55 protein-coding genes and 1 tRNA gene (1 of these 56 running past the window's edge) are annotated in these 57,344 nt (G+C 64.6%); 35 read left to right on the top strand and 21 right to left on the bottom strand.

The window, feature by feature from the left end; translation table 11 throughout:
* The 6 genes from HV796_RS09935 to HV796_RS09910 form a co-directional block, all read left to right on the top strand.
* A protein-coding gene (locus HV796_RS09935; RefSeq protein ID WP_175226301.1) for an Rne/Rng family ribonuclease crosses the window boundary here: on the top strand, positions 1-2,794 show its 3' portion. It extends 512 nt beyond the left edge of the window; only the last 2,794 of its 3,306 coding nucleotides appear in the window; its start codon lies off the left edge, out of view; its stop codon occupies positions 2,792-2,794.
* Between the two features lie 309 nt (positions 2,795-3,103).
* Positions 3,104-4,210, top strand: coding sequence for a GTP 3',8-cyclase MoaA (gene moaA, locus HV796_RS09930; RefSeq protein ID WP_175226300.1), 1,107 nt, complete (start codon positions 3,104-3,106; stop codon positions 4,208-4,210).
* A gap of 76 nt (positions 4,211-4,286) precedes the next feature.
* The gene (mobA, locus tag HV796_RS09925; protein ID WP_175226299.1) at positions 4,287-4,901 is read left to right on the top strand and encodes a molybdenum cofactor guanylyltransferase MobA; all 615 of its coding nucleotides are present in this window, start codon (positions 4,287-4,289) and stop codon (positions 4,899-4,901) included.
* 87 nt (positions 4,902-4,988) lie between these two features.
* Positions 4,989-6,302 carry a molybdopterin molybdotransferase MoeA gene (moeA, locus tag HV796_RS09920; RefSeq protein ID WP_175226298.1) on the top strand — a complete coding sequence of 438 codons (1,314 nt, stop codon included), beginning with the start codon at positions 4,989-4,991 and terminating at the stop codon, positions 6,300-6,302.
* A gap of 97 nt (positions 6,303-6,399) precedes the next feature.
* A complete protein-coding gene (locus HV796_RS09915; protein ID WP_134193090.1) occupies positions 6,400-6,675 on the top strand; it encodes a hypothetical protein in 276 nt (91 codons plus the stop codon).
* Entirely contained in the window at positions 6,675-7,178 is a 504-nt protein-coding gene (locus HV796_RS09910) for a GNAT family N-acetyltransferase (protein ID WP_175226297.1), read from the top strand. The genes HV796_RS09915 and HV796_RS09910 overlap by 1 nt, the downstream gene beginning before the upstream one ends.
* A 72-nt stretch (positions 7,179-7,250) precedes the next feature.
* Here the strand turns inward: HV796_RS09910 and HV796_RS09905 are convergent, their stop codons facing one another.
* The 5 genes from HV796_RS09905 to pncB all read right to left on the bottom strand — a co-directional run bounded on the left by HV796_RS09905 (position 7,251) and on the right by pncB (position 13,395).
* Positions 7,251-8,732 carry a DNA recombination protein RmuC gene (locus HV796_RS09905; RefSeq protein ID WP_175226296.1) on the bottom strand — a complete coding sequence of 494 codons (1,482 nt, stop codon included), beginning with the start codon at positions 8,730-8,732 and terminating at the stop codon, positions 7,251-7,253.
* The gene (locus HV796_RS09900; RefSeq protein WP_175226295.1) at positions 8,729-9,718 is read right to left on the bottom strand and encodes a 2-hydroxyacid dehydrogenase; all 990 of its coding nucleotides are present in this window, start codon (positions 9,716-9,718) and stop codon (positions 8,729-8,731) included. The genes HV796_RS09905 and HV796_RS09900 overlap by 4 nt, the downstream gene beginning before the upstream one ends.
* Before the next feature lie 68 nt (positions 9,719-9,786).
* Positions 9,787-11,181 (bottom strand): sodium:proton antiporter, encoded by a 1,395-nt coding sequence (locus tag HV796_RS09895; protein WP_377692964.1) that lies wholly within the window; start codon positions 11,179-11,181, stop codon positions 9,787-9,789.
* 148 nt (positions 11,182-11,329) lie between these two features.
* A complete protein-coding gene (locus tag HV796_RS09890) occupies positions 11,330-11,992 on the bottom strand; it encodes a LutC/YkgG family protein (RefSeq protein WP_175226293.1) in 663 nt (220 codons plus the stop codon).
* Between the two features lie 197 nt (positions 11,993-12,189).
* Entirely contained in the window at positions 12,190-13,395 is a 1,206-nt protein-coding gene (gene pncB, locus HV796_RS09885) for a nicotinate phosphoribosyltransferase (RefSeq protein ID WP_175226292.1), read from the bottom strand.
* 328 nt (positions 13,396-13,723) lie between these two features.
* Here pncB and fdxA point away from each other — a divergent pair, with 328 nt between their 5' ends.
* The 7 genes from fdxA (at position 13,724) to HV796_RS09850 (ending at position 18,136) form a co-directional block, all read left to right on the top strand.
* A complete protein-coding gene (fdxA, locus tag HV796_RS09880) occupies positions 13,724-14,047 on the top strand; it encodes a ferredoxin FdxA (RefSeq protein ID WP_134193097.1) in 324 nt (107 codons plus the stop codon).
* A 138-nt stretch (positions 14,048-14,185) separates the two neighbouring features.
* Positions 14,186-14,261 (top strand) — tRNA-Asn (locus HV796_RS09875).
* A gap of 272 nt (positions 14,262-14,533) precedes the next feature.
* Positions 14,534-15,004 (top strand): CreA family protein, encoded by a 471-nt coding sequence (locus HV796_RS09870; RefSeq protein ID WP_175226461.1) that lies wholly within the window; start codon positions 14,534-14,536, stop codon positions 15,002-15,004.
* A 119-nt stretch (positions 15,005-15,123) separates the two neighbouring features.
* Positions 15,124-15,951 carry a helix-turn-helix transcriptional regulator gene (locus HV796_RS09865; RefSeq protein WP_175226291.1) on the top strand — a complete coding sequence of 276 codons (828 nt, stop codon included), beginning with the start codon at positions 15,124-15,126 and terminating at the stop codon, positions 15,949-15,951.
* A 216-nt stretch (positions 15,952-16,167) separates the two neighbouring features.
* Entirely contained in the window at positions 16,168-16,839 is a 672-nt protein-coding gene (locus HV796_RS09860; RefSeq protein ID WP_175226460.1) for an AzlC family ABC transporter permease, read from the top strand.
* The gene (locus tag HV796_RS09855) at positions 16,836-17,159 is read left to right on the top strand and encodes an AzlD domain-containing protein (protein WP_175226290.1); all 324 of its coding nucleotides are present in this window, start codon (positions 16,836-16,838) and stop codon (positions 17,157-17,159) included. The genes HV796_RS09860 and HV796_RS09855 overlap by 4 nt, the downstream gene beginning before the upstream one ends.
* Positions 17,160-17,356: 197 nt before the next feature.
* Positions 17,357-18,136, top strand: a complete 780-nt coding sequence (locus tag HV796_RS09850) for a DUF4088 family protein (RefSeq protein WP_175226289.1) — start codon at positions 17,357-17,359, stop codon at positions 18,134-18,136.
* A gap of 168 nt (positions 18,137-18,304) precedes the next feature.
* Here the strand turns inward: HV796_RS09850 and HV796_RS09845 are convergent, their stop codons facing one another.
* Positions 18,305-20,569 (bottom strand): ATP-dependent helicase, encoded by a 2,265-nt coding sequence (locus tag HV796_RS09845; RefSeq protein ID WP_175226288.1) that lies wholly within the window; start codon positions 20,567-20,569, stop codon positions 18,305-18,307.
* Positions 20,570-20,666: 97 nt separating this feature from the next.
* A complete protein-coding gene (locus tag HV796_RS09840; protein WP_175226287.1) occupies positions 20,667-20,960 on the bottom strand; it encodes a hypothetical protein in 294 nt (97 codons plus the stop codon).
* Between the two features lie 330 nt (positions 20,961-21,290).
* Between HV796_RS09840 and HV796_RS09835 the strand changes: the two genes are divergently transcribed.
* From HV796_RS09835 to fumC, 4 genes are all read left to right on the top strand, one after another.
* Positions 21,291-21,509, top strand: a complete 219-nt coding sequence (locus tag HV796_RS09835; RefSeq protein ID WP_134193103.1) for an RNA-binding S4 domain-containing protein — start codon at positions 21,291-21,293, stop codon at positions 21,507-21,509.
* Between the two features lie 157 nt (positions 21,510-21,666).
* Complete coding sequence (locus HV796_RS09830) at positions 21,667-23,091, top strand: MATE family efflux transporter (protein WP_175226286.1); 1,425 nt, start codon at positions 21,667-21,669, stop codon at positions 23,089-23,091.
* Between the two features lie 398 nt (positions 23,092-23,489).
* Complete coding sequence (locus HV796_RS09825) at positions 23,490-25,079, top strand: phospholipase D family protein (protein WP_377692961.1); 1,590 nt, start codon at positions 23,490-23,492, stop codon at positions 25,077-25,079.
* A gap of 47 nt (positions 25,080-25,126) precedes the next feature.
* Positions 25,127-26,527 (top strand): class II fumarate hydratase, encoded by a 1,401-nt coding sequence (fumC, locus tag HV796_RS09820; protein ID WP_175226285.1) that lies wholly within the window; start codon positions 25,127-25,129, stop codon positions 26,525-26,527.
* 56 nt (positions 26,528-26,583) lie between these two features.
* Here the strand turns inward: fumC and HV796_RS09815 are convergent, their stop codons facing one another.
* Together HV796_RS09815 and HV796_RS09810 are read right to left on the bottom strand one after the other, a co-directional pair.
* Positions 26,584-27,090: an acyl-CoA thioesterase gene (locus tag HV796_RS09815; RefSeq protein WP_175226284.1), complete on the bottom strand. Its 507-nt coding sequence runs from the start codon at positions 27,088-27,090 to the stop codon at positions 26,584-26,586.
* A gap of 83 nt (positions 27,091-27,173) precedes the next feature.
* Entirely contained in the window at positions 27,174-27,329 is a 156-nt protein-coding gene (locus tag HV796_RS09810) for a hypothetical protein (protein ID WP_175226259.1), read from the bottom strand.
* 211 nt (positions 27,330-27,540) lie between these two features.
* Between HV796_RS09810 and HV796_RS09805 the strand changes: the two genes are divergently transcribed.
* Positions 27,541-28,257: an ArsR/SmtB family transcription factor gene (locus tag HV796_RS09805; protein ID WP_175226283.1), complete on the top strand. Its 717-nt coding sequence runs from the start codon at positions 27,541-27,543 to the stop codon at positions 28,255-28,257.
* 363 nt (positions 28,258-28,620) lie between these two features.
* Positions 28,621-31,122 carry a DUF6600 domain-containing protein gene (locus tag HV796_RS09800; protein ID WP_377692959.1) on the top strand — a complete coding sequence of 834 codons (2,502 nt, stop codon included), beginning with the start codon at positions 28,621-28,623 and terminating at the stop codon, positions 31,120-31,122.
* Between the two features lie 196 nt (positions 31,123-31,318).
* Here the strand turns inward: HV796_RS09800 and HV796_RS09795 are convergent, their stop codons facing one another.
* Both HV796_RS09795 and HV796_RS09790 read right to left on the bottom strand, forming a co-directional pair.
* Positions 31,319-32,290, bottom strand: a complete 972-nt coding sequence (locus HV796_RS09795; RefSeq protein WP_175226282.1) for a thymidylate synthase — start codon at positions 32,288-32,290, stop codon at positions 31,319-31,321.
* A gap of 281 nt (positions 32,291-32,571) precedes the next feature.
* A complete protein-coding gene (locus HV796_RS09790; protein ID WP_175226281.1) occupies positions 32,572-33,972 on the bottom strand; it encodes a sigma-54 dependent transcriptional regulator in 1,401 nt (466 codons plus the stop codon).
* Positions 33,973-34,528: 556 nt separating this feature from the next.
* Here HV796_RS09790 and HV796_RS09785 point away from each other — a divergent pair.
* From HV796_RS09785 to HV796_RS09745, 9 genes are all read left to right on the top strand, one after another.
* Entirely contained in the window at positions 34,529-35,041 is a 513-nt protein-coding gene (locus tag HV796_RS09785; RefSeq protein ID WP_246355787.1) for a hypothetical protein, read from the top strand.
* Between the two features lie 115 nt (positions 35,042-35,156).
* The gene (locus HV796_RS09780) at positions 35,157-35,669 is read left to right on the top strand and encodes a hypothetical protein (RefSeq protein ID WP_175226280.1); all 513 of its coding nucleotides are present in this window, start codon (positions 35,157-35,159) and stop codon (positions 35,667-35,669) included.
* Positions 35,670-35,686: 17 nt separating this feature from the next.
* A complete protein-coding gene (locus tag HV796_RS09775) occupies positions 35,687-36,319 on the top strand; it encodes a hypothetical protein (RefSeq protein ID WP_175226456.1) in 633 nt (210 codons plus the stop codon).
* Between the two features lie 26 nt (positions 36,320-36,345).
* A complete protein-coding gene (locus HV796_RS09770) occupies positions 36,346-37,929 on the top strand; it encodes a hypothetical protein (protein ID WP_175226279.1) in 1,584 nt (527 codons plus the stop codon).
* Between the two features lie 200 nt (positions 37,930-38,129).
* Positions 38,130-38,840: a C39 family peptidase gene (locus tag HV796_RS09765; RefSeq protein ID WP_175226278.1), complete on the top strand. Its 711-nt coding sequence runs from the start codon at positions 38,130-38,132 to the stop codon at positions 38,838-38,840.
* Positions 38,841-38,848: 8 nt separating this feature from the next.
* Entirely contained in the window at positions 38,849-39,682 is an 834-nt protein-coding gene (locus tag HV796_RS09760; RefSeq protein WP_175226277.1) for a peptidase C39, read from the top strand.
* Positions 39,683-39,847: 165 nt separating this feature from the next.
* Positions 39,848-41,296, top strand: a complete 1,449-nt coding sequence (locus tag HV796_RS09755; RefSeq protein WP_175226276.1) for a hypothetical protein — start codon at positions 39,848-39,850, stop codon at positions 41,294-41,296.
* A gap of 75 nt (positions 41,297-41,371) precedes the next feature.
* Positions 41,372-42,832, top strand: a complete 1,461-nt coding sequence (locus HV796_RS09750; protein ID WP_175226455.1) for a sigma 54-interacting transcriptional regulator — start codon at positions 41,372-41,374, stop codon at positions 42,830-42,832.
* Positions 42,833-42,919: 87 nt separating this feature from the next.
* On the top strand, positions 42,920-43,417 hold the full coding sequence (locus HV796_RS09745; protein ID WP_175226275.1) for a dihydrofolate reductase: 498 nt from the start codon (positions 42,920-42,922) through the stop codon (positions 43,415-43,417).
* Positions 43,418-43,567: 150 nt separating this feature from the next.
* On the opposite strand, the gene pmbA is transcribed toward HV796_RS09745, so the two are convergent.
* On the bottom strand, positions 43,568-44,944 hold the full coding sequence (gene pmbA / locus HV796_RS09740) for a metalloprotease PmbA (protein WP_175226274.1): 1,377 nt from the start codon (positions 44,942-44,944) through the stop codon (positions 43,568-43,570).
* A gap of 478 nt (positions 44,945-45,422) precedes the next feature.
* On the opposite strand from pmbA, the gene yjgA reads away from it, so the two are divergent.
* On the top strand, positions 45,423-46,043 hold the full coding sequence (yjgA, locus tag HV796_RS09735; RefSeq protein ID WP_281369768.1) for a ribosome biogenesis factor YjgA: 621 nt from the start codon (positions 45,423-45,425) through the stop codon (positions 46,041-46,043).
* A complete protein-coding gene (mog, locus tag HV796_RS09730) occupies positions 46,024-46,656 on the top strand; it encodes a molybdopterin adenylyltransferase (protein WP_175226273.1) in 633 nt (210 codons plus the stop codon). The genes yjgA and mog overlap by 20 nt, the downstream gene beginning before the upstream one ends.
* A gap of 83 nt (positions 46,657-46,739) precedes the next feature.
* Here the strand turns inward: mog and orn are convergent, their stop codons facing one another.
* A complete protein-coding gene (gene orn, locus HV796_RS09725) occupies positions 46,740-47,354 on the bottom strand; it encodes an oligoribonuclease (protein WP_175226272.1) in 615 nt (204 codons plus the stop codon).
* A gap of 103 nt (positions 47,355-47,457) precedes the next feature.
* Between orn and HV796_RS09720 the strand changes: the two genes are divergently transcribed.
* The 3 genes from HV796_RS09720 to HV796_RS09710 are packed head-to-tail and all read left to right on the top strand — an operon-like array spanning position 47,458 to position 50,045.
* Positions 47,458-48,717 carry a M48 family metallopeptidase gene (locus HV796_RS09720; protein WP_175226271.1) on the top strand — a complete coding sequence of 420 codons (1,260 nt, stop codon included), beginning with the start codon at positions 47,458-47,460 and terminating at the stop codon, positions 48,715-48,717.
* Complete coding sequence (gene rsgA, locus HV796_RS09715; protein ID WP_175226270.1) at positions 48,714-49,718, top strand: ribosome small subunit-dependent GTPase A; 1,005 nt, start codon at positions 48,714-48,716, stop codon at positions 49,716-49,718. Before HV796_RS09720 ends, rsgA begins: the two co-directional genes overlap by 4 nt.
* A 6-nt stretch (positions 49,719-49,724) precedes the next feature.
* Entirely contained in the window at positions 49,725-50,045 is a 321-nt protein-coding gene (locus HV796_RS09710) for a putative signal transducing protein (protein WP_175226453.1), read from the top strand.
* A gap of 39 nt (positions 50,046-50,084) precedes the next feature.
* Here HV796_RS09710 and HV796_RS09705 read toward each other — a convergent pair whose 3' ends face one another.
* The 6 genes from HV796_RS09705 to rpsP form a co-directional block, all read right to left on the bottom strand.
* Positions 50,085-51,023 carry a CobD/CbiB family protein gene (locus HV796_RS09705; RefSeq protein WP_175226269.1) on the bottom strand — a complete coding sequence of 313 codons (939 nt, stop codon included), beginning with the start codon at positions 51,021-51,023 and terminating at the stop codon, positions 50,085-50,087.
* Positions 51,024-51,190: 167 nt separating this feature from the next.
* The gene (locus HV796_RS09700; protein ID WP_246355793.1) at positions 51,191-51,877 is read right to left on the bottom strand and encodes a CoA pyrophosphatase; all 687 of its coding nucleotides are present in this window, start codon (positions 51,875-51,877) and stop codon (positions 51,191-51,193) included.
* A 142-nt stretch (positions 51,878-52,019) separates the two neighbouring features.
* Positions 52,020-52,403 (bottom strand): 50S ribosomal protein L19, encoded by a 384-nt coding sequence (gene rplS / locus HV796_RS09695; protein WP_175226267.1) that lies wholly within the window; start codon positions 52,401-52,403, stop codon positions 52,020-52,022.
* Between the two features lie 163 nt (positions 52,404-52,566).
* Complete coding sequence (trmD, locus tag HV796_RS09690) at positions 52,567-53,334, bottom strand: tRNA (guanosine(37)-N1)-methyltransferase TrmD (protein WP_175226266.1); 768 nt, start codon at positions 53,332-53,334, stop codon at positions 52,567-52,569.
* A 24-nt stretch (positions 53,335-53,358) separates the two neighbouring features.
* Positions 53,359-54,057 carry a ribosome maturation factor RimM gene (gene rimM, locus HV796_RS09685; protein WP_175226265.1) on the bottom strand — a complete coding sequence of 233 codons (699 nt, stop codon included), beginning with the start codon at positions 54,055-54,057 and terminating at the stop codon, positions 53,359-53,361.
* Positions 54,058-54,159: 102 nt separating this feature from the next.
* Positions 54,160-54,414, bottom strand: a complete 255-nt coding sequence (gene rpsP, locus HV796_RS09680) for a 30S ribosomal protein S16 (RefSeq protein WP_175226264.1) — start codon at positions 54,412-54,414, stop codon at positions 54,160-54,162.
* 322 nt (positions 54,415-54,736) lie between these two features.
* Here rpsP and HV796_RS09675 point away from each other — a divergent pair, with 322 nt between their 5' ends.
* Positions 54,737-55,201 (top strand): NINE protein, encoded by a 465-nt coding sequence (locus HV796_RS09675; protein ID WP_175226263.1) that lies wholly within the window; start codon positions 54,737-54,739, stop codon positions 55,199-55,201.
* A gap of 72 nt (positions 55,202-55,273) precedes the next feature.
* Here HV796_RS09675 and HV796_RS09670 read toward each other — a convergent pair whose 3' ends face one another.
* Together HV796_RS09670 and HV796_RS09665 are read right to left on the bottom strand one after the other, a co-directional pair.
* Complete coding sequence (locus tag HV796_RS09670) at positions 55,274-56,443, bottom strand: PA0069 family radical SAM protein (RefSeq protein ID WP_175226262.1); 1,170 nt, start codon at positions 56,441-56,443, stop codon at positions 55,274-55,276.
* A gap of 141 nt (positions 56,444-56,584) precedes the next feature.
* Positions 56,585-57,073, bottom strand: coding sequence for an Lrp/AsnC ligand binding domain-containing protein (locus HV796_RS09665; protein ID WP_175226261.1), 489 nt, complete (start codon positions 57,071-57,073; stop codon positions 56,585-56,587).
* A 172-nt stretch (positions 57,074-57,245) separates the two neighbouring features.
* On the opposite strand from HV796_RS09665, the gene HV796_RS09660 reads away from it, so the two are divergent.
* Positions 57,246-57,344, top strand: a 99-nt coding sequence (locus HV796_RS09660) for an FAD-dependent oxidoreductase (protein WP_175226260.1), incomplete at its 3' end; no start/stop codon positions are given.

The raw sequence follows: 57,344 nt of genomic DNA, 5'->3' as shown, positions 1-57,344 counted from the left end.
TATAGGCCGCAGCGCCGAAGAACTGCAGTGGGACCTGAATTACCTGATGCAACTGTGGCGCGCGATCGAGGCGGCGTCGCAAAGCGGCCAGTCCGGCCAGCCGATGCTGATCTATCTCGAATCGAGCCTCGTGATCCGCGCGATTCGCGACTACTTCCAGCCGGACATCGGCGAAATCCTGATCGACACGACCGAAATCCATGACCAGGCGCGCGCCTTCATGGACATCGTGATGCCGGACAACGTCAGCAAGGTGAAGCGTTACCACGACGACGTCCCGCTCTTCTCGCGCTTCCAGATCGAGCATCAGATCGAAACCGCGTACTCGCGCACAGTGCCGTTGCCGTCGGGCGGCGCGATCGTGATCGACCACACCGAGGCGCTCGTTGCGATCGACGTGAACTCGGCGCGCGCCACGAAGGGCGCCGACATCGAAGAAACCGCGGCGCGCACGAACCTCGAAGCCGCCGACGAAGTCGCGCGCCAGCTGCGTCTGCGCGACCTGGGCGGCCTGATCGTGATCGATTTCATCGACATGGAGTCGGCGAAAAGCCAGCGCGAGGTCGAGCAGCGGCTGAAGGATGCGCTCAAGCACGACCGCGCGCGCGTGCAGATGGGCAAAATCTCGCGCTTCGGCCTGATGGAGCTGTCGCGCCAGCGGCTGCGCCCGGCGCTGTCCGAAGGCAGCCACGTCACCTGCCCGCGCTGTAACGGCACGGGCCACATCCGCGATACCGAATCGTCCGCGCTGCAAGTGCTGCGGATCATTCAGGAAGAAGCGATGAAGGAAAACACCGCGGCGATCCATTGCCAGGTGCCGGTCGAGGTCACCGCCTTCCTGCTCAACGAAAAGCGCTCGGAAATCAACAAGATCGAGTCGCGCTTCAAGGTCAACGTCGTGCTGGTGCCGAACAAGCACCTCGATACGCCGCACTACAAGCTCGAGCGTCTGCGTCACGACGATGCGCGGCTCGACGACCCGCGCGCATCGTGGAAGATGGCCGAGGAAGCGGCTCGCGAGCTGGAGTCCGAAACCGGCTACAGCAAGCGCGTCGAAGAAGTGAAGCCGAAGCAGGAAGCCGCGGTGAAGGGCATCACGCCGGAAAAACCGGCGCCGAGCGCACCGGTGCGTCCGGCAGCCACGCCGGCGCCGCTCCCCGTAACGCCCGCTGCGGGCGGATTTATCGGCTGGCTGAAGGGTCTGTTCGGCATGCAGCCGGCCGCTCCCGCGCCGGCGTCCGTGCCGGCTGAAAAGGCCACACGCCCGGCCCGCGAGCGCGCGGAACGCGGTGAACGTGGCGAACGCAACGGCGAGCGCGGCAACGAACGCAATCGCAACCGCCGCGGCGGTGCGGCGCGCGACACGGTCACGCGCGGCGAGAGCGCGGCAGCCGGCGGTCGTCCGGGGCAGCAGCCACGGCGCGATGAACGCGATGCGCGCGACACCCGCGAAACGCGCGGCGGCCGCGAGGGCCGGGATACCCGCGAAGGGCGTGAACCGCGCGAGAACCGCGATCGGGACACCCGCGAAGGTCGCGACAACCGCGCTGAGCGCGCAGAACGTGGTCAGGACCGCGCGGCAGAGCGCGTCGACAGCGCGGAGGCCGGTGCACGCGGCGAGCGTCAGGAGCGCCGCGAACGCCCCGATCGCGTCGAACGCGGCGAGCGCCGCCGTCCGCAGCAGGAGAGCGCTGATGCGCTGAATCAGGCTGACGCGCAGGCAGCGGACGTCGCCGCCCAGGCGCAAGCGAGCCTGACGGGCGGCGCCGCGCCGGTCGAGCAGGAAGCGGCACGTGACGGCGAGGAACGTCGTCGCCGCCGCCGCGGCCGCCGTGGTGGCCGCCGTGAGCGCGAAGAAGAAGGCGTGAACGTCAACACGGCAGCGGACATGGCCGAAGCGGAAGGCAATGGCGCAAGCGTGAGCGCCGAAGCGCCGGTGCGCGCGCCGGAGCATACCGGCCGTCACGAACCGCAGCAGCCCGTGGAAGCGCCGGTAGACGTGGTCGTGGCGGCAGTCGCGACCCAATCGCACGTCGTCACCGAGTTGCACGCAGCGACGGAAACGCCGGCTCTCGCCGCCGAAAAGGCCGCGATGGTCGAGCACGTGATCCCGGTCGCGCAAGCCCAGGCAACCGGCGATGCAGCAACTGCGCAAACGCAGCCGCAGTCGCCGGCTGCGCAGGCACCCACCGTGTCGACGCCTCCGGTCGCGGAAACCCATGCTGCTGCAGCGGACGAATCCGGTACGCCGACGGCGGCTACACCGCAGACGACGGGATCATCCGCGGTTCAGGCCGCGCTCGAACCGTCGAGCGTGACCGCACAGTCCGACTCGCAGCCCGCTGCGGCAGCACCGGCCCCGTTCGAACCGGTCGCCGAGCCCCAGCCTGCGACATCGGCTGCCGAGCCGGCGCCGCAAACGGAAGCACCGCGCGCGGAAGCCTTCGAAGCCGCGCAACCGGCAAAAACCGCCGAGCCGGCGCCCTACACCGTTGCCGCGGCCGAGGCTGTCACTGCCCCGGCCGAGACTCCGGTCCCGGTTGCCGAGCCGCAAGCATCGCGCGCAAACGGCACGCACCTTGCCGCCACGCGGCTGTCACCGGAAGACCTGCAGCCGATGCTCGAAAGCGCCGGCCTTGTCTGGGTCAACACGGATGCCGACAAGCTGCGCGCCGCGCAGGAGGCCGCCGCGAGCGTTGTCCCGCCGGGACGCGTGCCGCGCGAGCGCAAGCCGCTGCCGCCGGTCGACCCGACGCCGATGCAGCAGGTCGAAACGGTGAAATCACCGCAATAAAGCAGGGAGGCGGCCCGGCAGAAACTTGCCGGGCCGTGTGCAAACCGACAGGATCGGGCAACGCTGGACACCGCGAGCTTGCGGCGTCGGCGCTGCGGCGAGCCCGGCAGCCCACCATCCGGTCGGAATTACGCCACGGTAACGCTACCGTCACGCCACCCTCGCTCCACCAGCGGCCAGTCGACGCCGAGCCGCAAGCAGAGCCCGCCCCCACAATGGCGGGCTTTCTCACCATTGGCAGGCATTACCCGAATCGAGCGGAAACGGGCGTTCCGCTAGAATGGAGCACTGCATCTCGATAAACGAACCATGTCCCGACGCATCATTCCTTTGACCGACGTCAGCGCGGTGCCGGTCATTTCCGGACCTGCGCAAGCGCCACGCGGCGAGTTGCGCGACACATTGTCGCGACCGTTGCGTGATCTGCGCGTTTCGGTCACGGATCGCTGCAATTTCCGCTGTATCTATTGCATGCCGCGTTCGGTGTTCGACAAGGATTACCCGTTCCTGCCGCACAGCGCGCTGCTGACCTTCGAGGAAATCGCACGCGTCGCGCGGCTTTTCGTCGCACAGGGCGTCGAGAAGATCCGCCTAACCGGCGGCGAACCGCTGCTGCGCAAAAACATCGAGTTCCTGGTCGAGCGTCTGGCGAGCCTGACGACACCGGCCGGCCGCCCGCTTGACCTGACCCTGACGACCAACGGCTCACTGCTCGCACGCAAGGCGCGCAGCCTGAAGGATGCGGGCTTGAAGCGCGTCACAGTCAGCCTCGACGCGCTCGACGACACGTTGTTTCGCACGATGAACGACGCGGACTTCGCGGTCGACGATGTGCTCACCGGCATCGACATCGCGCAGTCGATCGGCCTTGCGCCGGTGAAGATCAATATGGTCGTCAAGCGCGGCACGAACGACCGCGAGATCCTGCCGATGGCGCGCCACTTCAAAGGCAGTGGCTCGGTGCTGCGCTTTATCGAATATATGGACGTCGGCACGTCGAACGGGTGGAACATGACTGAAGTGCTGCCGTCCGCGGAAGTCGTCGCGCGCATCGGTGCGCACTTCCCGCTGACCCCGCTCGAACCGCACAGCGCGGCCGAAACCGCGCAGCGCTGGGGTTACGCGGACGGCAGCGGCGAGATCGGCGTGATCTCGAGCGTCACGCGTGCGTTTTGCGGCACCTGTACGCGCGCGCGGCTATCGACTGAAGGCAAGGTGTATTTGTGCCTGTTCGCGTCGAACGGTCACGACCTGCGCACGCTGTTACGCAACGGCTCGAGCGACGACGAGATTGCCACCGCGATCGCGCATATCTGGGAAGCGCGTGCGGACCGCTATTCGCAACTGCGCGACAGCGCCCAGGCCCGCGCTGAAACGGCGGAACGGCGCGTCGAAATGTCGTACATCGGCGGCTAGCGGCAAAGGCCGGTTCGCGCACTCGCGTCGACGTCGCACCACACGTCCTCTTACCTTCCAGGCTCGCACTCGCCCTATGCCGATCCCCATTGACCAGATCACCGGCCTGCTGCTCGCGGGCGGCCGCGGCATGCGCATGGGCGGCGTCGACAAAGGGCTGCAGATGCTGCGCGGCGAGCCGCTCGCACTGCATGTGCTGAAGCGCCTCGCGTCGCAAACCGGGCCGCTGCTGATCAGCGCGAACCGCAATCCCGAACGCTACGCGTCGCTCGGCGCGCCGTTCGGCGCCACCGTGATCGCCGATACGTTGCCGGACTTTCCGGGTCCGCTCGCGGGCATGTTAACGGGCCTGCGCGCCGCGCACACCGGCTTTATGCTTGGCGCACCGTGCGACACGCCGGCACTGCCTGCCGACCTCGCCGCGCGCCTCGCCGACGCGCTCGACGCAGCCGGCGCCGATATCGCGACGGTCGCAACCGTGAATGCGCAGCACGAGGTGTCGATTCACCCGGTCTTCGCGCTGCTGCGCACGTCGCTTGCCGACGACCTCGCTGCCTTTCTGCATGCGGGCGAGCGCAAGGTCCGCGCGTGGTACGCGCGCCACAAGACCGTCGAAGTCACTTTTGCCGATGAACGCGCGTTCTACAATGTCAATTCCTTGCAAGAACTGGCCGACCTCGAACGAAACTGAGGGCAGCGGGCTCCCGCTTCCGGCTGTCTTTGCCGTATTCGCCCGGCGACCGCCGAACCGCTATCCGGTCGCGACGTCTCCCCATTCATGACCACGTCCAACGAACTTTCACGCTGCGTAGCGCAGTTCGACCCTCAAGCTTTGCCGGTTTCGGCCGCCCAGGCCATCGTGCGCCAGTGGGCGACGCCGATCGCGGCTGCCGAGCGCGTGTCGCTGTCGGACGCGCTCGATCGCGTGCTGGCCGAAGACATCGTGTCGCCGATCGACGTGCCGGCCCACGACAACTCGGCGATGGACGGTTATGCATTCAACGGCGCCGCGCTCGCCGACGCGGCGGCAGCGGCCGATGGATCGGTCACGCTCGCGGTGGCCGGCAAGGCGCTCGCCGGCCATCCGTTCACGGGCGACATCACCCCTACGCAATGCGTGCGCGTGATGACCGGTGCGCTGATGCCCGCCAGCTGCGACACGGTGGTGCCGCAGGAACAGGTGGAAGCCGCCGAAGACGGTCAGTCGATCCGCTTTGCCGCGACCACGCTGCGCGGCGGCGCGAACCGGCGCCGTGCCGGCGAAGACCTCGCACGCGGCGCGCCAGCGCTGCGCGCGGGACGCATCGTGCGGGCATCGGACCTCGGCCTGCTCGCGTCGCTCGGTATCGGCGACGTCGCGGTGCGCCGCCGCTTGCGCGTTGCGTTCTTTTCGACGGGCGACGAGTTGCGCTCGATCGGTCAGTCGCTCGATCCGGGCTGCGTCTACGACAGCAACCGCTACACGCTGCTGGCGATGCTGCGCCGTCTGAACTTCGATGCAATCGATCTCGGCGTCGTGCGCGACGAACCGGCGGCGCTCGAGAAGGCACTGCTCACCGCGGCCGCGAGCGCCGACGTGATCCTGACGTCGGGCGGCGTATCGGTCGGCGAAGCGGACCTGACCCAACACCTGTCGCGCGCGCTCGGCGACGTCGCCTTCTGGAGTCTCGCGATGCGCCCCGGCCGGCCGATGGCGTTCGGCCGCGTATGGTCGGGCGGGCGCGCCGGCGTGGGCGACCCGGCGCTGTTCTTCGGCTTGCCGGGCAACCCGGTCGCGGTGATGGTGACGTTCTATCAGATCGTGCGCGACGCATTGCTGATCATGGCCGGCGCCACCTTGCAGCCGCCACCGGTGCTGCACGCAACGTCGGCGACATCGGTCCGCAAGCGTCCTGGCCGCACCGAGTTTCAGCGCGGCACCGCGCGCCGCGCCGCCGATGGCCGCTGGCAGGTTACGCCGACAGGCTCGCAGGGCTCAGGCGTGCTCAGCTCGATGAGCGAAGCGAATTGCTTTATCGTGCTCGCACATGACCAGGCCGACGTCGACGCGGGCGATATTGTCGACATCATGCTGTTTGACGGTTTAATTTGACACGCGCGCATTCGCGTCACGATTCGGCGGAAAATACCGCGCGCAAAAACAAGGCTTACTAACATTGCTCACTACGCGACTCACGGGTACGACCTCAATGAAAAAACAGATCTCGTTCATCGCACCGGGACAAACCGCCAAAGCGCTGATCCTCGTGTACCTGACGTTCAGCGTGCCGATCGTGCTGCTCGGTGTGCTGGTCGCCTTTTTCCGCTATGGCTCGGTCGAGTTCAGCACCGTGTTCAGCGCGCTGCTGCTCAACGCGATTCTCGGCTTCGTCCTGCTGTGGATCGCCTGTCACGCGTACAACTGGGTCGCATCGCGCTTCGGCGGCATTGAAATCCAGCTGAGCGACGTGCCGGAGGAAGCCTGATGGCGTCGGCGATCCGTGCGGCGACGCCGGCAGACGTCGGCGCGATGCTCGCGCTGATGCGCGAGCTGGCCGAATACGAAAAGCTCACGCATCTGTTCATCGCAACTGAAGCGGGCGTGCACGACGCGCTGTTCGGCGCTCATCCGTCGGCGGAGGCGCTCGTCGCCGAAAGCGAAGGCCGCCTCGTCGGCTACGCACTCTTCTTCCACAATTACTCGACGTTCCTCGGCCGCCGCGGGCTTTATCTGGAAGACCTGTATGTGCAGCCGTCGCAACGCGGCAACGGGCTCGGCTCGGCGATGCTGCGGCAGCTCGCGGCGCTTGCGGTGGAACGGCAGTGCGGGCGCTTCGAATGGTCGGTGCTCGACTGGAATCAGACGGCCATCGACTTCTACGAAAAAATGGGTGCGAGCGTGCTGCCTGACTGGCGCATCGTGCGGATCACCGACGACGCGCTCGAGCGGCTTGCAACGGGTGGCCGCAGCGACGCGCAATCCCAATAGACGCCGCGGGAGTCAATGACGGTTTGTCGTTGCGGTCGCGCGCACGCATTGCGCAGTGCGCTCAGGGTGCAGTCAGGGTTCATCCGCATCCGACCCGGACAATGCATCGCCGAGCAGTTCGCGCGCTTCTTCTCCAGGCAACGCTTCGACGTCGCGCAGCTTGCGGTTCATTGCGCGTGTGCGCACTTCCGCCTTTTCTATCGAGCGCGTGACCGTTTCGAGTTGCGCCTTGGTCTTTGCAAGCACATCGCCGAACTGACCGAACTCGGTCTTCACCGCGCCGAGCACCTGCCATACCTCGCTTGAACGCTGCTCGATCGCGAGCGTCCGGAAACCCATCTGCAGGCTGTTCAGCAACGCGGTCAACGTCGTCGGACCGGCGATCGTCACCCGGTAGTCGCGCTGCAGCAGGTCGGTCAGGCCCGGCCGCCGTAACACCTCCGCGTAGAGCCCTTCGGTCGGCAGAAACAGCAACGCGAAGTCAGTCGTGTGCGGTGGCGCAATGTACTTCTCGGCGATCGTGCGCGCCTCGCCGCGAATGCGGGCTTCGAGCGCGCGCGACGCCTCTTCGACCGCCACCGGGTCCGCACGCTCCTGCGCTTCAATGAGCCGTTCGTAATCTTCGCGCGGGAATTTCGCATCGATCGGCAGCCACACCGGCTCCGCCGCGCCTTGCGCAGACGACTTGCCGGGCAGCCGGATCGCGAACTCGACGCGCTCCGCGCTCTTCGGTTTCGTCGCGACGTTCTTCGCGTACTGGTCGGCGGTCAACATCTGCTCGAGCAACGCTTCGAGCTGTACTTCGCCCCACGTGCCGCGCGTTTTCACGTTAGTCAGCACCTTCTTCAGGTCGCCGACGCCGGCCGCGAGCGTCTGCATTTCGCCCAGGCCGCGATGCACCTGCTCCAGGCGCTCGGACACGAGCTTGAACGATTCGCCGAGGCGCTGCTCGAGCGTCGCATGCAGCTTTTCGTCGACGGTACGGCGCATCTCGTCGAGCTTGGTCGCATTGTTCGCTTCGATGTCCTTCAGACGCTGCTCGACCGTCGCACGCACCTCCGCGAAGCGGCGATCATTCGCTTCAGTCATTTGCGCAAACCGCTGCATCAGCGAGTCGCCAAAATCCTTCAACGTTTTGCCCTGCTCGTCGCGTGCCTGCTGCGCCTGCGATTGCAGGCTGTGACGCACCGCATCGAGTTGCTGCGCATTGCTTTCGGTGAGCTTCACGAGCTGCTGCGCAAAGCCGTCGATCTTGCCGCTTTGCACGCTTGTCATGCTCGTGAACTGGGCGGCGAGGGTTTGCTGGAACTGCGAGAAACCGCCCGAGAGCTCGGTGCGCGAGACCCGCGCCGTTTCGGTGATGTCATTGCGCAGTTCGCGCTCGAGCCGCTCGAACTCGCGCGTCTGCGCAGCGGCGCTCGACGCGATGCGACCGCCCAGTTCGTCGAAACGTTCGCCGTCGCGTCCTCGAGCGCCGCCGCGCGTCAACACGATGAGCGCGATCACGAGCGCCACCGCGAGTACGACGTCCGCCGCGAGCAGTGCGGCGATCATGAACGCGCCTTCCCGATCACATCAGGATTGATCGGATTGGGTGGACGCCCTGCACGCGGCCCCTCGCCGAGCCCGGCGATCAGGTTGTCCGCGGCGAGATTGGCCATCGCGCGGCGCGTTGTCTCGGTCGCACTGGCGATATGCGGCGTCAGCACGACGTTCGGCACCGTCAGCAGCGCTGGATTCACGCTCGGCTCGCCTTCGAACACATCGAGGCCCGCTGCCGCGATGCGCTTGTCGCGCAACGCAACGGCTAATGCCGCGTCGTCGACAATACCGCCGCGCGCGATGTTGGTCAGCGTCGCGGTCGGCTTCATCAACGCGAGCTCGGCCGCGCCGATGGTGTGATGACTGTGGGCGCTGTACGGCAATACGAGCACGACGTGATCGGCGCGCTTGAGCAGATCTTCTTTCGATACGTATTGCGCGTTCAATTCCGCTTCGATGTGCGGCGCGACGCGAGAACGGTTGTGGTAAATCACCTGCATGTTGAAGCCGCGCGCGCGGCGCGCGAGCGCCTGGCCGATGCGGCCCATGCCGATCACGCCGAGCGTCGAGCCGTACACGTCGGTGCCCAGGAAGCTGTCATACGCCCACTTCTTCCAGTGGCCGGCGCGCAGCCAGTGCTCCGATTCCGCGACGCGGCGGGCGGTGGCCATCATCAGTGCCCAACCGAAGTCCGCGGTCGCTTCGTTAAGGACGTCCGGCGTGTTGGTGCCGAGCACGTTCGCCGCGTTGAAGGCGGCCATGTCGAAATTGTTGTAGCCGACCGCCATGTTCGACACGACGCGCAGGCGCGGCGCAGCCGCCAACGTCGCCGCGCCGATCGGATCGCCGGCCGTCAGCGCGCCATCCTTGTCCGCGAGGCGCTTGAGCAACGCGTCGTTGCTGAGCACGTCGCCGTTGTTCCAGTCGACTTCGAAGTACTGCTCGAGCCGCTCGATGACATCCGGAAAAATCGGACGTGCGACCAGGATCTTTTGCATTGCCATTCTCCGAGTGACGCGCCGCACCGTCGCATCTGATTGCCGCACGGTGGGCGCTGCAAGCCGCTTCAGAAAAACAACCACGTTGTCGCGATAAACAACGGTATCAACACCACACCCGACCACGCGAGGTACGCGAAAAAGCTGGGCATCCGCACGCCGCGCGATTCCGCGATCGCCCTCACCATAAAATTGGGCGCGTTGCCGATATAGCTGTTCGCGCCCATAAACACCGCGCCGGCCGAGATCGCTGTGAGTGTCGACGCGCCGGTCGTCATCAGGTGCTGCGCATCGGCGCCCGCCATATTGAAGAACACGAGGTAAGTCGGCGCATTGTCGAGAAACGACGACAGCAGGCCGGTCGCCCAAAAATACATTGCATCGCGCGGATGGCCCGACTCGTCATGAATCAGATGCACAAGGCGCGCGAACGCACCCGCCTCTCCCGCGCGCAGCATCATGATGACCGGCGCGATGGTCATGAAGATACCCGCGAACAGCTTGGCGACTTCCTTGATCGGCGCCCAGTCGAACGCATTGCTCTTGCGCGCCGCGCGCGGCGTGAGCGCGAGCGACGCAAGCGCGATCACGACGAGTGCGGCATCGCGCACCGCATTCTGCAATTCGACGCGCGCGCCGAACAGGTTCCATACGATGCCAGGCTTCCACAAACCGCTCATCAGCACCAGCGCGACCACCCCGGCCAGCAGCACAAAGTTGATCTTGCCGTCGATGAAGAATAAGCGAGAATCCGGCGTCGGGTCGAGAAACGGCGCGCGTGCTTCGCCGCTGCGCCGGAAATAAAACGTATCGAGCGCGTAGAACGCCGCGAGCAGCACCGCGCAGTTGAACAGCATGGGCAACGCGAGGTGCGTGGTGGTCCAGAAAAAGCTCACCCCGTTCAGAAAGCCGAGGAAAAGCGGCGGGTCGCCGAGAGGCGACAGCGAGCCGCCCACATTCGCCACCAGAAAAATAAAGAACACCACGACATGCGCGACGTGCTTGCGGTTATCGTTTGCGCGCAACAGCGGGCGGATCAGCAGCATCGCTGCGCCGGTCGTCCCCATGATGCTCGCGAGCAATGTGCCGAGCGCGAGGAGCCCGGTATTCAGAAGTGAGGAACCGCGCAGATTGCCGCCGATGCATACGCCGCCCGCGACGATGTAAAGCGTGGTGAGCAGCACGATGAATGGCACGTACTCTTCCAGCAGCGCGTGCATCAGCGCGCCGAGCGCGGCCACCGGACCGAATGCGAACGCGAACGGGACCAGCAGTGCTAGCGCCCATCCCGCGGAAATCTTGCCGTAGTGGTGATGCCAGAAAGCTGGCGTGACCAGCGGAAAAATGGCGATCGACAATAGCATGCACGCGAACGGCACGCCCCACCACGCCGATAGCGCTGCACCGTCGACACTCGCCGCGCACGCAAGCTGCGGCCATAGCGCGAGCGCCACAGCGCCCAGCGTGCCGAACGCGGCCGGCACGGCGGCGCGCGCAGCAGATAGAGATGCAATTAATCGCACAGGCAAGTCGGCGGGCAAGTCGAGCGGGGCGAGATGAGCGGGATGTTGTGAATGCGCGGCGGGGTGCACACGCGTCGCAAACGGACGCTTACGCGCCGCGCACGATGATCGTGTGCACGCGATACGGACCATGCGCGCCGAGCACCACCGATTGTTCAATATCGGCGGTACGCGACGGCCCCGACACGAAGTTCGACGCGCGCGGCAGTTCGCCGCGTTCGCTGCGGATCAGGTCGAACGCATCTTCGTGGCAGCCGACGATGCGCGACGCCGGCACGATGGCGATATGCGTTTCGGGCAGCAGCGCCGCCGACGCGTAGGTTTCCGGCCCTGACAGCAGAACCAGCGTGCCGGTTTCCGCGATCGCACAGAAACACCCGGTGAGCCCGACCTTGTCCGCGTCCTGCGGCTTGCGGAATTCGACCGTCATGCCCGCCTCGGCCCATTGCAGCGCTTGCAGCGTCTGCCACGCGATGGCCTGCACCGGCAGCCCCTGTGCGGTCAGATACCGATGGGCGGCAGCGGGAACGTCGGCCAGCGCATCGACCGTGTCGACCGTGGAAGCCATCAGTTGCGCACGCTCAACGAAGTGTGCGACGAGATCCTCCGACAACGGTGGCCGCGGCCCGCGCGGGTGGCTTGCCATATAGCTTTGCGCAGCTTCGCGCTCGCCGGCAGCCGGTTCGGGCTCGCGACCCTGCGCCGCGCGAATGCGCGCGAGGATGTTGCGGCGGGCGGTGGATGTATCCATGAGCGAAGTCCCGTATCGTTGCTGGTGCGATGAAGCGACATCTGGCGAATTATACCGGCCGGTGCTTGTGCATCACACCCGGCCGTTCGGCCGATGAATGTGCCGCGAGCGGCATCGTATCCTGATCGGGCGACCTGGCTGTGCCAGCGCGTTGCGTACCGGTTCGTGCGGCCATCCGGCGCCGCATCCGCGTGCGTTCACTTGCCGCATTCCGCTTCGTCGTCGGTGAGCTGCGTAATGCCGAACACCTGGCGCAGGTACGCGAGATACGCCTTGTCGTCGCACATGTTCTTGCCTGGCGAATCGGACAGCTTCGCGACCGGTTGGCCGTTGCAGCGAACCATCTTGATCACGATCTGCAGCGGCTGATAGCCGAGATCGTTCGTCAGGTTCGTGCCGACGCCGAACGCGAGCCTGCAGCGGCCGCGAAAGCGCTCGTACAGTTGCAGCACCTTCGGAATATCGAGCGCGTCGGAAAACACCAGCACCTTCGTGCGCGGGTCGCAACGGTTCGCCTCGTAGTGTTTGAGCAGCCGCTCGCCCCAGTCGAACGGGTCGCCGGAATCGTGGCGGGCGCCATCGAAGAGCTTGCAGAAGTACATGTCGAAGTCGCGCAGGAACGCCTGCATGCCGTACACGTCGGAGAGCGCGATGCCGAGGTCGCCGCGATACTCCTTCGCCCACATCTCGAAGCCGTATATCTGCGAATCGCGCAGCCGCGGCCCGAGCGCCTGGCACGCCTGCAGATACTCGTGCGCCATCGTGCCAAGCGGTGTCAGGCCGTGCTTCATCGCGTAGTAGACGTTGCTCGTGCCGGCGAACTGCTCGCGCAGTCCGTCCTTCAGCGTGAGCAGTATTTCCTCGTGCCACTGCTTCGAAAAGCGGCGGCGCGTGCCGTAGTCGGCGATCTTGCAGTCGGCGAACTCGGGCTTCGCGCCGAGCAACGCCATCTTGTCCGTGAGCCGTTCGCGGCCTGCGCGGTAGTCCGGCTGCTGCTGCGTGTTGCGGAAATACACTTCATTGACGATCGCGAGCACCGGTACTTCGAAGAGGATCGTATGCAGCCATGGGCCATCGATCTCAATGTCGATCTCGCCGTTGCCCTTTTTGGACGGTGAGATCGAAATGTTCTTCTCGTTCAGATGAAAGAGCCCGAGGAAGTCGATGAAGTCGCCTTTGAGGAAGCGCAGCCGGCGCAAGTAGTCGAGTTCGCCGTCGTTGAAGCGCAACTGGCAGAGCTTGCGCACTTCGTCGCGGATCTCGTCGATGTACGGCACGAGGTCGATGTTCGGCGTGCGGCAGCGAAACCGGTACTCGACGCTAGCCGCCGGGAAATGGTGCAGCACGACCTGCATCATCGTGAACTTGTACAGGTCGGTATCGAGCAGCGAAGTAATGATCATGTTGTGGCAAGCCGGGCACGAACAAACGGAGGAACGCGAGGTTCAGTGTATGCGAATGTGATGCCGCGCCGCTCACGCGAGTAAGCAGGCAAGCGGATGTTACCCGAATGAGCCCGGCGGCCCGGCCCAACCCAGCGCGCGTGCCCGGACACCGCCTGCCCGGCCCGGCGCAACACGGGTTTGCGCCAGCCATAAACTAATCACGAAACGATATAAAAGCGGCGGAGCGCTGCCACATGCGCCTGTTGACGTTACGTTACAATAGCTTTTTTGGCGTCTTGCCATCCCCAATATCCCCCATACCGCTACCGTTCCTGGAGTTGCCTGAATGACTCACGTTGTGACCGAAAGCTGCATCAAGTGCCGCTATACCGACTGCGTCGATGTGTGCCCGGTGGACTGCTTTCGCGAAGGTCCCAACTTCCTCGCGATCGACCCGGACGAGTGCATCGACTGTGCCGTGTGCGTGGCCGAGTGCCCGGTGAACGCGATTTACGCTGAAGAAGACGTGCCTTCCGACCAGCAGCATTTCACTCCGCTCAATGCGGAGCTGGCGAAGGGATGGCCGAGCATCACGAAAACGAAAGCGCCGCTGCCCGAAGCCGACGATTTCAAGGATGTGAAGGAAAAGCTCGCGCTGCTCGAGCGTTGATACGCCGCCCTGTCGGCGTCACTGAATCGACATCGAACCATGCTGGCGAAGCGTGATTGGGATGACCGGCCGCCGTCGCGCCGCTATTGACAGGTCCCATAGCACCTCATACAATTTCGCTTCTCTGCTGTTTGTTGTTCCCCGATAGCTCAGTCGGTAGAGCGCCGGACTGTTAATCCGTAGGTCCCTGGTTCGAGCCCAGGTCGGGGAGCCAAACATCGAGGGCTGCGCGTCGCGCAGCCCTTTTGCTTTGTGCTTGCGTTTTTCACAGCCCTCGTCGATCGATGTACTACGGATTCTTCACGACGCGATGGATATGCCGCGCCCTATTTCGCCGACCGGATCCGCATAGCCGCTTCATCCGCTGTCGCTGCACCACCCGCCCTCGGGCGATCCGCGAAGCGCAGCCACGCTGGTATACGATGTGGCTTTTTCTCCGGTGTCCCAATGAAACTCGCCAAGCTTCGCGCGCCGTTCGCGGCCGTCATGGTTTTTTCCGCGCTCGTGACGATCTGCGCAGCGCTCGCCACACCGCCTGCGCGCGCTGAGGAAGTGGCAAGCGTCAACACCAATTTTCACATCACCGGGTCGGATCGCGTCGTTGTCGAGGCATACGACGACCCGGCCGTCGAAGGCGTCACCTGCTACGTGTCGCGCGCGCGGACAGGCGGCATCAAGGGCACACTCGGCATCGCCGAAGATCCGACCGAAGCGTCGATCGCGTGCCGCCAGGTCGGGCCGATCCGCTTCGCGGGCGGGCCGCTGAAACAGCAAGCCGACGTGTTCACCGAACGGATGTCGCTGATCTTCAAGACGTTGCACGTCGTGCGTGTCGTCGATACAAAGCGCAATACGCTCGTCTATCTGACCTACAGCGACCGGGTCACGACCGGCAGCGCAAAAAACAGCGTCACCGCAGTGCCGATGCCCGCCGGCACGACAATTCCGGTGAAATGACGCACGCGGACGGCCAACGGGCGCCCTGCATCCGAACAAAAGCCGTCCGCGCCCATGAAAGCAGTCTGTCTGGCAGTTGAAGCACGCGGTAAACTGTGGAATTCAGCTGGACCTGCACGATGACCACGACCCGTTTTCGCGATTCCGCCCGCTATTGGCGTACGCCGCTATTGCCCGGTGCGGACCTGCTCACGGCCGAATACCACGATCACGAATTCACGCCGCATTGGCATGACGCGTACACGATTCCGGTGATCGAAGCAGGCGCGGAAACCTATCGGTATCGCGGGTCGCGCCACGTCGCCGAGGCAGGCAGCGTGCCCGTGATCAATCCGGGCGAACTGCACACCGGCTCGCGCGCGATGGACGAAGGCTGGCGCTACCGCGTGCTCTATGCGCCGGTCGACTATTTGCAGCAGGTCGCGGAGGACATCGCGGGCGCCGCGCAGCCGGTGCCGTGGTTTGACGCCGATGTGATTCGCGACATCGATCTCGCTCAGCGTCTGTCGCACGCACATCGGCTGCTCGAGGCCAACGGCGATCCGCTCGCCGCGCACGCGGCAATGCTCGATGCACTGTCGACGCTGCTGGTCCGCTACGGTCGCACGCGCCCCGACGTGCCCCGATCCGTCGCCGGCGACACACGTGTGCGCACCATGAAGGAACGGCTCAGCGAAGCGCTGGCCGCTCCGGTGACGCTCGCGGAACTGGCCGACGCCGTCGGGTTGTCGCCGTTCCATGCGGCTCGCCTCTTCTCGCGGGAAACGGGCCTCGCGCCGCACGCGTGGCGCAACCAGATTCGTTTGCAGCGCTCGCTCGCGCCGTTGCGCGCGGGCGTGTCGGTCACCGAGGTGGCGGCCGCCAGCGGCTTCACCGACCAGAGCCACTTCACGCGGCATTTCCGGCGCATGTTCGGCGTGCCGCCGGGGCGCTGGCAGGGCACCTGATTCGCGCGAACGCGCGGCGGCGGGCGGGCCATTTTCGCAACCCTGCCGGAACCCGCCGCAACCCCACCGCAACTGCACCGGAACCCCGCTCCGGACCGCAAGAACGTACAAGCGCGTCCCCTTGGTCGGCACTAAGCTGGCTGCCTGGAGGAAACCAGCTTGACGCCAACCCACCGTTTTCGTGCATTCACCGCCGGCGCGCGCGACACGATCCCAATGCTGATCGGCGCTGCGCCGTTCGGCGTGATCTTCGGCACGCTTGTCACGTCCGGTCCGCTGCATCCGTTGCAGGGTCAACTGATGTCGCTGATCGTATTTGCCGGCGCCGCGCAATTTATCGCGCTCGGCTTGATCGCCGGGCACGCGAGCTTTGCCGTGATCTGGACCACCACTTTCATCGTCAACCTGCGTCATATGCTGTATAGCGCAACGCTTGCGCCCTATGTCGCACATCTTCCGGCGCGCTGGCGCTGGACGCTCGGCGGCCTGCTCACCGACGAGGTATTCGCGGTCGCATGGGCCCACTACCGGCTGCATCCGCCGGGCGCGGTCGGCCCGTACTATTTCCTCGGCTCGGGTCTGTCGATGTATCTGAACTGGCAGTTATGGACGCTCGCCGGCCTGCTGTTCGGCGCCGCGTTCCCGGGCCTGCAGTCGCTCGGCCTCGACTTCGCGATGGTCGCGACATTTATCGCGATCGTCGTGCCGCAGCTCGTCGCGCTGCGCTATCTCGCGGCAGCCGTCACCGCCGGCGCGCTGGCGTTTTTCTGGCAGGCGTGGCCGTACAAGCTCGGGCTGCTCGCCGCGGTGTTCGCCGGAGTCGCGGTCGGCGTGCTCCTGTCGCGACCGCGCACGCAGCGGCACACGACCGCGGAGGTGTCGCAATGAACTATGTGCTGTTGATCGGCGGCATGGCGGCGATCACATGGCTGATCCGCGCCACCGTGTTCGTGCTCGGCGATCGCCTGGTGTTTCCGCCGCTCGTGCGCACCGCGCTCGGCTTCGTACCGGTCACCGTGCTGACCGCGATCATCGTGCCGATGGCGGTCTCGCCGCACGGCGCCGGCGCCGAGCTGACCTGGCGCAATCCGCAACTGGTCGGCGCGCTCGCCGCGCTCGCCGTCAGTGCGCTGACCAAACGCCCGCTGCTGACGATCGCGGTCGGTCTTGCGGTGTTTTTCGTCTGGCAAGGCGTCGTGCTGAAATAGCCGCAACCTGAATCCCTCAAGTTTCTATCCCCGCCGCCGATAAACAGTCGAGGTCCGTTAGCCTGGCTAGCTCCCATGCGCCCCCGGCTAACGGACCTCGACCGTGCCGCGCATCGTTCGACCGCCCTTCTCGCGGGGGCAAACCGCCGCTCTCGCGCACGCGATGCGCTGCACCGGATGACCAAACGGGATACGACATGGGGCAAATCACCCTTTCACTGAAGGACGACACTGTCGCCTCGCTGCGCAAGGATTTCGACGCGTTCGTGCGCGTCTCGCAGAAGCTCGACTCGCAGTTCGCGACACCGTCGTTCGAAGATTTTCTACGCGCCAAGCTGCTCGACAGCATGGTGCCGCTGACCGAGCACGCTGTGCAGCGGATGCTGCAAGGCGGCCAATACGCATGGGCCAAACGCACGCTCGACAAGGAGTTTCCTGACGTTGTCGCGATTTTGATGCGGCAGGCGACGGAATTCGGTTTTGCATTCGCGTCGCGCTCCGAATGGACCCCGGAGGAACTCGCGAAACAGTGCCGCGAATGGGCGACGGCGATTGTCAACGAGGCGCAATGCAGCCCGGGCCTGATCGACCCGCTCGCCGCGCAGATCAAGTCCGCCGCGCAAGACATTCAGGCGATCGAGGAATCGATGCAGACGCCCGCATGGCGGCTCGCGGAATCGCTGCGCCAGCGCGTCTACGAAGCGAAGGTTGCGTGCGAAACGAGTTTCGGCAGCACGGCGCGCGAAAAACTCGGCGAACTGCGCGGGCTGCTGCGCCTGGGCATTACGCACGGGTCGTTTCAGAAGCAGGAGGCGCAGCAGATCATGGAGTATCTGCGCCTGCTGAAGCCGGAGATATTCGTCGAGGAGCCGTACGACGTGTTCACGCGCCTTGCCGCGTGGCTGCGCAACTTCTTTATGCCCTTGCCGCGTCCCCAGCCTCCGCAGCAACAACAGCAGCAGCGGCAGCCGCGGTAGGGACGGCGGCCGCGTTTTTAGCTGCGTTTTTGACCGTGCTCTCGGCCGTACTTTTGGCGGCGCTTTTTCGCCGCACGCCTGGTTGCACTTTTGGCCACGGTCGTGGCCGCAATCCCGCCCGCATGAATCCGGCACCTGGCGTCAGGCCCGCGCCCGCAGGCGGGCTGCTCAATCCCACATCTTCCTGAGCCTGGCCGCGATCTCGACCTTCGCCTGCGCGGCCGCCGCAAGCCCTTGCGCGGTCGGGACGGCGGGTGCGGGCGCCGGGGGCCACGCGGACACGTCGAAGAGCGGCAACAGCTCCGCCGGAATGAAGCGCGTGCGCGACGCCCATACGTGCCGGTCGCCGAGATGCGTCTGATGGTGCACGTAGAAGCGCTGCGGCACGACGAGATGCAAATCTTCCTTTGCACGCGTCATCGCGACATAGAGCAGACGCCGTTCTTCGTCGATTTCCTCGTCGCTGCCGGTGCCGAGGTCTGACGGTATGCAACCGTCGACGCCATTCAGCACGAATACGTTGCGCCACTCCTGCCCTTTCGCGGAGTGAATGGTCGACAGGATCAGGTAGTCCTCGTCGAGCAGCGGCACGCCGGACTCGCCGCTCGTCGCATCCGGCGGATCAAGCGTCAGTTCGGTCAGGAAGCGTTCGCGCGATGCGTATGTGCCGGCGATACTCTCCATTTGCAGCAAGTCGGCATGGCGCACTGCGGCGTCTTCGTGGTTGCGCTCCAGATGCGGCTCGTACCAGCGGCGGATCAGTTCGAATTCGGCCGGCCACGGCGACGTGCGTTCGCCTAACGTCGACATCAACGCGACGAAGGCCGGCCAGTCTTCGTGCGCGCGAGCCGGCGGGGCGAAGGTGGCGAGCGCGTGGGCCGCGCCGTGAGTGCCGTCAGTGCCGTCAGTGCCGCGCACGCCGGCGACCTCGCTTGTGCCGCTCGATTCGTCCGCGACACCCGCCGCCGTGTCCGGTCGAGCGGCGGGTTGGGTGGCCACCGCAGCGGCCACCTCCAGCACGCGCGCCGCGGTCGCTGGCCCGACGCCCGGCAGCAGTTGCACGACGCGAAAACCCGCCACGCGATCGCGCGGGTTTTCCGCCCAGCGCAGCACCGCAAGCACGTCCTTCACGTGCACGGAATCGAGAAACTTGAGTCCGCCAAACTTGACGAACGGAATGTTGCGTCGGGTCAATTCAATCTCGAGTGCGGCGCTATGGTGCGCCGCGCGAAACAGCACCGCCTGCGACTTCAGTTTCACGCCGGCTTCGCGCGCGGCCAACACCTGCTCGACAACATAACGCGCTTGCGCGGCATCGTCGGCAACCGTGACGACGCGCGGCCGCTGCGCCGATGCGTTGTCGGTCCACAAATTCTTTGTGAAGCGTTCGGAGGCGAGTCCGATCACCGCATTCGACGCGCTGAGAATCGGCTGCGTCGAACGGTAGTTGCGCTCGAGCGTCACCTGCGTCGCGGGCGGATCGAAGTGCGTCGGGAAATCGAGAATATTGCGCACCGTCGCGCCGCGAAACGAATAGATCGACTGCGCGTCGTCGCCGACCACCGTGAGCCCACGGCCATCGGGTTTCAGCGCGAGCAGGATCGACGCCTGCAAACGGTTCGTATCTTGATACTCATCGACCAGCACGTGATCGAAGCGGCCCGACAGGTCCGCGGCAATCGATGGCTCGGCGGCCATATGCGACCAGTAGAGCAACAGATCGTCGTAGTCGAGCACGCTTTGCTTCTGCTTCGCGTCGACATAGGCGGCGAACAGCACGCGCAGGTCCGCTTCCCATTCGCGGCACCACGGGAATGCGTTATTCAGCGCGTCGGGAAGCGCCGCGCCGGTGTTCACGACCCGCGAATAGATCGCAAAGCACGTCGACTTCGACGGAAACCGCCGATCTTTCGCCGAAAAGCCAAGTTCGTGACGCACGAGGTTCATCAGGTCGGCGGAGTCTTCACGATCGTTGATCGTGAACGTCGGCGCGAGGCCGATCAGGTCCGCGTACTCGCGCAGCAAACGCGCGCCGACACTGTGAAACGTGCCCGACCACGTGAGACCTTGCGCAAGCGCCGCGCGTGCGCCGAGTGCTTCGCGGGCGATGCGCGCCACACGGCGCGTCATTTCCTCCGCCGCACGGCGCGAGAACGTCAGCAGCAGAATGCGGTGCGGGTCCGCGCCCTTCACCATCAGATGCGCGACGCGATGCGCGAGCGTGCTGGTCTTGCCGGAACCTGCGCCGGCGATCACCAGCAACGCGCCGGGCGCACGCGTGAGATCGTCAGTGCCGTGCTCGACGGCGGCGCGCTGTTGTTCGTTGAGTTTCGCGAGCCATGCGGCGGCGCCCGACGCATCGGCGCCGGGCGCGGCGAAAGCAGACGCGCACGCGGATGAAGAGGCAGACGGGTTAGCGGCGGCGGAAGGCACGGCGTGCGAACGGGGTACGAGTCAGGGCGACGCATACTGTATATCCATACAATGCGCGACGACAAGCGCCCTTTTTTCGTTCGCGTTGTTCGTCCTGTTATTGCGCCTGCGTCCCCTTCGTCCCTTTCTTCGGGTCGCCGTGCCCGGCGTTGGCTTGAGCATCGGCATTGCGTTTCTGCGCGAGCGGGTCGTGCGGGGCAGGCGCGGTCAATGTCTGCTGCGCCTGCGCCTGGCGGGTGGGAGTCGGCATCTGAACGCCCTGTGCGGCAGGCGCGGTGGGCGGCGCGCTTCGCTGCGTGGCGGGCGCCTGCGCGGAGATCTGCGCGACGGCGGCAGTCGTGGCCAGCGCGGCGACCGAACTGCCGATCAGCAGCAAACGAAGCTGGGGCATGGCGATTCTCTCTGAAGGTTGTCAACCGGGCGCCGCACGGTACAGCGCGCGCACCATCCAGTCATTTATTCAGCCTAATGCGAAATGCAAAAGGTCCATTCCAATGACCGTGTCTTTTCGAGCGAAGTTCGCCATAAACAGCCGGTGTTACTTACGGTTTCATTTTCAAACATCCGTATAACAACCGCTTGCATCAGAGATTTCGCGGCGCACTCGCCCCCACTTTCCGCTGCAGGGCGACGTGCCCTACGCTTTGGCTTATGATGCGAATCCCTTTCCGTCCTACCTGCCCCCACCCGCCTCTCTCACCGCGCCCAACCCGCAACTGCCATGCCCAACCTCGATTTCACCCTGACCGGCGACTACGTCGAATTGCACAATCTGCTGAAACTGACGGGTCTCGCGGATAGCGGCGGATCAGCGAAGGCGCTTGTCGCATCCGGCGCAGTCACCGTGGATGGCCAGGTTGAGCTGCGCAAAACGTGCAAGATTCGCGCGGGACAGGCGGTGTTGCTCGGCGATACCCGCATCGCCGTCCACGAAGCGTGAACGTGACGCATCGCGCGGCGTCGCGCGCCGAAAACCCACACCGCAAACGAGCTTGCTGATCGACAGCCGTCGCACGACGCAATAAGCTGTTCGTTTTAACAAAAACATTACATGCGGCGCAGACAATCTGATGCGGCGCCGCGCCCCTTTTGCCGTCATGTCCCAATCCGGTTTCTCCCGCCCGCTTGCCGGGTCGCCGTCGCTATCACGCCATGCCGCCGACACCGCGCGGCTCGCGGCGCCGCTCGCCATCGCGCAGCTGTCGCAAATGGCGATGAGCGTCACCGACACCGTGCTGCTCGGCTCGCTCGGCCCGGACGCACTCGCGGCAGGCGGCCTCGGCGCGAACCTGTTCTTCGTCGTGGTGACGTTGCTGCAGGGCGTGCTGACGTCGGTCAGCGTCAGCGTCGCGCATGCGCGCGGCGCGCAAGATGACAACCGCGTGCCGGACATTTACTGGACAGGCTTCGCGCTGTCGATGCTGCTCGCCGTTCCGGCATTCGTGCTGCTGTCATTCGCCGCGCCGATCCTGACCACGTTCGGCGAACCCACCGTGCTCGCCCAGCACATCGGCGAATACTGCGCGGTGCTGCGCTGGGGCGCGCCCGCGAGCCTGATCGGTGTCGGGCTGATGCGCTCGTTCCTGCCGGCGATCGGCGCGGCGAAACGTCTGCTGTGGGTTTCGATCGGCAGTGTCGTGTTCAACGGCTTTCTCAACTACGGGCTGATTCATGGCGCGTATGGACTGCCTCGCCTCGGCTTCCTCGGCTCAGCCGTCGCGACGACGGTCACGGTCTGGCTCTCCGCGTTGATGCTGATGGCGCTGCTGCATCTGCGGCCGCGCTACCGGCATTTCGTCAGTGCGGTGCGTCCGAATGTGCCGCTGATGGGCGAGCTGTTCGGCATCGGCTGGCCGGTGGCGATCACTTACGGCGTCGAATCGATGCTGTTTCTCGCGACCGGGCTGACGGTGGGCCTGTTCGGCGAAACCCAGCTCGCCGCGCATCAGATCGCACTGAACGTCGCATCGGTGGCCTTCATGGTGCCGCTTGCGATCGGCCAGGCGGCGAACGTGCGGGTCGGCTACTGGTCCGGCGCGGGCCAGCCGCTCGCCGCGCGCCACGCGGGCTTTGTCGCGCTCGGGCTCGGTGTCGGCTTCATGTCGCTCTCGGGGCTCGTGATGATCACCACGCCGCATTGGATCGTCGGGCTGTATCTGCATCTGGACGATCCGGCCAACGCCGGTACAGTCGCGCTCGCGAGTTCGCTGCTCGGCGTCGCCGCCATTTTCCAGATCGTCGATGGCATGCAGACGGTCGGCTCCGGCTGTCTGCGCGGACTCAAGGACACCCGCATACCCATGTTAGCCGCGACCTTCGGCTACTGGGGCATCGGCTTTCCGACCGGCTACGTGCTCGCGTTTCACTTCGGCCTTGGCGCACGCGGACTGTGGTGGGGACTCGCCGCGGGGCTCGCGAGCGTCGCGCTGCTGATGACGCTGCGCTTTCACTGGAAGAGCGCCAAACAGATCGCGGTGCACACACCAGGCGGGGCGCGTCCCACCGCATCGCCGCAGCGGTAGTCCATCCTCTGGCGCGCAACGTCCGTCACGGTTCGTTGCGCATTCAACCAGTGACGACGTCAACGTGGCGCGCCACAATCGTACTTCGCGAACCGCGACGCCAAATCGCGCGAAGCGTTGCAAGCGTCCGTCGCACCGCAAAACCGCGGCGCACGGCCATCGCGCAACGCTTGCTATCTTCCCGACCCGCGCCGCCGATTCCTCGTAGAATGGCCTTCCCAACGTGACGCCTGCCCCGCCGGGCGATTGCGCGATGTCCCATCGGGAGGATCAGTGTGCCGGCGTACCACCGTCAAGATCGCGATGCTTCGCCATACCGCGCATGGTGCGCGCTATCGGTCTTTGCTCTGTTCATCCGCACCCTCATCACCCTTCGTTCGCCACCCAACACATCCGGCATACTGGCCCGCGCGACGTGTGTGGTCGCCGCGGCCGCCGCGCTAGGCGGCTGCGCAACCCGTCCGCCCGCTTCGTCGTTCGACCAGCCGGTCACGCATGCGCTGCCGCAATCCGCCGCGACGCCGCTCGCGGCCGCGCTTGCCGCACCTGAAGCCGCCCACCCCGACGAGTCAGGCTTTCGCGTGCTGCCCAATGGCACCGAAGCGCTGCAGATGCGCATTGCGCTCGCGCGCGCCGCGACCAAAACCCTCGATATGCAGTACTACATCGCAAACGAGGACACCACCGGCAAGCTGCTGCTCGCGGCCGCGCTCTATGCGGCAGACCATGGCGTACGCGTGCGGATGCTGGTCGACGACCTGAACTTCAAGGACCTCGACGACGTGATGGCCGCGCTCAACACGCATCCGAACATCGAGATCCGTGTGTTCAACCCGTTCGGCAGCGCGCAAGGCAGTCTGTATCAGCGCACGTCGAATTTCTTTACGCAGATCGGCAGCTTCACGCGCCGGATGCACAACAAGGCGATGATCGCCGACAACGAGCTCGCCATCGTCGGCGGCCGCAACCTCGGCGACGAATACTTCAGCGCGAGCCCGACCCTGCAGTTCCGCGACATCGATGTGCTCGCGGCCGGCCCGATTACCGCGGACATCTCCGCGAGCTTCGACGAATACTGGAACGACCGCAGCGCCTATCCGTTGAGCGCGTTGAACAAGCAGCAATTCGATCCGAAGCAGCTCGATCAGACGCGCGACGCATTGCGCAAGCATTGGCATGACAACGCGGACCCTTATAACGCCAAGCCGTTGAACGCGACGCCGCTCGCATTGCAGATCGAAAAGGACGAGCTCGGCCTCACGTGGGCGCATGCGGAGTTCAATGCCGATTCGCCGGCCAAGGTGCGTGAGCCCGTCGACGACTACCAGAGCCCGGTGATCGCGCGCATTCGCGATCTGGTCGACCACGCTCAGCAGGAAGTGCTGATCACGTCGCCGTACTTCGTGCCGCACGATGCGGGCGTCAAGGCGCTGGCCGGCCTCACCGCGCGCGGCGTCAAGGTGAAGGTGCTGACCAACTCGCTCGCGGCGACCGATGCGGTCGCGGTGCAGGCCGGCTACAGTCCGTATCGCGAACCGTTGCTGCACGCCGGCGTCGCGCTATACGAGTTCAAGCCGGTGCAGGCCGAAAGCGCGCGCACCGGCGTGTTCGGTTCACGCTCACGCGCGAGCCTGCACGCGAAGACGCTTGTGTTCGATCGCAAGACGCTCGTGATCGGCTCGATGAATCTCGATCCGCGCTCCGCGCATCTGAACACCGAGCTCGGGCTCGTGATCCACAGCGGGCCGCTCGCCGAACAGGTCGCCGAGCTGTTCGACCGCGTGACCGGACCGCAATCGAGCTACCACGTCACGCTCTCCGACCCGTCGGACTACTTCTTCCGTGGGTCGGCAAGCCATTCCGATCTCGAGTGGACCGACGAGGAAGACGGCCGCACGGTCACCTACTCCGTCGATCCGAACGCCGGTCTCTACCGGAATGCGCTGACGGGTTTATTCTTGCTGTTGCCAGTCAACGACCAGCTTTGACGGCGCGTACCGCGCGCCGTCGTCATTCAGTCAAGCGGAGTGAAATCATGACCGAAGCAGTACGGATGGAACGCGATACGTTCGGCGAAATCGCCGTGCCGAACGATCGTCTATGGGGAGCGCAAACGCAGCGCTCGCTGCAGAATTTCCGCATCTCGACCGAGAAGCAGTCGCCGGAACTGATCCATGCGCTCGCGCTGATCAAGCGTGCGGCCGCCGAAGTGAATCTCGGCCTCGGCGTGCTCGATGCAAACAAGGCGAAGGCGATCGTGCATGCGGCCGAAGAAATCATCGAAGGCAAGCACGCCGGCGAATTCCCGCTGGCCGTTTGGCAAACCGGCTCCGGCACGCAGACCAACATGAACCTCAACGAGGTGATCGCGAACCGCGCGAGCGAACTGCTCGGCGGCCAACGCGGCGAAGCGCGTCTGGTGCACCCGAACGACGACGTGAACCGCGGCCAGTCGTCGAACGACGTGTTTCCGACCGCGATGCATATCGCCGCCGCGATCGGCATCGTCAAGCATCTGCTGCCCGCGTTGAAGACGCTGCGCGAGACGCTCGACAGCAAGGCAAAGGCTTTCGCCGACGTCGTGAAGATCGGCCGTACCCACCTGCAGGATGCGACGCCGCTCACGTTGGGCCAGGAGTTTTCCGGTTACGTTGCGCAGCTCGATCAGGGCATGCGCCATGTCGAAGCGACGCTGCCGCATCTGTATCAGCTTGCGCAGGGCGGCACCGCGGTCGGCACGGGTCTCAACGCGCATCCGCAATTCGCGGATCAGGTCGCGGCCGCGATCGCGAAGCTGACTGGGCAGCCGTTCGTATCGGCGTCGAACAAGTTCGAGGTGATGGCCGCGGCCGACGCGCTGGTGTTCGCGCACGGCGCGCTGAAAACGATTGCCGCAAGCCTGATGAAGATCACAAACGACATTCGCTGGCTCGCGAGCGGCCCGCGCTGCGGTCTGGGCGAACTGTCGATTCCGGAGAACGAGCCGGGCAGCTCGATCATGCCGGGCAAGGTCAACCCGACGCAGTCCGAAGCGATGACGATGCTGTGCTGCCAGGTGTTCGGCAACGACGTCGCGGTCAACGTAGGCGGCGCGAGCGGCAACTTCGAACTCAACGTGTTCCGGCCGATGATCGCGCACAACGTGCTGCAATCGATCCGCCTGCTCGCCGACGGCGCGCACAGCTTCAACGATAACTGCGCAGTGGGCATCGAGCCGAATCGCGAACGCATCGACACGCTACTGAACGAATCGCTGATGCTCGTCACCGCGCTCAACCCGCATATTGGCTACGACAAGGCCGCGCAGATCGCGAAGAAAGCGCATAAGGAAGGCACGACGCTCAAGGCGGCTGCGCTCGCGCTCGGACATCTGACCGGGCAGCAGTTCGACGAGTGGGTACGGCCGCACGATATGGTCGGCGATGTGAAACGCTGATTAGCGTCACGCGCGGTGCGCCTGCAGCAGGAGGCGCTGCGTGCACCGCGTCAATATCAAACCTTCCCCTGCGCCACTTCCTCAGGCTTCAGCTCGACGATCGCATCGAGCGCTGCTTTCACGTCCATTGCGTACTTTGCGAGACGCTGCTGCTCGTCGGTGACCGGCACGTACGTCGGCACCGGCACCGGATGTCCGTTTTCGTTGACGGCCACCATCACGACGAGACAATCGGTGGTTTGCAGCAGCTCGCCGCCCTTCGGATCGCCCGCGCACACCGACACGTGAATGTGCATGCTGGTGCGTCCGGTCGCGACCACGCGCGCGCGCAGTTCGACCATATTGCCGACGAGGATCGGCCGGCGAAAGCGGATATTGCCGACGCTCACCGTTACGCAGTAGCGGCCGGACCAGACCGCCGCGCATGCATACGCGGTCTCGTCGATCCACTTCATCAGCGCGCCGCCGTGCACCTTGCCGCCGAAATTGACCGAGGTCGGCTCGGCGAGGAAGCGGAACGTCGTCTCCGAACGATCCGGCGCCGCGTTGGGTGGGGTGCTCATGTTGACTCCGGTCGATCTGCGAATTGAAAGGAGCCGATTATACGAGCGCCGTGAAATAACGGTATGCGGCCCGGGGACACGCCTTATTTGCGTACGCTGACGCCTTCGTCCATCGTGCCGTACATCTGGATGCTGCCGGCGGAGCCGGCCACCGGCGTGCTCGCGCCGCCTTGCGCGCAAGCGGCGCACGACAGCACGGCGAGGACCGCGCAAGCGGCAAGGAGGATTTTCATTTTCATATAACGGAACGGCTCAGACAAAACCTTCTGCAATTCTAGCCTGACGGGCTTGCACGACGCAGAACGGCCTCGCCGGGAACGAATCATGCATCCGATATTTCGTGTGAGACTGAAACGTCGAATGCGCCCGACGAGTACAGTAGGCCTGTGTTCTGCGGGCGCCGGCCGCACCTGGCCGGCCGCACCCATCCACGAGATCGAGGAGATTCCGATGTCCAATCCGCTAACCGAGGCAACCGGTCACTTCCCCGGCTTGAGCCGCATCGGCGGGCTGCTCGCCGATCCCGGCCGCGCCGCCATGCTATGGGCGCTGATGGATGGCAGCGCGCGACCCGCGGGTGAATTGACGCTGATCGCCGGACTGTCGCCGTCGGCCGCGAGCGCGCATCTCGCACGACTCACCGAAGGCGGCTTGCTCGCGCTCGAAGTGCGCGGCCGGCATCGTTATTTCCGGATCGCGTCCGCGGATATCGCCGCATCGATTGAAGCGCTCGCGAATGTCGCACAGGCCGCCGCGCCACAGCGTCCGACGCCGCGCCCGGTGAGGACCGTGCCCGTCGATATGCGTTACGCGCGCACCTGCTACGACCATATGGCCGGCGAACTGGCGGTGCGCGTCTACGAGCAGCTGGTCGGCGGCGGATTGCTGGCGACGCAAGGCGACACACTCGACGCGACGCCCGCTGGCGCCGCGCGGCTGGCGGGCTGGGGTATCGACGTCTCGAGCCAGCGCGCGCTGCGACGGCGCTTCGCATGCACGTGCCCGGACTGGAGTGAGCGGCGGCCGCACCTGGGCGGCGCACTCGGCGCGGCGCTGCTCGATGCGTGGTCGTCGCACGGCTGGGTCGAGCGCGCCGAGCGGCCGCGCGTGCTACGCGTGACGCCCGCCGGTCACCGTCATTTCGACGACTTCCTGCGCGGCGCATAATGCGAAGCCTTTGCGCGCTGCAACGCGATCGCGAAGCGGCTACGCATCGGGGGACACGTCTTGTTACAGCGCGGGCCGGGTGGCTTACAAAAGAACGCGTCTTGAAATACGCGCCGCAGGTACAGTGATTTCACACGGTGCCTTATTGCAAGGCACCCGACGGAGTCACCAATGAAAACTCACACCCCTATTTCTTCGCCATACCGTACTACCGAACCTGCTGCGGATACTGCCGTCCCATCCGATCTCATTGAAGGCCGGGGCCCCGCTCAGATCAGGCCCGGCACTCCCGCGCCGCGCTTGCGCAGCGCATCGCCCGCGGTGCGTACCGTCATCGCAGCGGTTGCGGCCGCGCTGTTCGTAATGTCCGGCGTGCCACGCGCATTCGCGCAGGACGAACCCGCGCCGCCACCGGATGCGGCGCAGCAAACGCCGCCTTCCGGCGCGCAGCCCGCGGACGCGCAAGATGCCGATCCTCCGGGCCGCATCGCGCGCCTGAACTACATGGCCGGCACGGTCACGACCGAGCCGGCCGGCGCGACCGACTGGTCCTACGCGCAGGTCAACCGGCCGCTCACGACCGGCGACCAGTTGTGGAACGACAAGGGCGCGCGCTCGGAGCTGCATATCGGCTCGACGGCGGTGCGTATCGGCGAGTCGACCAATCTCGACATCCTCAATCTCGACGACGACAGCACGCAGCTGAAGGTCGCACAAGGCACGCTGTCGACGCGCGTGCGCGAACTGCCGGCCGGCGCGTCGTATGAAATCGACACACCCAACCTCGCGCTCGGGATTGGCGCGCCGGGCGACTACCGCGTGGACGTCGCACCGGACGGCAGCGAGACCACGGTGACCGTGCGTAGCGGCAGCGCGACCGTGTACGGCGACGGCGGCCAGGTGCCGATCGCCGCAGGCCAGCAGATCCGCTTTTCCGGCACCAACCTGCAGCAGGCCGCGTCGAACGGCGCGCCCGCGCCCGATGCGCTTGATCAGTGGGCCGCGAGCCGCGATGCCGCGGAAGACAACTCGGTGTCCGCCCGTTACCTGTCGCGCGATGTTCCCGGTTATCAGGACCTCGACGCAAACGGCACGTGGCGCCAGGACCCGCAGTACGGCGCGGTGTGGACGCCGAACCAGGTGCCCGCCGGCTGGGCGCCGTACCAGGACGGCCATTGGGTCTGGCAGGCGCCGTGGGGCTGGACGTGGGTCGACGATGCGCCATGGGGCTTCGCGCCGTATCACTACGGCCGCTGGGCGTATGTCGGCAATGGGTGGGCGTGGGTGCCGGGCGATATCGTCAGCGAACCGCCGGTTTATGCGCCGGCGCTCGTCGCATTTGTCGGCGACGGCGGCGGCGATGTCGACTTCGGCGTCAGCCTTGCAGTCGGCGGTGTCGCGACCGCCGGGCTTGCGTGGTTCGCGCTCGGGCCAGGCGAGCCGTGGCATCCGCATTGGGGTCACGGCTGGAGCCCGCGTTACTACGATCGCGTAAACCGGCCGATCTTCGGGCATGGCCACCCCATCACGAACATTCACAACACGTATGTCAATTACCATGCGCCTCATGCGGTGACCTGCGTGCCGGCGACCGCGTTCGTGCATGGCCAGCCGGTCAACCGCTTCGCGCAGAAGGTCGATCCGCGGCAGTGGCATAACGCGCGCTTCACCCCCGGCGCGCCGGGCATTGCACCGGTTCGGCAAAGTTTCGCTCCCGGTTTGCGCAACGCGGCTTACCGGCCGCCCGCGACAGCGATCGCGCGCCCGGTCGTCGCGACACGTCGGCCGGAGGTGCCGCCCGCTTATCGTGATCAGCTTGCGCAACAGTTCGCGCGGGGTGGCGGCCGCGTGCCAGGCGCGGGAAATCCGGTTGTGCACACATCGGTGCCTGCGAATTTCGGCGGCCGCAGGATCGGCGAGGCCGGTGGACCGCAGCCGAACGTGCGGCTGGTCGCGGCGCACGGACCGGGTCCCGTGCACGCACCGGTCGGTATGCAGCGACCCGGCATGCCGCCGCAAGGCGGTGTCGCGGGCGGTGGGCCGCGGGGTGAACCCGGCCGGCAGCCGAATGGTCAACCCAACGCTCCACTTAGCGGGCAGCCCAATGGCGTGAATGGTGTGCCGCATCCGCAGCCGTTCGCGGCCGGCACGCCTGCGCAGGGCCACCCGCCGACGTCCGGTCAAGCCAGCGCCGCCGCGCCGCAGCCGAATGCGCAAGCACGACCGGGCAACGGCGTGCCACGGCCGCCGCAACTCGCGGGCGGCACGGCCGCAGGCATGCCGGGCGGTCACGCAGGCCCGCAACCGGGTAATCAGCCGCAGGCGTCGCGCGGTCAGCCGTCGTGGACACAACCGCATGCGCCTATCGCGCAACAGCAGGGTGATCAACGGGGTGACCGGCCGGAACAACAGCCGTTCGCGCAGCGCGGCGGCCGGCCGCCGCAAGTGCAGGGACAGCCACAGGGACGAACCCCGGGACAAGCGCAGGGACAAGCGTTCGCGCACCCACAACAGCGCCCGGACGTCAATCCGCAGGCGAATGCGCCTCGCCCGCCTGTTCAGCAAGCACCGCGTGCGCCACAGCCGGAAGCTCGTCCGCCTCAGGCGCAGCAGCCCGTTCAGCAACCGCGCCCCGAGTTTCATCCGCAACCGGCGCAGCAACCAAGACCGCAGCAGCAGGTGCAACAGCCGCGGCCGCAGCCGATGCCGCAACCACGGCCACAGCCAGTCCAGCAGCCGCGGCCCGAGTCTCACCCGCAGCCGCAAGCGCGACCGCAACCGGTGCAGCAGCCGCATCCACAGCCTCAACCGCATCAGGAACAGCGCGCGACGGGCGGCGGTCACGACGACCATCGACGCAGCTAAGCCGCGGCAGCGCCTGAATCGTGCCGCCGTCAATGAAAAGGCCCGCCGCAATACACTTGCGGCGGGCCTTATCGCAGGCTGATCACTTAGTCATCGAGATTCAGGACTCGATATGGGTAGCCGCGACGGGCAACATCGCACACCGCCGACCGGCCTGAGTCCATTCCGACGCACGAGCACCCGGATGCCCGGGTGCTCAAATCGCCATCGGCGCGGTCAGCGGCTCATGGTGCTGATACCCGACCAGCGAGAAATCGGACGGCTCCACCTTTTCAAGCCAGTGCGGCTCATACACCCCGGTTTTCACATGCTCGGGCACCCGCTCGGCAATCTCGAGACGCGGGCTCGGATACGGCTCACGCGTCAACTGCTGCTGCAGCATGTCGAGCTGGTTCTCGTAGATGTGCGCATCACCGATGAAATACGTGAACCAGCGCGGCGTGTAGCCCGTCAAGCGGCCGACCAGATGCAGCAGCGCCGCGCCCTCGGCCAGATTGAACGGCGTGCCAAGACCAATATCGTTGCTGCGAATGTACAGGCACAGCGAGATCTCGCGCTGCGCAACGTTCGGCAGGAACTGGTACAGCAAGTGACAGGCAGGCAGCGCGATTTGATCGAGCACCGCCGGGTTCCAGGCATGAAACAGAATCCGCCGATCGGACGGGTTGCGCATGATCGTGTCAAGGCATTGGCGCAGCTGGTCGATTGCCTTATAAAGCAACACCTTGCGGCGGCCGCTCTCTTCGAACTCGGTCACGGGTTGAAATCCGCGCGCGGCGGCATCTTCGAGCTGGGCGCTCGCCGTTGCGTCGAGCACCTTGTACGCGGGCCATTGGCGCCACTGCACGCCGTACACATCGCCAAGATCGTCCGGCCCTTCGCGGTACGGATTGGCAAGCCATTGCGGATTGTCGTTCGCGTTCGCGTCCCACACCTTGCAACCCAGCGCGCGAAACTGCGCCGCGCTGCGCGACGCGCGCAGAAAACCGACCAGTTCGCCGATTGCCGACCTGAATGCCAACTTCTTCGTGGTGACCGCCGGGAAGCCCTGCTGCAGATCGAAGCGCAACATCGCCCCCGGCATGCTGATCGTGCGAATGCCGGTGCGATTCTCCTGCCAGTTGCCGGTGTCGAGAATCGTGCGAACGAGGTCGAGATACTGTTTCATGCGGGTTCCTTCGGCATGGCGCCGCAATGGAAGAGGCGGCGCCGTCGACGTCGGATGACGACGGGAAACCCGGATTCTAGCAAGCTTGGGGATACGCGCTGCACGCGCGCAAGACTGACGCATTCGCCGCTCGTGCGGGCACCTCCGCCGGCTAGAGCCGTCGCCGCCGCAATCGAACGCTGGACTTGAGTTTCACTAGAGAAATAACCGCGCCGCAAACAGCGATGCGCGTGATAACCCGCACGGCGCAGGGTGCCAAACGAGCCGAGTTCGCACTCAACTCACAAATGCTGAACCGACGGCGGCAACTCCACATGCGGCGTGATCTGCTCGCTTTCCATATGCCGCATCCCGTGCGAGCACAACAGCCGGTACAGCGTGACGCGCGAGATACCGAGTTCCTGCGCGGCATCGCCGAGACGCCCGCGGTGACGCAGCAACGCGAGTTCGATTGCCTGCCGCTCGGCCGCCTCGCGCGCCTGCGCAAGCGACACCGGCACAATCTCGACGTATTCGGACAACTCGAGGTCGCGCGCCGTAATCGCGCGCCCTTCCGACATCACGATTGCACGCCGCACCCGGTTGATCAGCTCGCGCACATTGCCCGGCCAGCTGTAGTTGTGCAACGCGGCGATCGCATCGGGCGCGAAGCCGCGCAGCCGCCGGCTCGCATCTTTTCTGAAACGTTCGAGCATATGCCGCGCGAGCAGCTCGATATCCTTGCCACGCGCGCGCAGCGGCGGCTCGTCGATCTGCAGCACACACAGCCGGTGATACAGGTCCGAGCGGAAACGCCCTTCGATCATCGCGCTGTTCATGTCGACATGCGTCGCCGAGATAATCCGCACGTCGACCTCGATCGAACCATGCCCGCCCAGCCGTTCGACCTTGCGCTCCTGCAGGAAGCGCAACAGGCTCGCCTGGCTTTCGAGCGGCAGATCGCCGATTTCGTCGAGAAAGAGCGTGCCGCCGTTGGCCGCCTCGACGCGCCCGATCTTGCGCTGATTCGCGCCGGTAAACGCGCCGCGCTCATAGCCGAACAGTTCCGATTGCAGCAGGTGAGGCGGAATCGCGCCGCAGTTGATCGGCACAAACGGCGCGTTGCGGCGCGCCGAGCGCTCGTGAATCGCGACCGCGGTCAGTTCCTTGCCGGTGCCCGATTCGCCGGAAATGAACACCGGTGCGTCGGTCATCGCAACCTTGCGGATCGAGCGGAACAGCGCGAGCATCGCATCGCACGAGCCGACCATTTCGCCTTCCGTACCCGCGATTTGCGTCGCGTCGTTCGACGCGGATTCCTCGCCGAGCGAGATCATGCCGTAAGCGTGACCAACCGAGTCGACAATCCGGTCACCTGAATAAGGTACCGTAACGTAGTCGAAACAGTAATCGCGCACCAGCCGGCGCAATGCCGCGTCCTGCAGCTGGCCGGGCATCGTGGCCGCGACCCAGCCGACATTGGGCATGGTCAGGCAGGTTTCGAATGCAGCGATTTCGTGTTGCTGGAAACAGCTCGACAGATCGAGCAGGCCGCCGGCGGCAGTGCCGGCGCGTACCGCGCGGCGCGCATCGCGCGCCGAACCGACCACTTCGACGTGCCAGCCCCGCTCATGGAAGCGCGCGTTCAGGTCAGCACTGGGATCGCGTGAAACGTAAATCAGTTGCCGCGTTGCGGATTCCATTATTCAGATCCTCTCGTCAACGAACGTTAAGGATGACGCACGTACCTGAACCGCTATTCCACGCTTTCCTCAGATACGCCAATTCGCATCGGGATTCGCATATACAACGAAAACCGAACGGCCATTCCATTCCGTACGGACAGCTGATCCCCGAAAAACGGCGCTTATTGAACGACCCAAGAATGGGTTTTTTAAAACCTGTGCTGTAGTCGAGAGCTTACTATACGTACGGCCCTTCGAAAAACAAATATGCAAATTAATTCAGCACCTCTTGATTAGGTAACGCTGACCGGCGGCCAAAGAATCAACGGTAAGTTCTTTCTGAATAAAACCAGACACAAGCTTTCCCCATGCTTTATCCGCCGCAAAAAAATCGTTGTCCGGGCAAGTAATGGTCGAATTCGCGCTATTCGACCGGTCGCGTATCAGTGCTGAAACGTTTTCAGCCGATTTGCGATTGCCCGCGTCACATCGTTAACACACAAACCAGACGCACCAACGGATTGCCCGCGATGGCATACGTTTCGCTAAATGTGCCGCACGAAGGAGACACATCATGCGACTCGTTTCCCGCGGCGCTTCATCCGATCGCCACCCCGCCATCGGCTTCGTCCGCTGGCAAATCCTGGCTTCGGCGCGCTCGCTTGCCAGCCTCGCTGCGCTTGGCGCGGCGCTCTCGCTGATCACGCCGTCCACCAGCGCATTCGCACAGGTTTCCGCTTCGTCGAACTCCACCGACGCCGGTTACGCCGTCCTCGCGGACACGATGCCCGCAGCGGCGGCGGCACCGGAAACGGCGGCTGCCGATAGCGAAGACAGAACGTCCATAGAGGTATTGAACACGCCTGCCGATGTCGTTTCGATGACCGACATCCCATTGGACGATCAGGTGCTCGCACGGCAACGCGGTGGCGCGAACGGACTCACGATGGTCGCGGCGACGCCGCAACTGACGCACGGCTCGTCGGTCACGCTGTGGGACGAAATCGCACCGCCCGCGCCGCTGCCGGTCCCGGTCGACGCCGCGCGTGCGGCGCAAAACAATGTCGCGAGCTACCTGAGGAAGTGAGTGAGGAAATAACGCAGCACCGTGCGGCCGAACCGGGACCGGCCGCCTGACAGGCGCAGGAAATATCGCGCGAGAGACCGCTGTACCACTGGAACAACACGCTGTCGGGGAACACATGAACGCGTCGCTCAAAGCATCGTTGCAGACGTCACGCAGCCGGCTTACACCTGTGCTGCTCGCATTGACGGCCGTGCATGCGGCCTTCATCCCATGCGCGGCACACGCACAGCAGGCCACGAATCCGGGCGACATCGTGCTCGAGCGCGAAGTCGCACCGCGCGATGCATTCGACTCGGTGCCCAGAAGTCAGGAGCCCGTGCTATCGAGTGCAACGACGTTCCCGGCGAACAGCTTCAATCCGGCGATGGCGCAACTCGCGTCCGACTCCGATCTGACCAACGCCCGCGGCTCGACCGGTGTGAATTCGCCTGGCGGGCTCGCCGGCACCGGGATGCAGGCGGTCACGCGGATTCTCTCCGGCAACACGACCGGCAATAACGTCGCGCTCGGCGCCGGCGGCATCGGCCAGCCCGCGCCGGGCATCGGCGGCACGATCTCGTCGTCGGTGACGGGCTCGCTCATGCCGCTGTCGAACGCGCTCAGCGGCGCGCTGGGAGGCATGAAATGAACGCGCGCCAGCTGATGATGCAACTGAGGTCGTGGCTAAAAGCACGGATCGTCCGCGCCGCCTATGTGGGTTTCACGGCCGCGCTAGCGTGTTCGACGTATGACGCGAACGCGCAAACGCTTGCGCGTGTCAGCGGCGATGCGAGTATCGGAACCGGCGCCGCGGTCGGCGCGACCGGCGCGATCACCGTCAATGAGGCCGCGGGCCTGAACAACGCGCAAGCGAATCAGCTGACGATCTCGACCGGCGGCTCGGTGGCCAACGACAACGCGAGCGCCCAAAGCGCGACCGCCTCCGCGAAGGTCACGAGTGCAAGCACATCGATCGCGGGCAATGCCTTTTCGAATTCATCCGGCGCCGTACTGGTGAACCAGTCCGCGGGCGCGGGCAATCTCCAGCGCAACAGTGTGCAGCTCGGCACTGCCGCGATCGGAGTCGAGACCGTTTCGGACAGCGTGCTGTCCGCAGCGGTCCCGAAAAACGGTGGTCTGGCGCGACCGAACGGGGTTCACGACGCGAGGGAGGCGACCATCTCCAACGAGGCCTTCAAGAACGTCAATGGCATCGTGCAGATCAACCAGACAGCCGGAGCCGGTAATGCCACGGCGAACAGTTTTGTGCTCCGTCCCCCGGCGGGCACTCTTTTCTAACTGACCACAAGTATCGGAGCGACATCATGAAATTAAAGCGCACCCTGATCGCGGCAGCCGTCCTCGCCGCGGCATCCGGCAGCGTGTTCGCGGGCCAGATGAAGAACCCGTACATCTTCAGTGCGACGATGGTCGGCGAGCAGGTCGGCATCGAGGGTTACGTGCGCCTGTTCGGCTGCGTATCCGTGTCGAGCACTGCTGGCGCGGTCGTCAACAATACGCAGGGCGTCAACGTCAACGCGTCGCTGGACGCGCCGGCGCAGAGCTATATGCGCGGCGCGCTGACCACGCGGGTCAATAACACCACCGCCAGCGCAACCGGCACCGGCACCAACAGCGTATGGAGCAACAGCTCGTTCTCGACCGGCGAGCAGCATGCGTCGTCGGATTCGTCGTCGGGCTCGCATATGTCGAACTCGACTACGACGGTTTCGTCATCGAGCAACTATTCGTACGGCAACCAGTCGACGGCGAGCGCCTCGAGCGACCATCACCAGTCGAGCGACAGCGGCCACGCGAGCAACAGCTCGTCGTCCTTCGACGCCGGGATTTCGGTGAGCGACAACAGCAAGCACTCGAGCTCGAAGTCAGGCGACTTCTCGGGCAAGGTCTCGCAAGGCGCGTCGGGTTCATCGAGCTACAGCTCGCAGGGCAACAACTGGGGCGGCGGCTGGAAGGACTATTCGTCGAACGGCTCAGAGCAGTCGCAAGCCAACGCGAGCGGCTCGTTCAGCAAGAACGGCATGTCGAGCGCGTCGAACTCGTTTGACGCAAACGCGTCGGGCCATCTGAACACGAGCCACAGCGACACGGAAAGCGAGCACTCGAACAGCTCGCAGAGCTGGTCCGCTCAAGCGGCGAACAGCGGTTCGGGCAACCGGTCGTCCAGCGCAACGAACACCGTCGCGCATAACGACTCGAACTCGAGTTCCTCGTCGCGCTCGGGTTCGTCGTCGTTCTCGACGTCGACGTCGGCATCGAAGAGCTGGGGCTATAACGTGAACGATACGCTCAGCACGGTCAACGAAACGACGACCGGCTCGGTGACGCAGTACGTGAACACGCAGGCTCCGGGCACGCTGAACGCCGGCACCGGCAATAACGCCGCGACGGGCGTATCGGGCAACCTCGGCATCAACGTCGCGGAAGGCATCGACAACGCGCAGAGCAATGATGTCGCGCTCGCGTCGGTCGACGTCGGCAATGTGTTCGGCAACGCGCAGATCTTCAACTCGCAGGGTTCGGCCGGCAGCGCGAAGATCAATAACTTCAACCTGAACGCATCGGTCGGCGACGGTTCGCTGTCGCACGTGACGGGCAACGTCGGCGTGAACGTCGCATCGGGTATCGGCAACGTGCAGAACAACAGCCTTGCCGGCGCGGTGACGACGACCAACGCAGGCAGCGCGCAGACGACGGCGATGGTGGCCACCGACGACAACTCGCAAACCGCCGACATGTCGGTACGCGGGCAGTTCCAGGGCTCCGCGATGCTCGGCGCCAATACGCTCGCGGGCGCGTCCGGCAACATTGGCGTGAACATCGCGGGCGGTGCCGGCAACGTGCAGCATAACGGTCTCGCGATCGCCGCGCTGAACAGCGGTCACTAGAACGTTGTGTGACATGTGAAGCACAGTTGAAGAAGGCTGAAAAGGCCATGTAAGCCATCACAAGGCTTGCGCCGGCTGCCGCAGAAGCAGCCGGCGCAGATTCGCTGCAACCCTCCCGGAAAGCGCTCACGCGCAAACCAGGCGCATGCAGCACGGGACCGGAGTCAGTGCTGACGCGCTCGCTCCGACAGGAGACCAGCATGTCCGGGTTTGTTCGCTTCCCGGCGTTACCGCTCGCCTTTGCGTTCTCTTGTTGCACATTGTGTGCGACAGCCCACGCACAAGCGACCATCGATACGTCTACCCTCGCAGGTATTCCGCTGACCAAAACGGTTCGCTCGATGAGGGACATCCGCTACAGCCATATCGTCAACCAGCAGTTTGACTACAGCTGCGGTGCGGCTGCGCTCGCGACGCTCCTCAAGTACGGCTACGGCATCGACATCCCCGAGACGGAACTGATCCGCCGGATGATGGTTTTTTCGACGCCCGAGGTCGTGATCAAGAACGGTTTCTCGATGCTCGACATGAAGAAGTTCGTCGAGACGATCGGGCTGCGCGGCAGAGGTTTCCGGGTCAATACGGACGCGTTGTATCACCTGCAGATCCCCGTGATGGTGTTAATGAACATCGACGGCTATGAGCACTTCGTGATCGTCAAGCACGCCGAGAACGGCCGCATCTTTATCGCGGACCCTGCGCTCGGCAACCGGATCCTGCTCGAAGAGGATTTCGCGAAGACGTGGAACGGACTCGTATTCGCCGTCGTCGGCAAACCGTTCAGGGAGGATTCACCGCTGTTGCAGGACAACGAGTCGCTGGCGTTGAAGCTGCGCGCAAGCGCGCTCGCGACCGGTACCGCCGCGACGCCTTTTGTCGAATTCGGCCTGTCGAAAGTAGACCTGTTCTGAGCTCAATCATGAAGCGCGAACACTCAACCCTCAGCCGCGCCTTGCTAGCCGCCGTACTCGCCACCGCGGGCGGCCTCGCAAGCGGCGCCGTCGCAGCGGAAGGAGGCGGCGCGGCGCCATTGCCGTCGTTCCTTTCCGCACACGACGGCGCAGCGGAAACGATCAGGTGGCAAGCGGTCGGCGACGATGTGCTCGCCGGCCAGACCGGCAAATTTGCGAACGGACAGATGGTCTCCGGCTTCGTTCTGAACCTGCTGTCGCAATGGAATCTGCCGAACGGCGCCAGCGCGATCGCGCAGGGCTCGCTCGCCGTCACGCAGAACGCGGCGAACCAGATGAGCGCAACCGTCAATTCAACCGCGCGCGTCGTCGACGGCAACAGCCGCCGCACAGGCGCGGACCCGTCCGCGACGGTCAACGGCGGCCAGCAGATCGTGGTCAACGGCGTATCGCAGGTCACGCAGGTCGCCGGCAATAGCAATGTCGGGATGAACGCGGCGCAGATCGATTTCACCGGCAATGGGATGCCGCCGGCAAGCGGCAATGGCGCGACGAGCGCAAGCGCGTCGAATGCGAACGGCAGTATCCAGGCCGCGATCTCGTTTGGCAATGGCGGCGTGAGCGTCGCCCTGCAGACGCCCGCGGGCGTCGCCACGCAATCGATCGCGCCAGGCAACGCTCAGGCGGGCTCGATCGCGCAACTGCTGCAAATCGCGGGCAACAACCAGCAGGTCGCGAACCAGTTGCAATTGCAATTGCAGAGCGCGCAGATGTCGTCGGCCGCGCTGCGTCAGGCGGGCGTATTGCAGGCGCTGCAAAACTCGATCAACGCGAGGAAGTAAGCGAAACATTGCGTAGCAGGTGAAGTGGGACGTAACGCAGGAGACGACGCGGGCCGCCACCCGCACTGCATGACACAAAAGCAGGAGTGAAGCAGGCAAGGAGACAGCGCTGCGCGATGCAGAACAACAGCAACGCGCAGCCAGATGACCCGGGGGAATAACAAAATGAACGCCGATACAAAGACCAGGAGGCCGCGGTTCGCACTCGCAGCCATACCGGCAGCGGCATTGATGTTTGCATGGGCACAAGGGGCAGCGGCACAGGCCCTGACGAACCAGTCGGTGGACGATCGGCTCAATGCGCTGATGCGCGTCGTCGACGAGCAGCAGCGCCAAATTCAATCACTCGAGCGTCAGGTGACGAATCTGGAAATGGCGCAGCGCGGCCGCGGCACGCCCGGTTACGGCGAGCCCGGCTCCACTGCAGTGGCTGAACAACCCGGCGCCGACGGTCTACCGGTGCCGTTGCCGCCGCTTGCCCAGGTCACGCCCGGCGCGCCGGCGCCAACCAGCCAGAGCGGCAGCACGGCAACCGGTGTACCGGTCAATCCGCCGGCGCCTGAAGGCTCGACCGCGACCGGCTCCACCGCGCCGGGTGCACCGGTCTCGCCCGACGAGGGCGCGATCGGCCAGACGCAGAAGGCGGCCGAACCGACACGCACGCAGTCGGAAGAAGCGGTCGTACAGCGCGAGCACGCGCCGCTATTCGATCACAAGCTGACGCTCGACTGGGGTATCAGCGACACGTACTACGATCGCCGCCAGCTTCAGCTGTCCGGCTTCCTCGCGCTCGATGCGATTTTCCTCGGCAACATCAATCTGGGCGAAACGAAGTCGCATCAGGTGATGGCCGACCTCGACACGCGCTACGGCCTTACCGACCGTATCAGCGTCGACGTCGATGTGCCGTACATCTATCGTCACAGCACGTTTATCGTCGGCGGCGCGGGCGGTGCGGCAAGCACGCTGTCCGATGCGTCGGTCAACTCGCATGCGATCGGCGACGTCAACTTCGGTATCTACTACCAGATACTGAAGGAGACCAACAGTATTCCCGACGTGGTCGGCAGTCTGCGCGTGAAAGCGCCGACCGGCACCTCGCCGTTCGGCATCAAGGTCGTGCAGCTGACGCCGGACAACACGAACCTCGTCGCACCGTCGGAACTGCCGACCGGCACCGGCTTCTGGAATATAACGGCCGGTATGTCGGTACTGAAGACGTATGACCCGATCGTGCTGTTCGGCAGCCTCTCTTACACGTATAACGTGGCGCGCTCGTTCGCGGACATCTCGTCGGTGCAAGGCCAGACAGAACCGGCGACCGTGAAGCTCGGCGACATAGTACAGATCGGCGGCGGCGTCGCGCTCGCGTTTTCGGACAAGGACTCGGCCAGCATCTCGTACACGCTTGCGCTCGAGCCATCGTCGAAAACGAAAGCGCCGGGCGCGAGCTACCAGGATGTGCCGGGTAGCCAAACCACGGCGGCCGTGCTGAATTTCGGTTTGAACCATGTGGTCAACAAGCACCTGACGATCAACGGCGCGGTGTCGATCGGCATGACACCCGATGCGCCGAACTTCGTGGTCGGGGTGCGCTTTCCCTACACCTTTTGACGTGCCATTGAGACGAGGCTGATCGTGCGCGAATCCTCCCATCTGACTTCCGTGCCGGCGGTTGCGGCAAGCGGCATGCCTTTGTCGGTCGCACGCTCGCCGCAGCTGCCGACAGCCGGCGCGCCCGTGCATGACACGCACTCGACCGACGTGGGCGCACGCATCGACCGCACGCTGCTCTACGTCGCGCGCACGCCCGACGACACGCTGGTCGCGCATCTGAAGAGCCGGGGCTGGGCGGTGCTGGTCGCTCGCTCCGCCCATGAGATCGGCCGTCTGCTGAAGCCGGACGCCGCGTGTGCGGGAATCGTCGATATGGCGAGCTTCGCGGTCCGCGATCTGGCCGCGCTCGAAGTGAGCCTGCGCCAGCAGCAGGTTGGCTGGATCGCACTCGCGAATGCGGAACGTCTGGCGGACCCGGAAGTGCGGCGTCTGATTCGCCACTACTGCTTCGATTACGTGAAGCTGCCGGTTGCGCATGCAACGATCGACTATCTGGTTGGTCATGCGTTCGGCATGGTTGCGCTGTGTGATGCCGACGTGCCGGTCTATGCGGTGCACGAAGGCGAAGAGATGGTCGGCACCTGTGAAGCGATGCAGCAGTTGTTTCGCACGATCCGCAAGGTCGCGAACACCGATGCGCCGGTGTTTATCTCCGGCGAATCGGGCACCGGCAAGGAATTGACCGCGGTGGCGATTCACGAGCGCTCGCCGCGTCGCAGTGCGTCGTTTGTCGCGATCAACTGCGGCGCAATTCCGCACCATCTGTTGCAGTCCGAACTGTTCGGGTATGAACGTGGCGCATTCACCGGGGCGAACCAGCGCAAGATCGGTCGCGTCGAATCGGCCAACGGCGGCACGCTCTTTCTCGACGAAATCGGCGACCTGCCGATGGAAAGCCAGGCGAGCCTGTTGCGCTTCCTGCAGGAAGGCAAGATCGAGCGCCTCGGCGGCCACGAATCGATCGCCGTCGACGTGCGGATCATTTCGGCGACTCACGTCGATCTCGAAGACGCGATGCGCGACGGCCGGTTCCGCGCCGACCTGTTTCACCGGCTGTGCGTGCTGCGCGTCGACGAGCCGCCGCTGCGCGCACGCGGCAAGGACATCGAAATTCTCGCGCATCACATCCTGCACAAGTTCAAGACCGACAGTGCGCGCAAGATCCGCGGCTTCACGCCATCGGCGATCGAAGCGATGTACAACTACAACTGGCCCGGCAACGTGCGCGAGCTGATCAATCGTGTGCGCCGCGCGATCGTGATGGCGGAGACCAAGCTGATTTCGGCCGAGGACATCGATCTGGCGAACTACAGCGCGCAACAGACGATGACGCTCGCACAAGCGCGCGAAGCAGCCGAAAAACGCGCGATCGAAGCGGCGCTGCTGCGGCATCGGCATCGGCTGAATGAAGCGGCGACGGATCTCGGCATTTCCCGCGTCACCCTGTACCGGTTGATGGGCGCGCATGGGTTGCGCGAATCCGGCAGCGACGACAAGGCGCTCTTTCCTGGCGAAGGCGATGTTCGGGATTGAAACGTTTTGAGTGGGTCACGCGTTTGCGCGAAGCGGACCGCGCGTGTCGGGTAGAATCGCTGCGAACCGATCTTCCCGCTTCTTTCGATGACGACGCTGACCCTGATCGTCGCTCGCGCCCGCAACGGCGTGATCGGCCGCAACAACCAGCTGCCCTGGCGGCTTCCCGAAGACCTCGCCTTTTTCAAGCGCACGACGATGGGCGCGCCGATCGTGATGGGGCGCAAGACCCATGAATCGATCGGCCGCGTGCTGCCGGGCCGGCGCAATATCGTCGTGTCGCGCGACGCGACGCGGCGCTACGCTGGCTGCGATACCGTGACAAGCCTCGCTGAAGCGCTCGCGCTTGCCGCGCAGGACCACGCTTCGGAAGCGTTTCTGATCGGCGGCGCGCAGCTTTACGAAGATGGTTTGCGTCACGCGGACAAGTTGATCGTCACGGAAATCGCCGCGGACTTCGCAGGCGATACGACGTTTCCCGCGCCCGATCCGCACGATTGGGAAGAATTGACACGCGAGCCGCATCGCGCGAATCCGCCTAACGACTTCGACTACGCGTTTGTCACGTATCGACGCAGAACATAGCGGGAAAAATAGCGCGGAAAACAGAATCGCCCCGCTGCGCTTACACGCGGCGGGGCGATTTTGTGAACTTCTCAGATGGGCCTTGCAGACGGGCTGTGCAGCGGGCCTGTGAAGCCCGACAACCGTCCCGCCGTGACGCAACGGGACGCGTCACTGCCCCGCTATCGTCATCCGTTCGATCAGCACCGAACCGGTCTGCTTGGTGCCGCGCACGATCGTGTCGGCGCCAATCGCGACGATATGCCGGAACATCTCCTGCAGCGTGCTCGCGACGGTAATCTCTTCGACCGGATACTGGATCTTGCCGTTCTCGACCCAGAAGCCGGACGCGCCGCGCGAATAGTCGCCGGTTACGTAGTTGACGCCCTGCCCCATCAGCTCGGTCAGCAACAGACCCGTGCCGAGCTTCTTCAGCATCGCGTCGAAATCGTCGCCGGGATGGGTAAGCGAGCTTCGCAACGACAGGTTGTGCGAGCCACCCGCATTGCCGGTGGTCGGCATACCGAGCTTGCGCGCCGAGTAAGTCGACAGAAAATAGCCTTCGACCACGCCGTCCTTCACGACCGAGCGCTGGCGCGTGCGCACGCCCTCTTCGTCGAACGGCGCGCTGCCCATGGCGCGCGGCACATGCGGGTCTTCGACGATCTGCACATGCGGCGCGAAGACCGGCTTACCGAGGCTGTCGACGAGAAACGACGTCTTGCGATACAGCGCGCCGCCGCTCGTCGCCTGCACGAATGCGCCGAGCAGTCCCGCCGCGAGCGGCGCTTCGAACAGCACCGGCACCTTGCGCGTGTCAAGGCCGGTTGCTCCCATGCGGGCAAGCGCGCGTTCGGCCGCGTAGCGGCCCACCGCTTCCGGCTCGGCCAGTTCCGCCGCGCTGCGCTTCGACGTGTACCAGTCGTCACGCTGCATGTTGCGGCCGCTGCCCGCGATCGGCGCGCAGGCGACGTAGTGCCGCGAATACGGATACCCGGCAAGAAAGCCGCGCGTCGTGCCGAGCACAAACTGCGAATGCTGCGCGGATACGCTCGCGCCTTCCGAGTTGCGGATCTGCGCGTCGGTCGCGAAGGCGGCGTCTTCCGCGCGGCGCGCGATCTCAACCGCCTCGTCGGCGGACAGATTCCACGGGTGATACAGATCGAGGTCGCGCGGCGCCTTTTCGAGCAATTCCTCTTCCGCGAGGCCCGCACAGTCGTCCTCGGCCGTGAAGCGCGCGATGTTGTAGGCGGCGGTCACCGTATCCTTCAGCGCTTCCGGGGTGAAGTCCGAGGTGCTTGCGTTGCCGCGCTTGTTGCCGATAAACACCGTCACGCCGACCATCTTGTCGCGGTTGTGCTCGATCGTCTCGACCTCGCCACGGCGCACCGAGACCGACAAACCGTCGCCTTCGGAAATCTCGGTCGCCGCGTCGCTTGCGCCGAGCGACTTCGCGTGGCGAAGGATGTCCGACGCAATCTGCTTCAGTTCATCCTGAGTATGCGGAAAGAAACGTTGCCGGGCTTCGATGTCGATGTCTGCTGCCATTGTCATTGCCGTCCTGGGTTGGCGTACTGGGCGGGGCGCTGCCCGCCTTGCGGTTACGCACTGGGTTGCGCCGGTTTGCGCGTCGGGTTGCGCGGATTCGTGTCTGCCTGATGCTGTGTCCGATGCTGTATCCGATGCCAGCCCGATGTCGGTTCAAGCCGGCCTGCTCATACTTGCGCCCGCCACGGTCGGATTTCAATCGGGCGTGCTTGCTACCTCTGATGTCTTGCGCGACATACCGGTTCGTCAGCGTCGCATCGGCTTGCGCCGTGATGGCGGCTCGCGTGTGCGTCTCCCGTTGGCCTGGCACTTGCACCACGGCTTGCACTGCGATGTCTGCGAGTCACTGCGCATCTCGGGATCATAGCAAGGTCCGCGCAAGCGCACCTGGCCTTTGCAACAGACGATGCGCCGGTCGGGGTACGCGCCGCGCGCGGGCGCAGCAACTGCCCGAATCTCGCACGTTACAATATCGGGCATGACACGCAAAACCCGTACTCAACCTATGGCGAGCCCGGCCGTCGAAGACGACCACGGTTACGATCGCCCGAGCAAGTCGCAACTGAAGCGCGACATGCACGCATTGCAGGCGCTGGGCGTTGAGCTTATCGAACTGCCGAAAGATGCGTTAAAGCGCATGCCGATGCCTGAAGCGCTTGGCGAAGCGGTCGATGCGGCGCGCCGCATCACCGACCACGAAGGCAAGCGCCGGCAGGTTCAATACGTCGGACGAGTGATGCGCTCGCTGACCGACGACGAAACCGCCGCGCTGCGCGCCGCGCTCGAAATCTACAACGGCGCGAACCGCGCCGAAACCGCGAAGCTGCACTGGATCGAGCGTACGCGCGAAGCGCTGCTCGCGAACGACGCGGCGCTGACCGAATTCATCCGCCAGCATCCTTCCGCGGATGCGCAGGAAGGCCGCACGCTGATTCGCAATGCGCGTAGGGAAGCACAGCTCGGCAAGCCGCCGCGCTACTTCCGCGAACTGTTCCAGTGGATCAAGCAGGCGGGCGGCGTGCATGGCGCCGCCAGCGATGCCGGTGTCGACACCGGTTCCGCCGCCGAGGACGACGACGATGACGACTCCCACACCTAACCATCCGAATGCCCATTCCGACGAGCTGATCGTCGGCCTCGTTTCGATCAGCGACCGCGCGAGCAGCGGCGTGTACGAGGACAAGGGTATTCCGTCGCTTGAGGAATGGCTGGGCAGCGCGCTGACGTCGCCGTGGCGCAGCGTGAAACGCCTGATCCAGGACGACGCGCCGACCATCACCGCGACGTTGATCGAACTGGTCGACGAGGCCGGTTGCGACCTCGTGCTGACCACTGGTGGCACGGGCCCGGCACGGCGCGACGTGACACCCGAGGCGACGCTCGCGGCGGGAACGAAGGAAATGCCGGGTTTCGGCGAGCAGATGCGGCAGATCAGCCTGAACTTCGTGCCGACCGCGATCCTGTCGCGGCAAGTCGCGGTGATCCGCGAGACGCCCACGCGCGCGGCGCTGATCGTCAACCTGCCAGGACAGCCGAAGTCGATTCGTGAGACGCTCGAAGGCTTGCGCGACGCGGACGGCAAGGTCAAGGTGCCGGGCATTTTCGCCGCGGTGCCGTACTGCATCGATCTGATCGGCGGGCCGTACATGGAGACGAACCCGGCGGTGCTGGCCGCGTTCCGGCCGAAGAACGCAGTGCGTGCGCCGCGCTGAATGCGAAGGGTTTGTGGTTGGTTTGCGCTTGGTTTGCTGCTCGCTTGCGGCGGGTCTGCGGTTAGTCGGTGGTTACCCAGCGGTCATTTCGCCGGCGCTTCCGTCACCGGGTCACTTGCCGCCGGAATCAGAAAATGCTGCCGGTAGTAACGCAATTCGTCGATCGATTCATGAATATCCGCAAGCGCGGTATGCATCGCGCGCTTCTGGAATCCTTTGTAGATCGCCGGCTGCCAGCGCCGGCAAAGTTCTTTCAGCGTGCTGACGTCGAGGTTCCGATAATGGAAAAATGCTTCGAGCTCGGGCATCCAGCGGGCCATGAAGCGACGGTCCTGGCAGATCGAGTTGCCGCACATCGGCGATTTGCCGGGTGGCACGTAGGCGCCGAGAAACGCGCGGATCTGCGCAGCGGCTTCGGCCTCGCCGATCGCGGACGCGCGCACCCGGTCGATCAGGCCCGAACGGCCGTGCGTGTTGCGGTTCCACTCATCCATCTTGCCCAGCGTTTCGTCGCTCTGATGAATGGCGATAACCGGGCCTTCGACCACCTTGTCGAGCTGCGAATTCGTGACGACGACCGCGATTTCGATGATACGGTCGTTGTCCGGATCGAGCCCGGTCATTTCCATGTCCAGCCAGATGAGGTTCATTTCGCTGCGCACGAGCGGCGCGGCGGCGGAGTCGAGGATATCGGTCATGGGAGGCGGTGTCAGATGAGAATCCAGCGGCATGACTCGCGACAGCGGCGCCCGCCGGGACGAACAACCCTATAATTGTCGCATAGTTACCACGGACTTCCGGATGCCCATTGTGTACTTCTCCATTCTGTTCGTGATCGCCGTACTGGCGATGGTCGCGACGAAGCTGTGGCTCGCCTCGCGACAGATCCGCTTCGTCGCGGCGCACCGCGATCGCGTGCCGCCGCAGTTCTCCGCGAAGATTCCGCTGAGCGCGCACCAGCGCGCCGCCGACTACACGGTCGAGCGCACGCGGCTGACGATGGCGGAAATCGTCGTCAGCGCGGTTGTGCTGATCGCGCTCACCCTGCTAGGCGGCGTGCAACTGCTCGATCTGGGCATTTCCGGCTGGCTCGGGCGTGGCTATATCGGCCAGATCGTGCTGGTTGCGGCGGTCGTCGCGATCACGGGCATCATCGACCTGCCGTTCGATTACTACCGGCAGTTCGGCGTCGAGGAGCGCTTCGGCTTTAACCGGATGACGAAGCGCATCTTCTTCGCGGACCGCGTGAAGGGCATCCTGCTCGGCGCCGCGTTCGGTCTGCCGCTGCTGTTCGTCGTGCTGTGGCTGATGGACCAGGCGGGCAGCCTCTGGTGGCTGTGGACGTGGATCGTCTGGGTCGCGTTCCAGATGCTCGTGCTGGTGCTGTACCCGACGCTGATCGCGCCCATTTTCAACAAGTTCGAACCGCTGAAGGACGATGCGCTGAAAAGCCGTATCGAAGCGCTAATGAAGCGCTGCGGATTCGCCGCGAAGGGCCTTTTCGTGATGGACGGCAGCCGCCGCTCCGCACATGGCAACGCATACTTCACCGGCTTCGGCGCCGCGAAGCGCATCGTGTTCTTCGATACGCTGCTGGCGCGCCTATCCGGCAGCGAAATCGAGGCGGTGCTCGCGCATGAGCTCGGCCACTTCAAACGCCGTCACGTGATCAAGCGGATGGTCGTCACTTTCGTGCTGAGTCTCGCGATGCTCGCGCTGCTCGGCTGGCTGACGCAGCGCGTGTGGTTCTACGAAGGGCTCGGCGTGCGGCCGTCGCTGACCGGCAGCAATGATGCGCTCGCGCTCGTGCTGTTCTTCCTCGCGGTGCCGGTATTCCTGTTCTTCATCACGCCGCTTGGCAGCCTGAGCTCGCGCAAACATGAGTTCGAAGCCGATGCGTTCGCCGCGACGCAAACCGATGCGAAAGACCTCGTCAGCGCGCTCGTGAAGCTCTATGAGGACAACGCGTCGACGCTTACGCCCGATCCGCTGTACACCGCGTTCTACTATTCGCATCCGCCCGCGTCACAGCGGATCGACCGCCTGTTGCCGCACGCATGAGCGGCCGCCTGGCGAATCGCCTGGGAAAGGGCCCGGCAACGGCGGCCACGCAGCCCCAAAGCCGCGAGCGCGGGCTTGTCATCGCCGCACATGGGCGCCACTACATCGTCGCACCGGCGCACGGCGGCGCGCTGCTGCAATGCTTTCCACGCGGCAAGCGCAGCGAGGTCGCGGTCGGCGATCACGTGGTTTACGAAATGACATCGGCAGACCAGGGTGTGATCGTCGAGATCGGTGAACGGCGCAATCTGCTGTACCGGTCCGACCAGTACAAATCGAAGCTGTTCGCGGCGAACCTCGATCAGTTGCTGATCGTGCTCGCCACCGAACCGCATTTCAGCGAAGACCTGCTCGGCCGTGCGCTGGTCGCCGCCGAAGCGAACGAACTGAAGCCCCTGATCGTGCTGAACAAGACCGACGTCGAGGCGGCGCTGCCGCTCGCGCGGCAGCGTCTCGAGCGCTATCGCGGACTCGGCTATACGGTGCTCGAAATGTCGATCAGGACGCAGCCGGACGCCGCGCGCGCGATGCTCATCGCGCATTTGCACGGTCATGCGACGCTGCTGCTGGGTCAGTCCGGGATGGGTAAATCGACGCTCGTGAATCTGATCGTGCCCGACGCGGAAGCCGCGACGCGCGAAATCTCGACAGCGCTCAATAGCGGCCGGCATACCACCACGTTCACGCGTCTCTATCCGTTGCCGGATCACGTGCAAATTCGCGAGCCAACTCACGAACAGAATCACGAGCAACGCAGCGCTGCGCTGATCGACTCACCCGGCTTCCAGGAATTCGGCCTTCATCATCTGACCGAAGGCCGGCTGGAGCGCGCGTTCCCCGAATTCCGGCCGCTGCTCGGGCATTGCCGGTTCTACAACTGCCATCATCTGCACGAGCCAGGCTGTGCGATTCTCGCAGCGATCGCCGACGGCCGCATCGCACGCGAGCGCCATGCGCTGTATGCGCAGCTCGTGCATGAGGCAAGCCAGGTAGTGCGCTGATCCATGCTGAAGCTGCTGCGCGCGCCGAACGTGATCATCGGCCAGCATTGGGTCAATCTGCTGGCGACCGCGGGTATCGCATCCGAACTGCATAACCGCTATCTGAACGGCGCGTTAGGGGAAATTCCGGCCGAACAGTGCGCGCCGGAGTTATGGCTCGTCGACGAACGTGACGAAGCGCTGGCAAGGCGGTTGATTGACGCGGCATCGCGTGGGCCGGCGGCGGGGGCACCTGGCTGGCGCTGCGGTCATTGCGGGGAAACGCTCGAAGCGCAGTTCACCGTATGCTGGCAGTGCGGGACGCCACGCAATCCGCTTGACGGGTGACGGCGCGGCGGGATCGCGCGCGTGGCGCGCGCTTCGGGCTCAGGATAACCACACCGAGATCGTCAGCATCAGCAGCAGGATCATCCACAGAATCACCGCACGCCACACGAGGCCCACGGCCGATTGCAGCGTACGCGGCGTACAGTCATCGCCGACCGTCATCGGTCCGCCATCGCCGGTCGCGAGCGCGTCAAGGCTCGATACCTCGGCCAGCGGGCCGGACAGGCGTGCCCCGAGCGCGCCGCTGCCGGCCGCGAGCAGCACGCCGTCGTTCGGGTCGGGCCATTGGCGCGCATGATTGCGCCACGCGTAGATCGCATCCTCGAAGTTGCCGACGATCGCAAAGCCCAGCGACGTCAAGCGCGCCGGCAGCCAGTCGATCACGAAGAACGCGCGCTGCGCGAACGTCGAGAACGCAGCGGTACGCTCCTCGACCGGCTGCGACCACGCGCGCGACAGGTACTCGGCAACGCGATACAGCACCGCGCCGGCCGGACCGATCGGCACCAGAAACCAGAAGAACACGCCGAACACGTGCCGGTGTGATGCGATCACCGCGTGAATCAGCGTATGGCGCACGATCTCGCTGACCGGCATATCGACCGTGTCGATCCCGGTCCATTCATTGAGAACTTCCCGCGCGCGCGGCACGTCGTCGTTATTCAGCGCGAGATGGATGTCGGTGAAATAGTGGCTGAACTGCCGGAAGCCGAGCGTGAAGTAGACAATCACGACGTTCCACAGGAACGCGAGCACGAAGTGGATTTGGTACAGCACGAAGTAGATCAGGCCGACCACCAGCGTCCACGGCAGCACGACGACCAGCCACGCAAGCACGCCATGCCTTTCCTTGCCCGCGTCGAAACCGTGTGCCGTCGATTCCGCGTGGTACTGCAGCAATGACGCGATCGGGTTGCTCGGCGACAACGCACGGACCTGTTCGAGAATCAGAGCCAGCAATACGGAAAAAAAAGTCATGCGATGCGCCGTGCTATTCGAGTTATTGCGAGTTTCGCCGGGTTTTACATACGACCTTCGCTTTCGATCCGTACGATAGCACAGGGTCGGATGTGTCTCACCCGCTGTGATTACAAACTGACAACGCGCGCGCCAACGTTTGCACGTCCGGACACGCTTCCTCGCGATCAGGCCGCGAGGAAGCGATAAAAATTGCGTAACATGCCGGCCGTTGCACCCCAGATAAAGTAATGGCCGCCGGCCACCTCTTCTTCGGCACGCGGATAGGGCATTGCAAAAAAGCGACGTTCGCCCTGCTCCCAGCGCAACACGCGCACCTGATGGTTCGCCGGATTCATCAGGAACGCGAGCGGCACTTCGAAGATATCGGCCACTTCGAGCGTATCGGCGTGCAACGTGAACGGCGGATGCACGAGGCCGACCACGGGCGTCACGTAAAAGCCGGTGCTCGTCAGATAGTCGGGTAGCGCGCCGAGTACTTCGACGCGTGCCGGATCGAGGCTCACTTCTTCCTGTGCCTCGCGCAGCGCGGTCGCGATGGTGTTCGCATCGGTCGGTTCATGCCGACCGCCCGGGAAGCTCACCTGCCCCGCATGGTCGCTCAGGTGGTCGGCTCGCTGCGTCAGCAGCACGGTCAGGCCTGAGTCGCGCTCCACCAGCGGAATCAACACGGCGGCGACGCGCGGGTCGGTGTCTTCGTTCCAGCGCACCTCACGGGGCTCCGGTTCCCAGCGCAAACGCTGCTCGAAGCGTGCGCGCAAGCCGTCCGGGGTCAGACGATCGGGTATCACCGCAGGCAGATCGGCGCCCGTCGATTCGATGGGCAAAGACTCGGGCTTAAAGGCCGGACGAATGGGACGAGTGGGACGAACGGGACGAACGGGACGGGACAATGTAACTCTCGTAGCGAGCGTGGATAGAAACGTCGGGGACACGTCGCTATTTTGAACCACCCATGAAAAAAGCACCCAGAACGGGTGCTTTTCCTTACAGCTTTTACTCCTGTGCAGCGCGGTCTTTCGACACCAGCTTTTCCTTGATCCGCGCCGACTTGCCCGAACGCTCGCGCAGGTAGTACAGCTTTGCGCGGCGCACATCGCCGCGACGCTTCACGACGATGCTCGCGAGCAACGGCGAGTACGTCTGGAACGTACGCTCGACGCCTTCGCCCGACGAGATCTTGCGGACGATGAATGCCGAGTTGAGGCCACGGTTACGCTTCGCGATCACGACGCCTTCATACGCCTGGACACGCTTGCGGTTACCTTCGACGACGTTCACGTTGACGACCACCGTATCGCCCGGGGCGAAGTCGGGAATGGTCTTGCCAGCGAGCGCGCGCTCGATTTCTTCCTGCTCGAGTTTTGCAATCAGATTCACGATTGACTCCTTATGCCATCTTGTCGGCGTTCGTACCTGCCTGGCTGGTGACTGCGACCCGGCTACGGCCCCGATAGAGGATGGATTCACAACTGGAACCGTCCACGCATGGACGGCCCCGCCTGGATCTCGCGTCACGCGCCGCCCGGCCTTCGCCTTCCGGTCAGGCCTTTGACGCTTCGTTCGCGAGACTTGCAAGCCACGCCTCGTCGGCACGGCTCAACAACTTGTTCGTGCGCGCCCGTTTGATCAGATCGGGCCGCTTTTCGAGCGTATTGCGCAGCGCTTCGTGCCGGCGCCACTGCTCGATTTCCGCATGATGGCCGCCTAGCAGCACATCGGGCACGCGCACGCCCTGATAATCTTCGGGCCGCGTGTAGTGCGGACAGTCCAGCAAACCATCGACGAAACTGTCCTGCACGGCCGACTGCGCATCGTTCAGCACACCCGGCAACTGGCGTACGACGGCGTCCATCAACGCCATCGCGGGGAGCTCTCCGCCAGACAGCACGAAGTCGCCGAGACTCACTTCCTCATCGACACAGCGCTCGATCAGCCGCTGGTCGATCGCTTCGTACCGACCGCATAGCAGGATCAGACCCGGTTGCGCGACAAAGCGCATCACGCCGCTGTGATCGAGCGTCGCGCCCTGCGGCGACATCATCACCACGCGCGAGCCGGTGATACCCTGCAGCGCCTGCGCCGCTTTCGCCGCGCCGATCGCGTCTTCGAGCGGTCTGGCCAACATCACCATGCCGGGACCACCGCCGTACGGACGATCGTCGACCGTACGGTAGTTGTCGGTGGTGAAATCGCGCGGATTCCACGTCCGCAACCCGAAGCGCTGCTGTTTCGCCGCGCGGCTCGTGATGCCCCAGTCGGTCAGCGCGCGAAACATGTCCGGAAAGAGCGTGACGACATCGAACTGCATCGCTCTCCCCATTCAGCGAATGATTCAGTAATCGGCTTCCCAGTCGACGATGATGCGTTTCGCCGCCTGATCCACCGTCTTCACAAAGACACCGACGAACGGAATCAGTCGTTCGCCGATTACCGGCTTGCCGTCTTTGCCGGTGGCCGGATATTCGATGCGCAACACTGACTGCGCGCCGTTGTCGATCATGTCGGCCACCTTGCCCAGTTCGACGCCCGCCTCGTTGACGACGTCAAGGCCGAGCAGATCGACCCAGTAATACTCGTCGGCGGCCAGCGCCGGAAAGTCGCTGCGGCGTACGTACACGCGATAGCCGCGCAGCAGAAGCGCCGCATCCCGACCGTCGGAACCGCCCAGTTGCGCGACCACGCTGTCGCCGTGCACTTTCGCCTGCCCGACCGGGGCTGACTTGCGCTCATGCGCTTGCTGTTGCCCCCGCGGTTGCGTCTTCAGCAGCCACCAGCGCTTTGCATTGAGCAATGCATCACCGCCCTGGCCGACGCTCGCATGAGCGGCGACCTTGACCCAGCCTTTGAGACCGTAAGCATCGACGATCGCGCCGACTTCGATCGCGTCGTCCGGCCAGCTTTCGGCCGATTCAGCCTGCATCGCCTGCTGCTGGGCAGCGGGCGCCGCGGCGGACTTGCGGGCAAACACCCCAAACGACGCACCAGATGACGCTTTTGCGCGACCCGAACCGTCTGCATCATGCGCGGACATCAGCCGGCCTCCCTGCTGACACCCGTAAAACCCGTGCATCGGACTGCCCCCACGACGCCTGCGGCGTGTGCGGCTGGCGGCCGATGCCCATACCGACTGTCATTAAGCAGCCGGATGCGCCTTTTGCGCTTGCCTCACGAGACGCTGAACCGTTTCCGACAGCTGCGCGCCAACGCTTTGCCAGTGGGTCAGGCGGTCTTGCGCGATGCGCAGCGCTTCGCCCTTGGTCGCGATCGGGTCGTAAAAGCCGATACGCTCGATGAAACGGCCGTCACGGCGGTTACGCGAATCGGTAGCGACGATGTTGTAGAACGGGCGCTTCTTCGAGCCGCCACGAGCCAAGCGGATGATGACCATACTTAAAGTCCTTGAAAACCGGGTTCGAACTACTGAAACACGCGATTATAGCTGGAAAGCGACGCCATAACAAACACTTACCGGAGGAAAGTGAGCGCGCGGGATTATCTCATGCTGCGTAATGACAACTGGGCACGACAGCTGGCCACGACAAACCGCCCACGACTGCCGCCCGTCAAAAACGTTTGAACAACTGTCTGACCACGCCTCCCGGCCGCCCGCGTCGTCACACCATCTGACCAGCGGGATGCGCGCGGCGTAGAATGCGCGTCGGCGCTCATGCCACCGGGCTGCGCCGCCCGTCATCCCGCTGCTTACTTTCATGTCCACTGCTTCGCATCCCGCGCGTTTCCGCTCCAAAACCCTTACCGCCGCGCTTGCGTTCTTCTTCGGCTCGCTCGGTGCGCATCGCTTCTACCTGTATGGCGCCCGCGACGTGTTCGGCTGGGCGCACCTCGTCGGCATGCTGATCGGCGTGCCGGGTTTCCTGCTGTTGATGGTCACCGAGCGCGCGTCGATGCTCGGCTGGGTGCTCGTGGTTCCGGGCGCGATCTCGCTGTTTGCCGCATTTCTGGCCGCCATCGTCTACGGGCTGCGCCCCGACGAGAAATGGGACGCGCAGTTCAACGCGCACACCGGGCGCGAAAGCGAGTCCGGTTGGGCGGTGATCTTCGTCGTGATCTTTTCGCTGCTGATCGGCGCATTCCTGCTGATGACGGGTCTCGCGCTGACGTTTCAAACGTATTTCGAATCGCAGGTCGAAGCGGCCAGGTCGCTGTCGCAATAGTCGACGCGCGGTCGACGCACCGTTGGATAAGCCCGCGAGCCCTGGCAGGCTGGCCGCCGCCGGCCCGCCCGCCTAGAACAGATCCAGCTGCGCGTCGTCCGCGGCGGGCCGCGGCGCAGGCTCAACGCGGCGAAACTGCGACATATCCAGGATGCCGTGATGGCGTGCGTTCAAGCCAAGCCGTCGCGTCGCCTTCGCAAAGCGCTGCTTCAGCAGATCGGCCCAAAGCCCCTCACCTTTCATCCGGCGCGCGAACGACGCATCGTAGTCCTTGCCGCCGCGCATATCGCGTACGCGGCTCATCACGCGGTCCGCGCGGTCCGGAAAGTGCGCGGCAAGCCAGTCCTTGAATAGCGGCGCAACCTCCCACGGCAAACGCAACACGATATAGCTTGCACTGGTCGCGCCCGCTTGCGCGCAGGCCTCGAGGACCCGCTCCATATCCGGCTCGGTGACGAACGGAATGATCGGCGCAATGCTGACGCCGACTGGCACGCCAGCGTCGGCAAGCGTACGGATCGTGCGCAGACGCCGCGACGGTGTTGCCGCGCGAGGCTCGAGCGTGCGGGCGATGTCCGCATCGAGCGTCGTGATCGTGATGGCCGCCATCACCTGGCCACGCTCGGCCATCGGCACGAGCAGGTCGAGTTCGCGCTCGATCAGCGACGACTTGGTGATCGCGGCAAACGGATGATGGCGCTCACGCAGCACTTCGATCACACGCCGCGTAATGCGCAAATCACGCTCGACGGGTTGCCACGCGTCGGTATTGACACCGAGTGCGATCGGCTCGGGCACGTAGTTCTTTTTCGACAGCTCGCGCGCGAGCAGCTCCGGCGCGTTGACCTTCGCATAGATCCGGCTTTCGAAATCGAGCCCCGGCGACAAGCCCAGATAGCTGTGCGTCGGGCGCGCAAAGCAGTAAATGCAGCCGTGCTCGCAGCCGCGATACGGATTGAGCGACACGCTAAACGGGATGTCCGGCGATACGTTGTGCGTCAGGATGCTCTTCGCCCGCTCGTCGAACACTTGCGTACGCAGTGCGGGACTTTCGCTGTCCTCACCGGGCGACGTATACGTGGCCCAGCCGTCGTCCACCGTCTCGCGCTGATCCACTTCGTAGCGGCCTTGCAGGTTCGTCACCGCGCCGCGCCCTTTGCGGGGCGCAGGCGGCGCGACCGGAAACTCGCGGTCGGGACCGGACGAGGAGTCGCACGAGGGATCGTACGATGGACGGGACAAGCGGTCGGAATCGGCGTCGTTCAAGGTTGCACACTGAAAGCAACGAAATACCTGTACAAATATACAGTGTTTACGCCGTTTGTCGAGGCGGCGAATGGACTGCCAGGGAACAACCGGAGACAACGACCTGACACGGGTGTGTCAATCGCCTACGGCAATCGTCAGCGTCTCCTTGATCTCCTCCATCACCACATAGCTCTTCGACTGCACCGCGCCGGGCAATTGCAGCAGGATGTCGCCGAGCAGTTTCCGGTAGTCGGCCATTTCGCCGATGCGCGCTTTGATCAGATAGTCGAAATCGCCCGACACCAGATGGCATTCCAGCACTTCCGGAATCTTCTGCACCTCGCGCCGGAACTGGTCGAACATGTTGCCGCTTTTGTGATCGAGCGTGATTTCGACGAAGACCAGCAGCGCCGCACCCAGTTCGGCCGGATTCACGCGCGCGTAGTAGCCGGTGATCACGCCGTCGCGCTCCATTCGCTTGACGCGTTCAATGCAAGGCGTAACCGAAAGACCGACCTGTTCCGCGAGGTCTTTCATCGCGACACGGCCATCCAGTTGCAGGATGCGCAGGATCTTGTGGTCGATTTTGTCGAGCGAGCGGACCGGTTGGCGCTGGGTTCTCATGTTATTACTAAAAATCGAAGAAATACGATAACAAAACCTACCTCATCGCCAATAGTATAGCGGATAACACTGGGCATTCCGCATATCACGTTGTTAATCGCCGGCGTCGGCGAATCGACACAAAAAATGAAGGTGCGACGCGTGCCCCGCAATCTACTGGAGTGGAGCAGCTATGCGAGTCGTCGTTCTGGGCAGTGGCGTCGTCGGCGTGACGAGCGCCTATTATCTCGCCGGCGCGGGTCATGAAGTCACCGTGATCGATCGTGAAGCT

Source organism: Paraburkholderia humisilvae (genome assembly GCF_902859855.1).
GTDB classification, from domain to species: Bacteria; Pseudomonadota; Gammaproteobacteria; order Burkholderiales; family Burkholderiaceae; genus Paraburkholderia; species Paraburkholderia humisilvae.
Note: the sequence above shows the minus strand (reverse complement) of the source record. Positions and strands in the feature narration are given on the sequence as shown.

Coding starts and splice junctions, on each gene's coding strand:
- HV796_RS09860 (WP_175226460.1), top strand. CDS start 16,168: ATGCTGATCGGCGCTGCGCCGTTCGGCGTGATCTTCGGCACGCTTGTC.
- HV796_RS09810 (WP_175226259.1), bottom strand. CDS start 27,329: ATGAAAATGAAAATCCTCCTTGCCGCTTGCGCGGTCCTCGCCGTGCTG.
- HV796_RS09770 (WP_175226279.1), top strand. CDS start 36,346: ATGAAATTAAAGCGCACCCTGATCGCGGCAGCCGTCCTCGCCGCGGCA.
- rsgA (WP_175226270.1), top strand. CDS start 48,714: ATGAGCGGCCGCCTGGCGAATCGCCTGGGAAAGGGCCCGGCAACGGCG.
- HV796_RS09805 (WP_175226283.1), top strand. CDS start 27,541: ATGTCCAATCCGCTAACCGAGGCAACCGGTCACTTCCCCGGCTTGAGC.
- rpsP (WP_175226264.1), bottom strand. CDS start 54,414: ATGGTCATCATCCGCTTGGCTCGTGGCGGCTCGAAGAAGCGCCCGTTC.
- HV796_RS09870 (WP_175226461.1), top strand. CDS start 14,534: ATGGTTTTTTCCGCGCTCGTGACGATCTGCGCAGCGCTCGCCACACCG.
- HV796_RS09785 (WP_246355787.1), top strand. CDS start 34,529: ATGCGACTCGTTTCCCGCGGCGCTTCATCCGATCGCCACCCCGCCATC.
- fdxA (WP_134193097.1), top strand. CDS start 13,724: ATGACTCACGTTGTGACCGAAAGCTGCATCAAGTGCCGCTATACCGAC.
- HV796_RS09815 (WP_175226284.1), bottom strand. CDS start 27,090: ATGAGCACCCCACCCAACGCGGCGCCGGATCGTTCGGAGACGACGTTC.
- HV796_RS09900 (WP_175226295.1), bottom strand. CDS start 9,718: ATGCAAAAGATCCTGGTCGCACGTCCGATTTTTCCGGATGTCATCGAG.
- fumC (WP_175226285.1), top strand. CDS start 25,127: ATGACCGAAGCAGTACGGATGGAACGCGATACGTTCGGCGAAATCGCC.
- trmD (WP_175226266.1), bottom strand. CDS start 53,334: ATGCAGTTCGATGTCGTCACGCTCTTTCCGGACATGTTTCGCGCGCTG.
- yjgA (WP_281369768.1), top strand. CDS start 45,423: ATGACACGCAAAACCCGTACTCAACCTATGGCGAGCCCGGCCGTCGAA.
- HV796_RS09750 (WP_175226455.1), top strand. CDS start 41,372: ATGCCTTTGTCGGTCGCACGCTCGCCGCAGCTGCCGACAGCCGGCGCG.
- HV796_RS09855 (WP_175226290.1), top strand. CDS start 16,836: ATGAACTATGTGCTGTTGATCGGCGGCATGGCGGCGATCACATGGCTG.
- HV796_RS09760 (WP_175226277.1), top strand. CDS start 38,849: ATGAAGCGCGAACACTCAACCCTCAGCCGCGCCTTGCTAGCCGCCGTA.
- HV796_RS09755 (WP_175226276.1), top strand. CDS start 39,848: ATGAACGCCGATACAAAGACCAGGAGGCCGCGGTTCGCACTCGCAGCC.
- mobA (WP_175226299.1), top strand. CDS start 4,287: ATGCCGATCCCCATTGACCAGATCACCGGCCTGCTGCTCGCGGGCGGC.
- HV796_RS09720 (WP_175226271.1), top strand. CDS start 47,458: ATGCCCATTGTGTACTTCTCCATTCTGTTCGTGATCGCCGTACTGGCG.
- HV796_RS09790 (WP_175226281.1), bottom strand. CDS start 33,972: ATGGAATCCGCAACGCGGCAACTGATTTACGTTTCACGCGATCCCAGT.
- orn (WP_175226272.1), bottom strand. CDS start 47,354: ATGACCGATATCCTCGACTCCGCCGCCGCGCCGCTCGTGCGCAGCGAA.
- HV796_RS09905 (WP_175226296.1), bottom strand. CDS start 8,732: ATGATCGCCGCACTGCTCGCGGCGGACGTCGTACTCGCGGTGGCGCTC.
- HV796_RS09915 (WP_134193090.1), top strand. CDS start 6,400: ATGAAAAAACAGATCTCGTTCATCGCACCGGGACAAACCGCCAAAGCG.
- HV796_RS09705 (WP_175226269.1), bottom strand. CDS start 51,023: ATGACTTTTTTTTCCGTATTGCTGGCTCTGATTCTCGAACAGGTCCGT.
- HV796_RS09910 (WP_175226297.1), top strand. CDS start 6,675: ATGGCGTCGGCGATCCGTGCGGCGACGCCGGCAGACGTCGGCGCGATG.
- pmbA (WP_175226274.1), bottom strand. CDS start 44,944: ATGGCAGCAGACATCGACATCGAAGCCCGGCAACGTTTCTTTCCGCAT.
- pncB (WP_175226292.1), bottom strand. CDS start 13,395: ATGATCATTACTTCGCTGCTCGATACCGACCTGTACAAGTTCACGATG.
- HV796_RS09840 (WP_175226287.1), bottom strand. CDS start 20,960: ATGCCCCAGCTTCGTTTGCTGCTGATCGGCAGTTCGGTCGCCGCGCTG.
- HV796_RS09835 (WP_134193103.1), top strand. CDS start 21,291: ATGCCCAACCTCGATTTCACCCTGACCGGCGACTACGTCGAATTGCAC.
- HV796_RS09765 (WP_175226278.1), top strand. CDS start 38,130: ATGTCCGGGTTTGTTCGCTTCCCGGCGTTACCGCTCGCCTTTGCGTTC.
- HV796_RS09665 (WP_175226261.1), bottom strand. CDS start 57,073: ATGAGAACCCAGCGCCAACCGGTCCGCTCGCTCGACAAAATCGACCAC.
- HV796_RS09745 (WP_175226275.1), top strand. CDS start 42,920: ATGACGACGCTGACCCTGATCGTCGCTCGCGCCCGCAACGGCGTGATC.
- rimM (WP_175226265.1), bottom strand. CDS start 54,057: ATGTCCGCGCATGATGCAGACGGTTCGGGTCGCGCAAAAGCGTCATCT.
- moaA (WP_175226300.1), top strand. CDS start 3,104: ATGTCCCGACGCATCATTCCTTTGACCGACGTCAGCGCGGTGCCGGTC.
- HV796_RS09795 (WP_175226282.1), bottom strand. CDS start 32,290: ATGAAACAGTATCTCGACCTCGTTCGCACGATTCTCGACACCGGCAAC.
- HV796_RS09800 (WP_377692959.1), top strand. CDS start 28,621: ATGTCCGGCGTGCCACGCGCATTCGCGCAGGACGAACCCGCGCCGCCA.
- moeA (WP_175226298.1), top strand. CDS start 4,989: ATGACCACGTCCAACGAACTTTCACGCTGCGTAGCGCAGTTCGACCCT.
- HV796_RS09775 (WP_175226456.1), top strand. CDS start 35,687: ATGCAACTGAGGTCGTGGCTAAAAGCACGGATCGTCCGCGCCGCCTAT.
- mog (WP_175226273.1), top strand. CDS start 46,024: ATGACGACTCCCACACCTAACCATCCGAATGCCCATTCCGACGAGCTG.
- HV796_RS09890 (WP_175226293.1), bottom strand. CDS start 11,992: ATGGATACATCCACCGCCCGCCGCAACATCCTCGCGCGCATTCGCGCG.
- HV796_RS09850 (WP_175226289.1), top strand. CDS start 17,357: ATGGGGCAAATCACCCTTTCACTGAAGGACGACACTGTCGCCTCGCTG.
- HV796_RS09675 (WP_175226263.1), top strand. CDS start 54,737: ATGTCCACTGCTTCGCATCCCGCGCGTTTCCGCTCCAAAACCCTTACC.
- HV796_RS09780 (WP_175226280.1), top strand. CDS start 35,157: ATGAACGCGTCGCTCAAAGCATCGTTGCAGACGTCACGCAGCCGGCTT.
- HV796_RS09865 (WP_175226291.1), top strand. CDS start 15,124: ATGACCACGACCCGTTTTCGCGATTCCGCCCGCTATTGGCGTACGCCG.
- HV796_RS09830 (WP_175226286.1), top strand. CDS start 21,667: ATGTCCCAATCCGGTTTCTCCCGCCCGCTTGCCGGGTCGCCGTCGCTA.